Annotated in this window: 57 protein-coding genes (2 of these 57 cut by a window edge); 21 read left to right on the top strand and 36 right to left on the bottom strand. The window is 70.6% G+C overall.

The window, feature by feature from the left end; genetic code table 11:
* Positions 1-587, top strand: the 3' portion of a protein-coding gene (locus tag ID574_RS21390; protein ID WP_188190696.1) for a DUF6286 domain-containing protein. The gene continues 7 nt to the left of window position 1, outside the view; only the last 587 of its 594 coding nucleotides appear in the window; its start codon lies beyond the left edge, outside the window; its stop codon occupies positions 585-587.
* A gap of 51 nt (positions 588-638) precedes the next feature.
* Entirely contained in the window at positions 639-1,133 is a 495-nt protein-coding gene (locus ID574_RS21385; RefSeq protein ID WP_188190695.1) for a hypothetical protein, read from the top strand.
* Between the two features lie 14 nt (positions 1,134-1,147).
* On the opposite strand, the gene ID574_RS21380 is transcribed toward ID574_RS21385, so the two are convergent.
* The 3 genes from ID574_RS21380 to rph are packed head-to-tail and all read right to left on the bottom strand — an operon-like array spanning position 1,148 to position 4,102.
* Positions 1,148-2,749 carry a molybdopterin-dependent oxidoreductase gene (locus ID574_RS21380; RefSeq protein WP_336245529.1) on the bottom strand — a complete coding sequence of 534 codons (1,602 nt, stop codon included), beginning with the start codon at positions 2,747-2,749 and terminating at the stop codon, positions 1,148-1,150.
* A 46-nt stretch (positions 2,750-2,795) separates the two neighbouring features.
* A complete protein-coding gene (rdgB, locus tag ID574_RS21375) occupies positions 2,796-3,386 on the bottom strand; it encodes an RdgB/HAM1 family non-canonical purine NTP pyrophosphatase (RefSeq protein WP_188190694.1) in 591 nt (196 codons plus the stop codon).
* Positions 3,383-4,102 (bottom strand): ribonuclease PH, encoded by a 720-nt coding sequence (gene rph / locus ID574_RS21370; RefSeq protein ID WP_188190693.1) that lies wholly within the window; start codon positions 4,100-4,102, stop codon positions 3,383-3,385. Before rph ends, rdgB begins: the two co-directional genes overlap by 4 nt.
* Before the next feature lie 26 nt (positions 4,103-4,128).
* Between rph and ID574_RS21365 the strand changes: the two genes are divergently transcribed.
* Positions 4,129-5,409 carry an MFS transporter gene (locus ID574_RS21365; RefSeq protein ID WP_336245528.1) on the top strand — a complete coding sequence of 427 codons (1,281 nt, stop codon included), beginning with the start codon at positions 4,129-4,131 and terminating at the stop codon, positions 5,407-5,409.
* Here ID574_RS21365 and ID574_RS21360 read toward each other — a convergent pair.
* From ID574_RS21360 to ID574_RS21350, 3 genes are all read right to left on the bottom strand, one after another.
* Positions 5,394-6,146, bottom strand: coding sequence for an MBL fold metallo-hydrolase (locus ID574_RS21360; protein ID WP_188190691.1), 753 nt, complete (start codon positions 6,144-6,146; stop codon positions 5,394-5,396). The genes ID574_RS21365 and ID574_RS21360 overlap by 16 nt on opposite strands.
* Entirely contained in the window at positions 6,143-6,967 is an 825-nt protein-coding gene (murI, locus tag ID574_RS21355) for a glutamate racemase (protein ID WP_188190690.1), read from the bottom strand. The genes ID574_RS21360 and murI overlap by 4 nt, the downstream gene beginning before the upstream one ends.
* A gap of 103 nt (positions 6,968-7,070) precedes the next feature.
* Complete coding sequence (locus ID574_RS21350; RefSeq protein ID WP_188190689.1) at positions 7,071-7,862, bottom strand: thioesterase family protein; 792 nt, start codon at positions 7,860-7,862, stop codon at positions 7,071-7,073.
* Between the two features lie 111 nt (positions 7,863-7,973).
* On the opposite strand from ID574_RS21350, the gene ID574_RS21345 reads away from it, so the two are divergent.
* Together ID574_RS21345 and ID574_RS21340 are read left to right on the top strand one after the other, a co-directional pair.
* A complete protein-coding gene (locus ID574_RS21345) occupies positions 7,974-8,300 on the top strand; it encodes a PRC-barrel domain containing protein (protein ID WP_188190688.1) in 327 nt (108 codons plus the stop codon).
* 85 nt (positions 8,301-8,385) lie between these two features.
* Positions 8,386-10,245 (top strand): DUF3352 domain-containing protein, encoded by a 1,860-nt coding sequence (locus ID574_RS21340; protein WP_188190687.1) that lies wholly within the window; start codon positions 8,386-8,388, stop codon positions 10,243-10,245.
* Positions 10,246-10,362: 117 nt separating this feature from the next.
* Here the strand turns inward: ID574_RS21340 and ID574_RS21335 are convergent, their stop codons facing one another.
* The 5 genes from ID574_RS21335 to clpS all read right to left on the bottom strand — a co-directional run bounded on the left by ID574_RS21335 (position 10,363) and on the right by clpS (position 13,069).
* Complete coding sequence (locus ID574_RS21335) at positions 10,363-11,310, bottom strand: PLP-dependent cysteine synthase family protein (RefSeq protein WP_188190686.1); 948 nt, start codon at positions 11,308-11,310, stop codon at positions 10,363-10,365.
* Between the two features lies 1 nt (position 11,311).
* Complete coding sequence (locus ID574_RS21330) at positions 11,312-11,587, bottom strand: MoaD/ThiS family protein (protein WP_188190685.1); 276 nt, start codon at positions 11,585-11,587, stop codon at positions 11,312-11,314.
* A gap of 233 nt (positions 11,588-11,820) precedes the next feature.
* On the bottom strand, positions 11,821-12,222 hold the full coding sequence (locus ID574_RS21325; protein WP_188190684.1) for a M67 family metallopeptidase: 402 nt from the start codon (positions 12,220-12,222) through the stop codon (positions 11,821-11,823).
* A gap of 9 nt (positions 12,223-12,231) precedes the next feature.
* Positions 12,232-12,756 carry a DUF2017 domain-containing protein gene (locus ID574_RS21320; protein ID WP_188190683.1) on the bottom strand — a complete coding sequence of 175 codons (525 nt, stop codon included), beginning with the start codon at positions 12,754-12,756 and terminating at the stop codon, positions 12,232-12,234.
* A gap of 19 nt (positions 12,757-12,775) precedes the next feature.
* On the bottom strand, positions 12,776-13,069 hold the full coding sequence (clpS, locus tag ID574_RS21315; RefSeq protein WP_026215058.1) for an ATP-dependent Clp protease adapter ClpS: 294 nt from the start codon (positions 13,067-13,069) through the stop codon (positions 12,776-12,778).
* A gap of 46 nt (positions 13,070-13,115) precedes the next feature.
* Between clpS and ID574_RS21310 the strand changes: the two genes are divergently transcribed.
* The 3 genes from ID574_RS21310 (at position 13,116) to ID574_RS21300 (ending at position 15,868) form a co-directional block, all read left to right on the top strand.
* Positions 13,116-14,399 carry a nicotinate phosphoribosyltransferase gene (locus ID574_RS21310; RefSeq protein ID WP_442939315.1) on the top strand — a complete coding sequence of 428 codons (1,284 nt, stop codon included), beginning with the start codon at positions 13,116-13,118 and terminating at the stop codon, positions 14,397-14,399.
* A gap of 286 nt (positions 14,400-14,685) precedes the next feature.
* Positions 14,686-15,291: a nicotinamidase gene (locus tag ID574_RS21305; RefSeq protein ID WP_188190681.1), complete on the top strand. Its 606-nt coding sequence runs from the start codon at positions 14,686-14,688 to the stop codon at positions 15,289-15,291.
* Positions 15,292-15,376: 85 nt separating this feature from the next.
* Positions 15,377-15,868: a hypothetical protein gene (locus ID574_RS21300; protein WP_188190680.1), complete on the top strand. Its 492-nt coding sequence runs from the start codon at positions 15,377-15,379 to the stop codon at positions 15,866-15,868.
* A 16-nt stretch (positions 15,869-15,884) separates the two neighbouring features.
* On the opposite strand, the gene ID574_RS21295 is transcribed toward ID574_RS21300, so the two are convergent.
* Complete coding sequence (locus ID574_RS21295) at positions 15,885-16,262, bottom strand: STAS domain-containing protein (protein ID WP_188190679.1); 378 nt, start codon at positions 16,260-16,262, stop codon at positions 15,885-15,887.
* 1,066 nt (positions 16,263-17,328) lie between these two features.
* On the opposite strand from ID574_RS21295, the gene ID574_RS21290 reads away from it, so the two are divergent.
* Positions 17,329-17,640, top strand: a complete 312-nt coding sequence (locus tag ID574_RS21290) for a GNAT family N-acetyltransferase (RefSeq protein WP_188190678.1) — start codon at positions 17,329-17,331, stop codon at positions 17,638-17,640.
* Positions 17,641-17,798: 158 nt separating this feature from the next.
* On the opposite strand, the gene ID574_RS21285 is transcribed toward ID574_RS21290, so the two are convergent.
* The 6 genes from ID574_RS21285 to ID574_RS21260 form a co-directional block, all read right to left on the bottom strand.
* A complete protein-coding gene (locus ID574_RS21285; protein ID WP_188190677.1) occupies positions 17,799-19,553 on the bottom strand; it encodes a DEAD/DEAH box helicase in 1,755 nt (584 codons plus the stop codon).
* A gap of 211 nt (positions 19,554-19,764) precedes the next feature.
* Entirely contained in the window at positions 19,765-20,283 is a 519-nt protein-coding gene (locus ID574_RS21280) for a hypothetical protein (protein ID WP_188190676.1), read from the bottom strand.
* An 862-nt stretch (positions 20,284-21,145) separates the two neighbouring features.
* Positions 21,146-22,531 (bottom strand): MFS transporter, encoded by a 1,386-nt coding sequence (locus ID574_RS21275; protein WP_223166922.1) that lies wholly within the window; start codon positions 22,529-22,531, stop codon positions 21,146-21,148.
* Between the two features lie 26 nt (positions 22,532-22,557).
* Positions 22,558-23,436 (bottom strand): zinc metalloprotease, encoded by an 879-nt coding sequence (locus ID574_RS21270; protein ID WP_188190674.1) that lies wholly within the window; start codon positions 23,434-23,436, stop codon positions 22,558-22,560.
* Between the two features lie 78 nt (positions 23,437-23,514).
* Complete coding sequence (locus tag ID574_RS21265) at positions 23,515-23,775, bottom strand: DUF3039 domain-containing protein (RefSeq protein ID WP_188190673.1); 261 nt, start codon at positions 23,773-23,775, stop codon at positions 23,515-23,517.
* Between the two features lie 75 nt (positions 23,776-23,850).
* Positions 23,851-25,446 carry an MFS transporter gene (locus tag ID574_RS21260; RefSeq protein ID WP_188190672.1) on the bottom strand — a complete coding sequence of 532 codons (1,596 nt, stop codon included), beginning with the start codon at positions 25,444-25,446 and terminating at the stop codon, positions 23,851-23,853.
* A gap of 151 nt (positions 25,447-25,597) precedes the next feature.
* On the opposite strand from ID574_RS21260, the gene ID574_RS21255 reads away from it, so the two are divergent.
* Positions 25,598-26,230 carry a TetR/AcrR family transcriptional regulator gene (locus ID574_RS21255; protein ID WP_188190671.1) on the top strand — a complete coding sequence of 211 codons (633 nt, stop codon included), beginning with the start codon at positions 25,598-25,600 and terminating at the stop codon, positions 26,228-26,230.
* Positions 26,231-26,277: 47 nt separating this feature from the next.
* On the opposite strand, the gene ID574_RS21250 is transcribed toward ID574_RS21255, so the two are convergent.
* Entirely contained in the window at positions 26,278-26,856 is a 579-nt protein-coding gene (locus ID574_RS21250; protein ID WP_188190670.1) for a YqgE/AlgH family protein, read from the bottom strand.
* Positions 26,857-26,969: 113 nt separating this feature from the next.
* On the bottom strand, positions 26,970-27,581 hold the full coding sequence (locus tag ID574_RS21245; RefSeq protein WP_188190669.1) for a TetR/AcrR family transcriptional regulator: 612 nt from the start codon (positions 27,579-27,581) through the stop codon (positions 26,970-26,972).
* Between the two features lie 237 nt (positions 27,582-27,818).
* Here ID574_RS21245 and ID574_RS21240 point away from each other — a divergent pair, with 237 nt between their 5' ends.
* Genes ID574_RS21240 through ID574_RS21230 form a run of 3 tightly spaced genes read left to right on the top strand, consistent with a single transcriptional unit; the run spans position 27,819 to position 31,677 of the window.
* Positions 27,819-28,577, top strand: a complete 759-nt coding sequence (locus ID574_RS21240) for an IclR family transcriptional regulator (protein ID WP_188190668.1) — start codon at positions 27,819-27,821, stop codon at positions 28,575-28,577.
* 43 nt (positions 28,578-28,620) lie between these two features.
* The gene (glpK, locus tag ID574_RS21235) at positions 28,621-30,126 is read left to right on the top strand and encodes a glycerol kinase GlpK (protein WP_188190667.1); all 1,506 of its coding nucleotides are present in this window, start codon (positions 28,621-28,623) and stop codon (positions 30,124-30,126) included.
* Positions 30,127-31,677, top strand: coding sequence for a glycerol-3-phosphate dehydrogenase/oxidase (locus ID574_RS21230; RefSeq protein WP_188190666.1), 1,551 nt, complete (start codon positions 30,127-30,129; stop codon positions 31,675-31,677).
* Position 31,678: 1 nt separating this feature from the next.
* Here the strand turns inward: ID574_RS21230 and rodA are convergent, their stop codons facing one another.
* Genes rodA through ID574_RS21195 form a run of 8 tightly spaced genes read right to left on the bottom strand, consistent with a single transcriptional unit; the run spans position 31,679 to position 40,646 of the window.
* Positions 31,679-33,394: a rod shape-determining protein RodA gene (rodA, locus tag ID574_RS59930; protein ID WP_223166920.1), complete on the bottom strand. Its 1,716-nt coding sequence runs from the start codon at positions 33,392-33,394 to the stop codon at positions 31,679-31,681.
* Entirely contained in the window at positions 33,391-35,262 is a 1,872-nt protein-coding gene (mrdA, locus tag ID574_RS21220) for a penicillin-binding protein 2 (RefSeq protein WP_223166965.1), read from the bottom strand. The genes rodA and mrdA overlap by 4 nt, the downstream gene beginning before the upstream one ends.
* A complete protein-coding gene (locus ID574_RS59925; protein ID WP_223166919.1) occupies positions 35,156-35,815 on the bottom strand; it encodes a hypothetical protein in 660 nt (219 codons plus the stop codon). Before ID574_RS59925 ends, mrdA begins: the two co-directional genes overlap by 107 nt.
* Positions 35,805-36,584: a rod shape-determining protein MreC gene (mreC, locus tag ID574_RS21215; protein WP_188190664.1), complete on the bottom strand. Its 780-nt coding sequence runs from the start codon at positions 36,582-36,584 to the stop codon at positions 35,805-35,807. The genes ID574_RS59925 and mreC overlap by 11 nt, the downstream gene beginning before the upstream one ends.
* A gap of 15 nt (positions 36,585-36,599) precedes the next feature.
* Entirely contained in the window at positions 36,600-37,628 is a 1,029-nt protein-coding gene (locus ID574_RS21210; protein WP_188190663.1) for a rod shape-determining protein, read from the bottom strand.
* Between the two features lie 13 nt (positions 37,629-37,641).
* Positions 37,642-38,586, bottom strand: coding sequence for an ABC transporter permease (locus ID574_RS21205; RefSeq protein ID WP_188190662.1), 945 nt, complete (start codon positions 38,584-38,586; stop codon positions 37,642-37,644).
* Positions 38,573-39,502, bottom strand: coding sequence for an ABC transporter ATP-binding protein (locus tag ID574_RS21200; protein ID WP_188190661.1), 930 nt, complete (start codon positions 39,500-39,502; stop codon positions 38,573-38,575). The genes ID574_RS21205 and ID574_RS21200 overlap by 14 nt, the downstream gene beginning before the upstream one ends.
* A 1-nt stretch (position 39,503) precedes the next feature.
* Positions 39,504-40,646 carry a COG1470 family protein gene (locus tag ID574_RS21195; protein WP_223166964.1) on the bottom strand — a complete coding sequence of 381 codons (1,143 nt, stop codon included), beginning with the start codon at positions 40,644-40,646 and terminating at the stop codon, positions 39,504-39,506.
* Between the two features lie 175 nt (positions 40,647-40,821).
* Here ID574_RS21195 and ID574_RS21190 point away from each other — a divergent pair, with 175 nt between their 5' ends.
* Genes ID574_RS21190 through ID574_RS21180 form a run of 3 tightly spaced genes read left to right on the top strand, consistent with a single transcriptional unit; the run spans position 40,822 to position 42,786 of the window.
* On the top strand, positions 40,822-41,145 hold the full coding sequence (locus ID574_RS21190) for a MerR family transcriptional regulator (RefSeq protein WP_188190659.1): 324 nt from the start codon (positions 40,822-40,824) through the stop codon (positions 41,143-41,145).
* Positions 41,146-41,177: 32 nt separating this feature from the next.
* Entirely contained in the window at positions 41,178-42,239 is a 1,062-nt protein-coding gene (locus ID574_RS21185) for a glycosyltransferase family 4 protein (protein WP_188190658.1), read from the top strand.
* A gap of 46 nt (positions 42,240-42,285) precedes the next feature.
* A complete protein-coding gene (locus ID574_RS21180; protein ID WP_223166918.1) occupies positions 42,286-42,786 on the top strand; it encodes a hypothetical protein in 501 nt (166 codons plus the stop codon).
* 359 nt (positions 42,787-43,145) lie between these two features.
* Here ID574_RS21180 and ID574_RS21175 read toward each other — a convergent pair whose 3' ends face one another.
* Genes ID574_RS21175 through ID574_RS21160 form a run of 4 tightly spaced genes read right to left on the bottom strand, consistent with a single transcriptional unit; the run spans position 43,146 to position 46,715 of the window.
* Complete coding sequence (locus tag ID574_RS21175) at positions 43,146-44,555, bottom strand: NAD-dependent malic enzyme (RefSeq protein WP_188190657.1); 1,410 nt, start codon at positions 44,553-44,555, stop codon at positions 43,146-43,148.
* Positions 44,556-44,611: 56 nt separating this feature from the next.
* Positions 44,612-45,241: a cytidylate kinase-like family protein gene (locus ID574_RS21170; protein WP_188190656.1), complete on the bottom strand. Its 630-nt coding sequence runs from the start codon at positions 45,239-45,241 to the stop codon at positions 44,612-44,614.
* Between the two features lie 9 nt (positions 45,242-45,250).
* Entirely contained in the window at positions 45,251-46,183 is a 933-nt protein-coding gene (locus ID574_RS21165; protein WP_188190655.1) for a tetratricopeptide repeat protein, read from the bottom strand.
* Positions 46,167-46,715, bottom strand: coding sequence for a MarR family winged helix-turn-helix transcriptional regulator (locus ID574_RS21160; RefSeq protein WP_188190890.1), 549 nt, complete (start codon positions 46,713-46,715; stop codon positions 46,167-46,169). The genes ID574_RS21165 and ID574_RS21160 overlap by 17 nt, the downstream gene beginning before the upstream one ends.
* Positions 46,716-46,946: 231 nt before the next feature.
* Between ID574_RS21160 and ID574_RS21155 the strand changes: the two genes are divergently transcribed.
* The 4 genes from ID574_RS21155 (at position 46,947) to ID574_RS21135 (ending at position 52,586) form a co-directional block, all read left to right on the top strand.
* Positions 46,947-48,947 carry a YML083C domain-containing protein gene (locus ID574_RS21155; RefSeq protein ID WP_188190654.1) on the top strand — a complete coding sequence of 667 codons (2,001 nt, stop codon included), beginning with the start codon at positions 46,947-46,949 and terminating at the stop codon, positions 48,945-48,947.
* A gap of 28 nt (positions 48,948-48,975) precedes the next feature.
* The gene (locus ID574_RS21150) at positions 48,976-49,647 is read left to right on the top strand and encodes a DUF4230 domain-containing protein (RefSeq protein WP_188190653.1); all 672 of its coding nucleotides are present in this window, start codon (positions 48,976-48,978) and stop codon (positions 49,645-49,647) included.
* Between the two features lie 584 nt (positions 49,648-50,231).
* Positions 50,232-51,575, top strand: a complete 1,344-nt coding sequence (locus ID574_RS21145; protein WP_188190652.1) for an MFS transporter — start codon at positions 50,232-50,234, stop codon at positions 51,573-51,575.
* 858 nt (positions 51,576-52,433) lie between these two features.
* Positions 52,434-52,586 carry a hypothetical protein gene (locus ID574_RS21135; protein ID WP_188190651.1) on the top strand — a complete coding sequence of 51 codons (153 nt, stop codon included), beginning with the start codon at positions 52,434-52,436 and terminating at the stop codon, positions 52,584-52,586.
* A gap of 122 nt (positions 52,587-52,708) precedes the next feature.
* Here ID574_RS21135 and ID574_RS21130 read toward each other — a convergent pair whose 3' ends face one another.
* The 3 genes from ID574_RS21130 to ID574_RS21120 are packed head-to-tail and all read right to left on the bottom strand — an operon-like array spanning position 52,709 to position 54,326.
* Positions 52,709-53,677 carry an NAD(P)-dependent alcohol dehydrogenase gene (locus ID574_RS21130; RefSeq protein ID WP_188190650.1) on the bottom strand — a complete coding sequence of 323 codons (969 nt, stop codon included), beginning with the start codon at positions 53,675-53,677 and terminating at the stop codon, positions 52,709-52,711.
* Positions 53,674-53,904: a helix-turn-helix transcriptional regulator gene (locus ID574_RS21125; RefSeq protein WP_188190649.1), complete on the bottom strand. Its 231-nt coding sequence runs from the start codon at positions 53,902-53,904 to the stop codon at positions 53,674-53,676. Before ID574_RS21125 ends, ID574_RS21130 begins: the two co-directional genes overlap by 4 nt.
* A complete protein-coding gene (locus ID574_RS21120; RefSeq protein WP_188190648.1) occupies positions 53,898-54,326 on the bottom strand; it encodes a hypothetical protein in 429 nt (142 codons plus the stop codon). The genes ID574_RS21125 and ID574_RS21120 overlap by 7 nt, the downstream gene beginning before the upstream one ends.
* Before the next feature lie 117 nt (positions 54,327-54,443).
* Between ID574_RS21120 and ID574_RS21115 the strand changes: the two genes are divergently transcribed.
* The gene (locus ID574_RS21115; protein ID WP_188190647.1) at positions 54,444-54,791 is read left to right on the top strand and encodes a GRAM domain-containing protein; all 348 of its coding nucleotides are present in this window, start codon (positions 54,444-54,446) and stop codon (positions 54,789-54,791) included.
* Between the two features lie 42 nt (positions 54,792-54,833).
* On the opposite strand, the gene ID574_RS21110 is transcribed toward ID574_RS21115, so the two are convergent.
* On the bottom strand, positions 54,834-54,875 hold the final stretch of the coding sequence (locus ID574_RS21110; RefSeq protein WP_188190646.1) for an acetyl-CoA C-acetyltransferase. Its footprint extends 1,146 nt past the window's final position; only the last 42 of its 1,188 coding nucleotides appear in the window; the start codon falls outside the window, past its right edge; the stop codon is at positions 54,834-54,836.

Here is a 54,875-nt window from a genome sequence, read left to right as displayed (position 1 = left end):
AGCAGCTGATGCCCGGGGCCCCCGCCACCGCGCAGCACACCGGGCTGCGCCGGGCGAGCAAGGTGCTCAGGCCGGCGCGTACCCTCCCGGGCGCCGTCGTGTCGCTCGCGCTCACGGCCGGGCTCGGGGCGACCGCGGCCGAGGTGGTGTCGGCGCTGCTCGGACACCCGCTCGGCTGGGTCCCCGTGAACGAGCTCGTCGAGCTCGCGAGCGAGACCACGTGGCCGGAGGCCTCCACGGCCGCCCTGGTGACGGCGGGCGCGGGCGCGCTGATGCTGCTGCTCGCCGTCGTGCCCGGCCGCTGCCGCCTGGTGCCGGTGCAGACCTCCGACCCGCTGATCGTCATCGGCATCACCCGCACCGGGCTCCGCCGCACCCTCCGCGCCGCCGCCCAGCAGGTGCCGGACGTCGACAAGGCCCAGGTAGGCCTGCGCAGGCGCACGATCGAGGTCACCGTCGTGACCGCGGCGGAGAGCTCCGGCTCGATGCTCAGGCAGGTCGGCAACGCGGTCGGCGACCGTTTGGCCGGCGTGGGCACGCTCGGCACGGGCGAGGTCGTGGTACGCCTGCGCAGGAGGGGCCTGTGATGCCGGCCCGACGGAGCGTGTGATGCGCCAGTACATCCGACGGAGCGTGTGATGCGTCAGTACATCGGCAACCGCATCGGCCTGGCCATCGTCGGCGGCACGCTGGCGGCCCTGGGCGCGTACGTCTGGCTCCGCGGCCACGACCGCCTCTTCGACCTGCCCCCGAACACCAAGATCCTCCCACCCCACGTGTCCCGCGCCCTGGCCGCCGAGCCCTGGCCGCTGTGGGCCGTGGCCCTGGCCCTGCTCCTGCTGTCCCTGACCGCCCTCCGCTGGCTGCTGATCTGCCTCGGCTGGGGCCGCCGGGCCGTGCGGGACGGCACGGGCACCGCCATGCTGTTCGTCGGCCTCAAGGGCGTCGAAGGGCTGGGCCGGGCAGGGGTGCGGGTCGGCGAGGACGGCCTGCGCATCAACGTCACCTGCCCGTCGACGGCGGACGTGGGGGCGGTGGTGAGCAAGCTGGACCAGGACATCGTCGGCAGGATCCGCCGCGAGGTCCGCGACGACGAGGCCCCTGCCGTCGTACGCCTGCACGTGCGCCGGTAGCCCTTCGCCAGGTGCTAGGCCACCTCCACCGTGAGGGTGTGCCAGCCGGTCGCGCCGTCGGGTGCGGGCGGCGCCTGCCGCTCCGTCTGGGTGTACCCGGTGGCGTCGGTCGCCCGTACCTCGAGCGTGTGCCGGCCGGGGGTGGCGTCCCAGTCGATCGACCACTGCCGCCAGGTGTCCGGCCCCGGGACCTCGGCGAGCGTGGCCTGACGCCACTCGCCGCGGTCGACCCGCACCTCCACGGCGTCGATCCCCTTGTGCTGGGCCCAGGCCACGCCGGCGATCGTGGTGCCACCGGCCTTCAGCGAGCCGCCGGCTTTGGGGACGTCGATGCGGGACTGGGTCTTGATCGGGCCCTTGGCCGACCAGCCGCGCGGCGTCCAGTACGCCTCGTCCCTGTCGAACCTGGTCACCTTGATGTCCACGACCCATTTGGTGGCCGACACGTACCCGTACAGGCCGGGCACCACCTGGCGCACCGGGAAGCCGTGGTCCACAGGGAGGACCTCGCCGTTCATCGCCACCGCGAACAGCGCGTCGCGGCCGTCCATGACCACGTCGACCGGGGTGCCGCAGGTGAAGCCGTCGGCCGAGGTGGACAGGAGCATGTCGGCGTCCGCCTGGAGGCCGGCCCGGCGCAGCAGGTCGGGCATACGGACGCCGAGCCAGCGGGCGTTGCCCACGAGCTCGCCGCCGACCTCGTTGGAGACGCAGGCCAGCGTGACGTCGGCCTCGGTGAGCGGCATTCGCAGGAGTTCCGCGTACGTCACCTCGACGGGCCTGTCGACCATGCCGTGAATGCGGAGCATCCACTCGTTCGGATCGACTTGGGGGGCGATGAGGGCGGTGTCGATCTTATAGAAGTCGGCATTTCTCGTGATAAAGGAGGACAAGCCGCTGATGCGGAGGTCCGCGCCTGCCGGGATGGGCCTGGCCGGGGTCGTGGGCCTGGGCAACGCCGTGCCCGCCCGCGCGGCGTGCACCGCCTGCCGCTCGCCGAACTGCCGCCCGAGCACCGCGGCCGCGCCCGCCACCACCACGCCGCCGGCCACCCCGGTCAGCAACCGCCTGCGATCGAACCCCGCCGGCTCCGCGCCGGAAGGGGGCTCGCCGGACGGGGTGCCCGCGGTCGGCCGCGCACCGCGTTCGCCGGCGCTCGGCCAGGCGCCGCGGCGACCGGCGGCTCGCCGTACCAGCCAGGCGAGCGTCCACGAGCCGGCCACCAGCCCCGCCAGGGCGGGGAGCGCGTCCAGGGGCCCGGCGTCCGGCCGGGTCAGCACCGCGAGCAGGCCGATCGCGGCGAAACCGCCCAGCACCAGAAGACCGTACGCGAGCCGCCGCCTGGCCAGCACCCCCATGGCGGCCGCGACCCCCGCGAGCACCACCAGCACCCCGGCGATGAGGACCGGCTTGTCGTACACGCCGAACGTCTCTTTCGCGAAGTCCACGACCGGGGGCGGCGACAGGTCGACCACGGAATCGCCCACGGCGAGGACGGGAGAAGCCTCCGGTCGCACGAGCCCGGCCACGAGCTGCGCGATCCCGAGGGCCACGCCCCCGGCGGTCAATCCCGCCAAGGCACCCGCCCAGGCGGGCGCCATCTCATTCCTCTGCACAATGCGACGGTACGTCGCCCGAGACCACGGGGTTCTTACGCGATGGTTACGAGGTCAGCAGCTCGCGCACGATCGGCGCCAGCGCGCGGAAGGCCCGCCCCCGATGGCTGATGGCGTCCTTCTCCGCAGGCGACATCTCGGCCGTGGTGCGGTCGTGGCCGTCGGGCACGAAGATCGGGTCGTACCCGAAGCCGTTGGTGCCGCGCGGCGTGGTGACGAGGCGGCCCTGCAGCGTGCCCTCGACCACGCGGGACTCGCCGGAGGGCAGCGCCAGCGCGGCGGCGCAGGCGAAGTGGGCGGTCAGCTTGTCGGCGGGCACGTCGGAGAGCTGCGCGAGCAGCAGGTCGAGGTTGGCCTGGTCGTCGCCGTGCCGCCCCGACCAGCGGGCGGAGAAGACGCCGGGCATGCCGCCCAGCACGTCGACGCAGAGCCCGGAGTCGTCGGCGACCGCGGGCAGCCCGGAGCCCTGCGCGACGGCGTGCGCCTTGAGCAGGGCGTTGTCCTCGAACGTGACCCCGGTCTCGGCGACCTCGCCGATCGAGGGGAACTCCTCGAGCCCGACGATGTCGAACCCGGAGAGGATCCGGCGCAGCTCCGCGATCTTGCCCGGGTTGCGGGTGGCCAGCACGATCTTCATGACTCCAGAGCCTCCTGCTGGATCAGCGTGAGCTCCTCGCAGCCGGCGACGGCCAGATCGAGGAGCTGGTCGAGCACGGCGCGGTCGAACGGGGCGCCCTCGGCGGTGCCCTGGACCTCCACGAAGCTGCCCTCCCCCGTCATGACGACGTTCATGTCGGTCTCGGCGGCGACGTCCTCGGAATAGCAGAGGTCGAGCATCGGAACGGAGCCGACCACGCCGACGGAGACGGCGGAGACGGAGCCGATCAGCGGGTCGCCGGGGCACATGCGACGCTCGCGCATCCACGCGACCGCGTCGGCGAGTGCCACGTAGGCGCCGGTGATCGCGGCGGTCCTGGTGCCGCCGTCGGCCTGCAGCACGTCGCAGTCGAGCAGAATGGAGTTTTCGCCCAATGCCTTGTAATCGACGCACGCCCGCAGTGAACGCCCGATCAACCGGGATATCTCGTGGGTCCTGCCGCCGATTTTGCCCCTGACCGATTCGCGATCGTTGCGGGTATTGGTCGCCCGCGGAAGCATGGCATATTCGGCCGTAACCCACCCCTGACCGCTGCCCCTCCGCCAGCGCGGCACGCTGTCCTGCACCGAGGCCGCGCACAACACCCGAGTGCCGCCGAATTCGACCAGCACAGAGCCCTCGGCGTGAGCGAGCCAATGCCTGGTGATGGTAATGGGGCGGAGCTGGTCGGGGTTGCGGCCATCCTGTCGGGACATGCAGATCACCCTATCTCCGCGCCACAATGCTCTTGACCAAATGTGTCCGACACATGGATCCTTACGCAATGACAACGGGGGTGTTGCGAAACCCTGACTTCCTCCGCTTCCTCAGCTCGCACCTCGCCAACGAACTCGGAGCGAATATCTCCCGTGTGGCGCTCCCGCTGGTCGCCGTGATGGTGCTGAACGCCAGTCCGGCGGAGGTCGGCCTGCTGGCGGCGCTGCAGACGGCCGCATACCTGGTGATCGGCCTGCCCGCGGGGGTGTGGGTCGACAGGTTGCGCAGGCGCCACGTGATGATGGCGTCCGACCTGGTCAGGTTCGTGCTGCTCGGCAGCATCCCGGTGGCGGCCGAGCTGGGGGTGTTGTCGATCGAGATGATGTTCGCGGTGGCGCTGCTGGCCGGGACGGCGCAGGTCTTCAACGACGTGGCCGACCAGACCTACCTGCCCAGGCTGGTGAGCAGCCGGCAGCTCAGCGACGGCAACGCGAAGATAGAGGTCGTGCGCTCCGGATCATTCCTGGCCGGGCCCGGCCTGGGGGGCGTCCTGGTGCAGTTGCTCGGCGCCTCGCGGACGCTGTTCGCCACCTCGCTGAGCGCCCTCGCCTCGGTGTTGTTCGTGAAGTCCATCAAGACGCCGGACAAGCCGCCCAAGGACGCCGACCGCCCGCCGCTCGTGCGCGGGATGACCGAGGGGCTCGCCTATCTGTGGCACGACCGGCTGCTGCGCATGTTCGTGACCTCGTCGGCGATCGGCAACCTCTGCGTCAGCGCGGTGGTCGGCCTGTCGGTGCTGTTTCTGGCCGAGGAGGTCAAGCTGGAGCCCGGCCTCATCGGCCTGCTCCTCATGTCGGGGGGAATCGGCGGACTGATCGGCGGCTTAACCGGAGGCTGGCTGTCCAGGAGATATGGCATGGCCAGAATGACCTGGATAGCCGTGACGGCGGGTGCGCCGTTCTGCCTCCTCCTGCCGATGACGCAGGCCGACTGGCGGATCGCCTGCTTCGCGATCACCTCGATCATGATCTCGTGGAGCGCCTCGATGTCGAACGTCGGCCAGAGCACCTACCGGCAGACGGTGACCCCCGACCACATGCTCGGCCGGATCAACGCCTCGGTGAGGTTCGTGACCTGGGCCACGTTGCCCCTGGGCGGGCTGCTCGGCGGCATCGTCGCCCAGCAGATCGGCGTCCGCCAGACGTTGTGGGTGTTCCTGGCGGGCCGGGCGCTCGCGTTCGTGCCGCTGTTGTTCTCGCCGCTGCCCCGTATGCGGGACTTCACCGAGGCTCAGGCCAGGTCGTAGACCGCGCCGCTGCGGGCCAGCTCGATGGGACCGTGGTAGCCGCCCCCGGAGGCCTGGTCGAGCACGGTGGCCGTGTCGTTCCAGGGGACGAGGTGGGTGAGGACGAGCCGGCCGACGTCGGCCTTGGCGGCGTGCTCGGCGGCCTGGCGCCCGGTCATGTGCAGGCCGGCGGGCAGGCCGGGCTGCTCGACGAAGGAGGCCTCGCACAGCAGCAGGTCGGCGCCCTTGGCCAGCCTCACCAGCTCGTCGCACTCGCCGGTGTCGCCGGAGTACGCCACGGCCTTGCCGCCGCCCGCGACGCGGAAGCCGTACGCCTCGACCGGGTGGTTGACCAAGCCCGCGGTGAGGGTGAACGGCCCGATCTCGAACGAGCCGGGCTGCAGGGGCACGAAGTCGAACGCCGTCTCCATCCCGGGCTCGTCGGGCATCCCGTACGCGGCCGCCAGCCGGGCGGGGGCGTCGGCGGGGGCGTAGACGGGCACGGTCGGGTACGGCGCCGCGGGCCCGTACGTCCGCGCCACGTGGTATCCGCACATGTCCAGACAGTGGTCGGCGTGCAGATGGGACAGGCAGATCGCGTCCACGTCGTACAGGCCGATGTGGCGTTGGAGCGCACCGAGCGAACCGCTGCCGAGATCGAGCAGCATCCTGAACCCGTCCGCCTCGAGGAGGTAGCAGGACGCTGGACTGTCGGGGCCCGGGTAGCTGCCTGAGCATCCGACGATGGTCACCTTCATGTGGGCCTCCCGTTAAAGGTAGTACCCCCCACTGGTGCGACTTCGACCGCATCGATCTCCGGGCCCAGGAAACGCCGCCCGAGCCGGGCGAAGAGCAGGGAGTCGCCGGTGGCGAGGAAGCGGTGCCGGGGGGTGGCCTCGCTTTCCGCCGCCAGTTCGCGGTCGTGCAGGATCCGGTAGACGTCCTTGGCCGTCTCGTCCGCGCTGGAGACCAGCGTGACCTCGTCACCGGCGACGTAGGAGATCGCGCCGGTGAGCAGCGGATAGTGGGTGCAGCCGAGGATGAGAGTGTCGCACCCGGCGGCCCTGATGGGCTCCAGGTAGTCGCGTACGACCTCGATGAGCTCGTCGCTCATCGTCTCGCCTCGTTCGACGTACTCCACCAGGCGTGGGGCGGCCACGCCGGTGAGCTGGACGTCGGGAGCCGCGGTGAAGGCGTCGTGATACGCCATGGACTCGATGGTGGCCCTGGTGGCGATCACGCCGACTCTGCCGTTGCGGGTGGCCCGCACCGCGCGCCTCGTGGCGGGCTGGATCACCTCGACGACCGGGACGTCGTAGCGCTCGCGCGCGTCGCGCAGCACGGCGGCACTGGCGCTGTTGCACGCGATCACGAGCATCTTGACGTCGTGGTCGACGAGGTGGTCCATCACCTCGAGGGCGTGAGCGCGGACCTCCGCGATGCGTTTCGGCCCGTACGGCTGACGGGCCGTGTCGGCCACGTAAGTGATGGACTCGTGGGGCAGCTGATCGATGATCGCCCTGGCGACCGTCAGGCCGCCGACCCCACTGTCGAAGATCCCAATACTCGTGTCCGGCACGCTTCAGAGGGTAGGCGACCTGCCCGATCGACACTGCGTAAGAATCCTCACACCTGGGACTCGTGAGCTTGATGCGGTGTTGCCTTGGTCACATCCGTACTGGTCAGCCCCTGCCGACCCGGGCGAGTTGCCGTGACTGGGCGACCAGACGGCCGGTGGAGTCGCGTACCTCCACGTCCTCGTCGAACCACCCGTCGGAGACGAGCCGGCCGCTGCCGAGCAGCGTGAGCCAGCCGGGCGCGGGCAGCGCGCGCAGGTGCCAGGTGAGGTCCACGGTCGGTGCCCAGCCGCGCGCCCCGGCCGAGAAGACCACGGGCGGCAGCGCGTCCACGGCCAGCGCCAGCACGTACGGGTCAGGGTCCTGAGGCTCCGCCATCCGGAAATATGCCCGCGACTCGGGCCGGCCGGTGGGGTCGCCGGTCAGCCAGCCGATCGTCGGCGGGTCGAAGAGCAGCTCCATCTGGGCGTTCAGGTTCATGCCGGATTCGGGCTTGGGGTCGGGGAGCTTGGCGCAGTCCTCGAGGGGCGGCATGTCGTACGCCGATTTCTCGGCATAAATCGGCTCGACGTCGTTCAGCGTGGCCGTGGTGATCAAGCCCTCGATCTGCGCCACGCCGTCCTGGATCAGCGTGGCCCTGGCGAACGCCGCCGTCCTGCCCGACTTCAGCGGCTCCACCCTGACCTGCGCGGGCCCCGCCACCGGCGCCTTGAGGAACTGCGCGGTGGTGCTCACGGGATGCTCGAACGGCGAGGCGTCCACGGCCGCACGCAGGATCACCGCCATGAGGTAACCGCCGTTGAGCGGCCCGCCGATCGCGTAGCCGGGGTCGAGGCACACGTCATAGGTGTTGTCGTCGACCCTGATGGCCTGCGTGGCCTCGTCGAACTTGGTCATCCGCCCACCCTCAAGTCTGGAATGATGTTCTAGTCGGCCCCCTTACTTTAGAGCATCCCCTCATCAGCGCGCCTACCTGCGAAAACGTACTCGGACTGAGACAGTTTGATCATGACAACTGTTACCGAACTCATAGGTCAGTCCGTCTGGGACGCCAACGGGGTGTGGGTCGGTCACGTCGTCGACATCCGCGTGGTCAAGCACAAGGGAGAGCTCCAGCAGAGCCACACCGTCTACGGCCTGGTCGTCTCGAGCCGGCGCGCCCCGCTGCTCCTCGGGCTCACCCGCGACTGCCAGGGCCGCTCCCCCTGGCTATCCCGGGCGCTGGCGCGCGTCGTCTACGCGGGCTGCAGATTCGTGCCGTGGTCCAGCGTCGCCGACTACGGCGACGGCGAGGTGCACATCAATGTGCTCAGACAGGAGCTCAACAGAGTCTGAGTGCGACTTCAGCACATTGCAAGCGCCTGACAAGCAACATCCACTAACTTCTGAGTGGTCAAAAGTCCACATTGTGAGTTGAGTGATGTCTGCGAACAATCCCCCTTACGGCCAGGATCCTGACCGGACAACGGCGTACAACTGGAACCAGGGGCAGCCGTACCCGCCGCAGCAGCCCTACGGCCAGCAGCCCTCACACGGGCAGCAGGGGTCTTATGGCCAGCAGGCGTCCTACGGCGAGCAGCAGCAGCCGTACGGGCAGCAGCCGGCGTACGGACAGCAGCAGCCCACCTACGGGGCCCCGTACGGACAGCAGAGCCAGCCGAACTACCAGCAGCAGCAACCACAGCAGGGCGGTTGGCAGCAGGAGCAGTTGCAGCAGGGCGGCTGGGAACAGCAGCAGCAGGGCGGCTGGGAACAGCAGCAGCAGGGTGGCTGGAATCAGCAGCAGGGCCACTACGCGCAGGCCGGTTGGCAGCAGCAGGGTCCCGACGGCTTCGGCCCTGCCCAGCCCGCCAAGAAGGGCCGCAAAACGTGGATCATCGCGGCCGCGGCGGCGCTCGCCGTGATCCTGCTGGGCGGCGGCGCGGTGATGGCCATGAACGCCATCGGCGGCGGCGGCACGCAGCCGAACGAGGTCCTGCCCGCCAACTCCATCGCCTACGCCCGCCTCGACCTCGACCCCGCCGCGAACCAGAAGCTGGCGCTGTTCCAGCTGGCCAGGAAGTTCACCGTCACCAAGGACTCCTTCTCCGGCGAGGACCCGCGCAAGGCGCTGTTCGACACGATCAACAAGGACTCCGACACCAAGGTCGACTTCGCCAAGGACGTCGACCCGTGGCTGGGCAGCAGGGTCGGCTTCGCCGCCGTCCCCTCCGGCAAGGAGGAGCCCGACTTCGCCGTCGCCGTCCAGGTCAAGGACCAGGAGCAGGCCAAGGCCGGCATCGCGAAGCTGATGGACGGCGAGAAGTACGGCATCGCCTTCCGCGAGGACTACGCCATCCTCACCCCCACGCAGGCGCTGGCCGACAAGTACGCGCAGGCCGAGGGCAGCCTGGCCGACAACGCCGAGTTCAACGAGGACATGGGCGCGGTCGGCGAGCAGGGCGTGCTGTCGTTCTGGGCTGACATGGGCGGCCTCATGCAGCTGGCCAAGGCCGAGATCCCGGCCGACCAGCAGGCGGCTCTCGACCAGGTCAAGGACGCCAGGTTCGCCGGCGCCCTGCGCTTCGACAGCGCCTACGTCGAGCTCGCCGGCACGGTGAGGGGCTTCAAGGGCGGGCCGCAGGGCGACCTCCCCACGACCAACCTGGGCACCCTGCCCGCCACCACCGCGGGCGCCCTGTCGATCTCCGGCCTGGACCAGACCGTCACCAAGCAGTGGGCCCAGATCGAGAAGCAGGCCTCGGCGGCCGGGGCCGCGGAGGTCAAGCAGCTGTTCGAGCAGGCCAAGACCCAGTTCGGTCTGGAGCTCCCCGCTGACCTGAGCACGATCCTCGGCAAGAACTTCACGATCGCGCTGGACAGCCAGGGCCTGGACAGCAACCAGATCAAGGGCGGCGTGCGTATCGCCACCGACCCGGCCAAGGCCCAGGCCATCCTCGACAAGGTGCAGCAGGCGCTGACCCAGAGCGGCCAGCCGGCTCCGCAGATCGCCAAGGTCGCCGGTGACGGCGTCTTCACGGTGGCGACCACGGACGAGTACGCCAAGGCGCTGGCCGGGGAGGGCACGCTGGGCGAGTCGGAGACGTTCCAGACGGCGATCCCGAACGCCGACGAGGCCTCGTTCGCGCTCTTCGTGGACCTGGACAAGGTGGAGAAGCTCTACCTCAAGTCCATGGAGGGTGACGAGAAGGCGAACATGCAGGTGCTGCGGGCCGTCGGGATGAGCGGCACGCAGACCGAGACCGAGGGCACGTTCTCGCTGCGGCTCCTGTTCAACTGACACCGAACGCGACAGAAAAGGGCGGCCGGTTCATTCGATGAACCGGCCGCCCTTTCGCGTGAAGACGACGGCCCTTTCACGTGAGGACGACGGCCCGCCCCGGACGATGGGGTGGGGTCAGGCCCAGAGCTGGCCTTCGAGGCGCTCTTCCGCCTCCTCCAAGGTACCCTCGTAGGCGCCCGTGGACAGGTATTTCCAGCCGCCGTCGGCCACCACGAACACGATGTCGGCCCGCTCCCCCGCCTTGACCGCCTTCCTGGCCACACCCAGCGCCGCGTGCAGCGCGGCCCCGGTCGAGACGCCGGCGAAGATGCCCTCCGCAGCCAGCAGCTCGCGGGTGCGCCGCAGCGCGTCCGCCGAGCCGACCGAGAAGCGGGTGGTCAGCACGGACTCGTCGTAGAGCTCGGGGATGAAGCCCTCGTCGACGTTGCGCAGGCCGTAGACGAGCTCGCCGTAACGCGGCTCGGCGGCCACGATCTGCACGCCCGGCACCCGCTCGCGCAGGAACCGCCCCACCCCCATCAGCGTCCCCGTCGTGCCGAGCCCGGCCACGAAGTGGGTGACGGTGGGCAGGTCCTCCAGGATCTCGGGGCCGGTGGTCTCGTAGTGGGAGCGCCAGTTGGCCGGGTTGCCGTACTGGTAGAGCATCACCCACGAGGGGTTCTGCGCCGCCAGCTCCTTGGCCACGCGCACGGCCTCGTTGGAGCCGCCGGCCGCGGGAGAGGAGATGATCTCCGCGCCCCACATGCGCAGCAGCTGCCGCCGCTCCTCGGAGGTGTTCTCCGGCATGACGCAGATGAGTTTGTAGCCCTTGAGCTTGGCCGACATCGCCAGCGAGATGCCGGTGTTGCCGCTGGTGGGCTCCAGGATCGTGCAGCCGGGCGTGAGCAGGCCGTCCTTCTCGGCCTGCTCGACCATCCAGAGCGCGGGCCTGTCCTTGATGGAGCCGGTCGGGTTGCGGTCTTCGAGCTTGGCCCACACCCGTACGTCGGCGGACGGCGACAGCCTCGGCAGGCCGACGAGAGGCGTGCGGCCCACCGAGTCGATCAGCGATTCGAAGCGCATGTCACCCGCCGGCGACGGCAGGGAGCACGGTCACCGTGTCGCCGTCGGACACCGGGGTGCCGAGTCCGCCGAGGAAGCGCACGTCCTCGTCGTTGAGATAGACGTTGACGAAACGGCGCAGGCCACCCGCGTCGTCGACCAGGCGGTCCTTGATGCCCGGGTGGCGGGACTCCAGATTGGTGATCAGCTCGTCGAGGGTGGCGCCCTCGGCGTTCACGGCCTTGGCGCCGTCGGTGTAGTTGCGCAGAATGGTCGGAATGCGAACCTCGATGGCCATCGCGGTCAGTCTCCTCAGGTCAGGTCGTCGTCCCATCGGCATGCAACGCCGACGGCTGGAGGGGGATTCCAGGCGTGGGGCCTTCCAATAAGAAACCTGCTCTTCGAACTGCCGCCCTGCTGTCGTACCCGATCAGGGCCGTAGCGGCAGGGGACGCAGGTTTCTCATCGGACAGTCGTAGACGACGACAGCCGGAGTGTGGGCGAAGAGGAAGCTCTGCACCGGCCGGACCATCATGGGAGAAACCTTACCTCTTCCTCCGTGACGACTCCGTCGAGGATCCGGTAGGAGCGGAACTCGACCTTGTCCTCCTCCCTGGTGGAGACCAGGACGTAGTGCGCGTTGGGCTCGGAGGCGTAGGAGATGTCGGTGCGCGACGGGTACGCCTCGGTGGCGGTGTGGGAGTGGTAGATCACGACGGGCTCCTCGTCGCGGTCGTCCATCTCGCGCCAGACGCGCAGCTGCTCCATGGAGTCGAAGCGGTAGAAGGTGGGCGAGCGCTCGGCGTTGTCCATCGGGATGAACCGCTCGGGCACGCCGTTCTTGCCCGCGATCACGCCGCACGCCTCATCGGGGTGGTCGGCGCGGGCATGGGCGACGATCTTGTCAGCCAGTTCCTGCGAGATCGAGAGCATGCCCGGAAATTACCAGAGCGCCCGGACCAGGCTGTCCTGGAGGTAGGTCAGCCAGTCGTAGGTGACGTATGCCGGATATCGGGGGTCGTCCTCGGACATCATGGCGATCTCGTCGTGGACCTCCTCGGTCACCTCGAGCTTGGTGCCGAGCGTGAGTCGCACGTCGTTGAGCGCGCGCAGCCAGGCCTGGGCCTGCTCGGGCGTGAGCTCGGTGTGTCCTGACTTGGCGGTGTCGAAGACGGTCTGCGCGTCGGCCCGTTTGCCGTCGCGCAGCGTGGCCTCGGTGTAGCGGCGGAACTCCGCCGCCTCTTTGTCGTCTTCGTACGCCGACGGGAACAGGCGCGCCAGCACCGGGTCGGACGGCGTCCGGCTCGCCCCGATGCCCAGCGCGCGCTCGAGCGGATCGTCGCTGGTCTCCCCCGGCGACACCAGGCTGAGCATCATCGACACGAGCGAGCGCAGCAGCGAGACCTCCGCGGCCTCGAACCGCGCTATGACTCCGCCGCCCTTGCCCGGCGAGAACCCCGAACTCACACGCACCTCTTCACGTGGCCTACTTGACCGAATCCGGCTGGAGCGTCGCCCACAGGCCGTAGGAGTGGAGAATCTGCACATCGCGTTCCATCTCTTCGCGTGTGCCGCTGGACACGACGGCCTTGCCTTTGTGGTGTACGTCCAGCATGAGCTTCTCGGCCTTCTCCCTGGTGTAGCCGAAGACCGTTTGGAAAACGTAGGTGACGTAGGACATGAGGTTGACCGGGTCGTTCCAGACGATGGTTACCCATGGCAGATCGGGCCGGACGTCCGATGACGGACGCTCGACGGCGATTGGAGCGGTGGTACCCACATCCATGAGTCTGCCCTATGTGGGCCGTAGTCTTCGAGTCGTGACAATGACCATGAGCACTGCGTTGCTCACAGATCACTATGAGCTGACGATGCTGCAGGCGGCGCTGCGAAGCGGCGCGGCGCACAGGCGCACGGTCTTCGAGGTGTTCGCCAGGCACTTGCCGGGCGGCCGCCGGTATGGGGTCGTCGCGGGGGTCGGACGTGTCCTCGACGAGCTCGAACGCTTTCGCTTCGGTGACGAGGAACTCACCTATCTGCGCGAGCACCAGGTCGTTGACGAGGCCACTCTGGCGTTTCTGGCCGACTACCGGTTTTCCGGGAGCATCTACGGCTACCGCGAGGGCGAGGTCTATTTCCCCGGCTCCCCCATCCTCGTCGTCGAGGGTACGTTCGCCGAGAGCGTGATCCTGGAGACCCTGACGCTGTCGATCCTCAACCACGACTGCGCGATCGCCTCCGCCGCCTCCCGCATGACCAACGCGGCGGGCAAGCGCCCGATCATCGAGATGGGCTCGCGCCGGACGCACGAGGGGGCGGCGGTGGCCGCGGCGCGGGCCGCGTACATCGCCGGGTTCGCCTCGACCTCCAACCTCATGGCCGGGCGCGCGTACGGCATCCCCACGGCCGGCACGGCGGCCCACGCCTTCACGTTGCTGCACGACTCGGAGCGGGCGGCGTTCGAGGCGCAGATCGCCTCGCTGGGGCCCGACACCACGCTGCTGGTGGACACGTACGACGTGCCGGCGGCGGTCCGCACGGCGGTGGAGCTGGCCGGGCCCAAGCTAGGCGCGGTCCGCATCGACTCCGGCGACCTTGCCGCGGCCGCCCAGGAGGTGCGTGAGCAGCTCGACGCGCTCGGCGCGTTCAACACCCGCATCCTGGTCACCTCCGACCTGGACGAGTACGCCATCGCCGCGCTGGCCGCCGCCCCCGTGGACGGCTACGGCGTGGGCACCTCGCTGGTGACCGGGTCGGGGGTGCCGACGGCGGCGCTGGTGTACAAGCTGGTGGCGCGGGAGACGGGCACCGGGAAGCTCGAGGCCGTGGCCAAGCGCTCGGTGGGCAAGCCGTCGCGCGGCGGCCGCAAGAACGCCTACCGGTTGCTCGACGACTCCGGCCACGTCGAGACCGAGCTGATCACCACCGGCGGCCTGGTCCCGGAGGGCGGCATCCCCCTGCTGCACGAGCTGGTGCGCGAGGGCGAGATCGTCGGCCGTGAGCCTCTGTCCGCCGCCCGCGAACGCCACGCCCGCACCGTCGCCTCCCTCCCGCTGGAGGCCCTCCACCTGGGCAGGGGATACGCCGCCGTCCCCACGGAATTCGCCTGAACGACCACCCCTCCACCTCCACAGGCGGCTGCGCGACGATCCCTCCGGAACCCGCCCGGCCCACCACTCCTCCCCGAAGAACCTCCACCCGAGCAGCCGGCCGCGCGGCGATCCCCGCGGGAACCCGCCCAGCCGCCCCCACCCATCCGGAACCTCACCCGGGCAGACGGGCAGACGGGCGCGCGCCGATCCCCGCGGGGACTCGTCCGGCCGCCCCACCACCCCCCAAGGACCCCCGCCCAGGGTCACGGGGACTCGTCCGATGCCCTGACGTACAGTGCTGAGTATGGGCACCGCGCTGATCATCGTCGATGTGCAGAACGACTTCTGCGAGGGTGGCAGCCTCCCCGTGGCCGGCGGCTCCACGGTGGCGGCGGCGATCACCCGCCACGTGGCGGATCACGGCTACGACCACGTGGTGGCCACCCGCGACTACCACATCTCCCCCGGCAGCCACTTCTCGGAGACCCCTGACTACGTCTCCACCTGGCCGTCCCACTGCGTCGCCGGCACGCCGGGGGCCGACTTCCACCCGTCGTTGGACGTGTCCGCGGTGGAGGAGGTCTTCAGCAAGGGCTCCTACACGGCGGCGTACAGCGGCTTCGAGGGCACGTCGGGCGACGAGGTCTCGCTGGCCGAGTGGCTGAACGAGCGCGGGGTGCGCGAGGTGGACGTGGTGGGCATCGCCACGGACTACTGCGTGCGCGCCACGGCGCTGGACGCGGTCAAGCACGGGTTCGCGGTGCGGGTGCTGCTCGACCTGACGGCGGGGGTGGCCTCGACCACGATGGAGGCGGCGCTGGCCGAGCTGAAGGACGCCGGCGTCACCTTGCGCGGGGCGCCCGTCGTGGGCCGACCACGACCACGGGGCGTACGCGGTGCGCAACGCTGAGGTGATGTGATATTCAAGAGGGCGACCCCTCTCCGGAGTCGTAGTAATACGGAGAGTGACCAGTCCTCGTCGCGGGAGGTTCTCCATGCCGGCCATCTCCTTGGGTGTGGCCTGGCTGCTCCTCGCCCCACTCAGCCTGTGGCTCCTCATCAAGGGCAACACCGCCGAGCGGATCGCCGCGATCGCGACCCTGCTCCTGCTGGAGGGCGGCACGATCGCGATGGATCACATCCGTCGGCCTCCCGTCCAGGGCACGTCCGTCGTGTCCCACGACGCGTCACCGCCGCGGGCCTGCGACGAGCGCTATCCGGTTCTCCGGTCGGCGAGAGCCGGCACAGCGCTGGTGCTGACGTGGGCCGCCGCTCGCCGCGAGTGCGAGACGGCCGAGGTCAGCCTCCGCACCAAGGGGAAGCGGCTGTTGGTCTGGCTGCGTACGGGCCAGGGCTCCGGGGATCTCACACTGCCCATAAGCGTCAAGGGAGACACCGCCGCGGTCACCGTCCCCTTGCCGGGGAAAGCGGGCCGCATCCCGGTGGACGGCAGCAGCGGCCGCCGCATCCCGCGCCCAGGTCACTGAGCAGGCCGCCCGAGGGCTAAGGCGGGGCGACCGCCAGCCGCAACGCGTCGTCGACCCTGGCGAAGACCTCGAACGCATGACGCAGCCCGGTGATCGACAACACCCTGGCCATGACGCCCTGCACCCCTCCGAGCAACAGCCTGGTCCCCCGGGCCTCGCACCGCTGCATGACGCTGATGAGCTCGTTCATCCCCATCGAGTCGCAGAACGTCACCTCACCGAGGTCCACGATCAGGAACGGCTTCGGGGGGAGCTCCCAGATGTGCTGCATGTGCTCGCGCAGCACGGGCACCGCGTTGACGTCGAGCTCGCCCCCGAGCCTGATGATGATGGCGTTGCGAGAGAGGCCCGGAGTGACACTGAGCGTCGACTTCCTGTTGGCCTCAGCTGACATGGGCGGAGTCCTTCTGCACACCTCAAAACGAGCCAAGGAGGTTGTTGCCGCTCCCCCTGAGCTTCTAACAGAAGGCCACTGCTCTGTGTCCAAATGCATAGGTCCCGGACGAGCCGGCGCGCGCAGCGCTGAGGAGGCCACGCTCGCACCAGCCCACGGATCGCCGCCATCGTCGCCGTGATCCCGAGCGCGAGAACGAAGAGCGTCAGGCCCCCAGTGCCGGTGGAACCGGTTGATGCCATCGAGAGCCCGAAGGTGAGTGCCGTCATCCAATTTGCCTTTCTCCCGATACCCACCGATTAATGAAATTATCCGATCAGGCGGCGAGGACGGACAAGCAAAGGCTCCGGATTCACATTAAGACCACTTCTTCGGGCGCCCGTCAGCGGCATTCACCAGAAACTCCTCGAAGTTAAGTTCCGAACAAATTCCAGGGCGGCGGTTCCGAACACCCGGGCGTCGGCTTCACCTGAGGTTCAGGCCTTCGGCTGAACCTTGTCCGGCTGTCCCTCCCGGCCTCTTCCTGCTCCGCTTCGAACAGCTCCTGCGAGCAATGAACGCCTCGCTCCTCGACTTCAGTACTTCGGCGATGTTTACTGAAGCCTTGAAGTAGGGGTGGGGCACGGTTACCGAAAGTCCGCGGAAAGCCATCGGCCTTCAGGCCGTGGATGAATGCGGTCCCCGATAGGGGATGGCCCGGCGAAGCCGCAACAGCCCGGAGCGCGAAGCGCGCACCTGGGATCTCAGCGAATCAATGGCGGCACGGCCGGAGAGGCGCTAAAGCGGGAATCGATCGAACGGGCGTGCGATAATCAAGCCGTCGAGTGAGATCGACATGGCACTACAGGCGGCCGGGCCGGTCGTCTCAGGGCGTGGAGACTTCGGGATTGCCCGGTCTGTGAAGCGCCAAGCACCGGGGCCGCGCAAGCGGCTCCGGAATCCTCACCTCTTTTAGGGCGAGGAGCAGGTCAACTGCTCGTCGCTTGGCAGCGAGACGTGCCGGTCGGAGACGTCTACGTCTGGCTGGCGCCGGCCGAGGAGCCCGAGCTACGCGCGCACCTGCCCGGTGTCCGTCCCGTTGCTCACCCATCTGGAGGTCGTCCCCCGGCGCCGCAACATGGGGATCGGCAGCGAGCTCCTGGACGTGGTCCGGCAACGGCTCAGCGCGGCCGGGCACCGGCAGGTGGCGCTCGGCGTGGGCCTGGACAATGACGACGCCCAGCGGCTGTACAAGCGACATGGCTACGTCGAGTGGCCTCATGGCATGGTGAAGACGACCGCGGTCATCTATCTCTCGGACGGCCGACGCCAGTTTCTCCCGGAATTGTGCCGGATCATGGTCAAGCCGCTCGACGGGGACGACTCCGCGCATGGTTAGAGGTTCTGTCTTGGCCGATCCGGGCGGAGACCTGAAGGACAGGTGACGCCGTGCGCTCCGCCCCAATGCGTTCGACCGCTCACCCCGGAGAACGCATGCCTGCTCGCCGAGGCTCAGGGGGCTGCCGGAAACCGGCGTCCCCCGTACGAGCAGGCGTTTCAGCGGCGCTGGGTGGCCCAGCGGCGGATCATGTCGATGCGCTCCTGGATCTGCTCGGCCGTGGCCTGGGCGATCGGCGGGCCGCCGCAGACGCGGCGCAGCTCCGAATGGATGACCCCGTGAGGTTGCCCCGTGCGGTGGTTCCAGGCGCCTACCAGGCCGTTGAGCTCGCGTCGCAGCTCCGCGATCTGCTCGTGCGGCGCCAGCGTCTCACGTGGCTGCTCGGTCGCCGCCTGCTTGCGCCGGGCGGCCTGCTGGTCGGACTGCCGCTTGCGCAGCAGCGTCGCCACCTGGTCGGGCTCCAGCAGCCCGGGCAGGCCGATGAAGTCTTCCTCCTCGGCGGAGCCGACCTCGGCGCCGGTGCCGAACTCGCCGCCGTCGAACAGCACCCGGTCGAACGTGGCCGAGGTCTCCATCGTCTCGAACGGCAGCTCGTCACCGAGGACGTCGGGGTTGTCCTTCTTGCGGTTGGCCTGCTCCAGGAGGCTGTCGTCGAGGCCGTCCTCCGGTGGCCGCTTGTTGAGCACGTGGTCGCGCTCCACCTCCATCTCGTTGGCCAGGCCCATGAGCGTGGGCACCGAGGGGAGGAAGACGGAGGCGGTCTCGCCGCGCTTGCGGGCGCGGACGAAGCGGCCCACCGCCTGGGCGAAGAAGAGCGGCGTCGAGGTCGAGGTGGCGTAGACGCCCACGCACAGGCGGGGGATGTCGACGCCCTCGGAGACCATGCGGACGGCGACCAGCCAGCGGTCCTCCGAGGCGGCGAACTGCTTGATCTTCTTCGACGCGCCGGGGTCGTCGGAGAGCACCACGGTGGCGCCCTCGCCGGTGATGTTGCGCAGGTGACGGACGTAGGCGCGGGCGGTCTCGTGGTCGGTCGCGATGACCAGGCCGCCCGCGTCGGGAACGCCCCGGCGCACCTCGGTGAGGCGGCGGTCGGCGGCCTGCATGACCTGGCGGATCCAGTCGCCCTTGGGGTCGAGCGCGGCCCGCCAGGCCTGCGAGAGCTGATCTTTGGTGAGCGGAGTGCCGAGCGTCGCGGCGAGCTCGTCACCGGCGCGCGTGCGCCACTTCATCTCCCCGGAGTAGGCGAGGAAGATCACCGGTCGGACGACCCCGTCGTCGAGGGCCGGGCCGTAGCCGTAGGAGTAGTCGGCAACGCTGCGCTTGAAGCCCTCGGCGTCCTCCTCGTAGGCGACGAACGGGATCGGGTTGTCGTCGGACCTGAAAGGTGTGCCGGTGAGCTGGAGGCGGCGCGTGGCCGGCTCGAACGCCTCGCGCACGCCGTCGCCCCACGACTTGGCGTCGCCCGCGTGGTGGATCTCGTCGAAGATGATCAGCGTCTTGCGCGCCTCGGTGCGCGCCCTGTGCAGCGCGGGGTGCATGGCGACCTGCGCGTACGTCACCGCGACCCCGGTGTAGTCGCGGGACGTCGTGCCCTGGCTGTTCTTGAACTCGGGGTCGATGCCGATGCCGACCCGCCCCGCGGCGTCGGCCCACTGGCGCTTGAGGTGCTCGGTCGGGGTCACGATGGTGATCGCTCTGATCACCCCGCGGGCGAGCAACTCGCTGGCGATGCGCAGGGCGTAGGTCGTCTTGCCCGCGCCCGGCGTCGCCACCGTGAGGAAGTCACGTGGCTCGCGCCTGAAGTAGAGGTCGAAGGCCTCCTGCTGCCAGGCGCGCAGCTTGGGGGCGGTGCCCCACGCGGCCCGGTCTGGATAGGAAGGCGAAAGATGGGACGCGGCGAAGGTGCTCACCGCATCACCCCTGGGGTTCGTGTGCTTCGCTCTCTCACAGTGACCCAAGAGTAGACGGGCCCACCGACAAGACGTGCCGTGAGCCGTGGATTCTGGCCAAGGTTCTCCTCACGTGTTAGGGGGCCGGCGGACAAGAAACCTGCTCGTCAGACTGCCGCCCTATTGTCCGTTCCTGGTCAAGACCGTAGCGGCAGTCCACTTAGCAGGTTTCTCATCCGTATCTGATCCCCGCCATGAGGGCGTCGAGGGCCTGCCGGCGTGCAGCTTCCTCCGGTTGGAGCAGCCCGACGAGGAGTACGGCCCGCTGCCCGCGAGTGATCAGCGTCACTCTCAGGAAGGCGGGCCGGTTGACCACGTCCTGATATTCGGCCCGCAGCGCCCGCGTGTGGCCCTGGGGGATCTCCTTGTCCTCGACGACGCTCACCCGGTCCCCCTTGAGCAGGAGCCTGGAGTACAGCTCGGCCGCGTCGGCCGTGGCCTTCTCGGCGTCCTTCACGGGTCCGGGGACCGGCCTGGCCATGATCAGGCCTCCGGCCCCGTCCCTGACCACCGACGTGAAGCCCGTCACCGGTGGCACCGACCCCACGCGCCATCCCTGCGGCAACGCCGCCGACACCCCGGCGAGGCCGTCGGCCAGCCGGCCCGTCTCGGCCTGTGGCGCGGTGATCTGTAAGACGACGGCGGTCGCGCCCGCCACCAGCCCCATGCCGGCCAGGAGGGCCACCAGCACGCCCGCCCACCGCCGCCATACACGCCGTCCGGGGCGTCGGCGCGCTCCGGGGTCCATCGGGGTGCCGTAGAGCCGGGCGGACGGCGGGAGGGTGTCCCAGGGCGGCGAGGACAACGGCCCGGACGACGACGGCCTGGAGGACGGCTCAGAGGAACGCCCATCGGGGTCCAGCGTGCGGCCCGTGCTCGGTGCCGGGCCGCGGACCTGAGGCCACATCGGACCGCCGCTCTCGGACGGCCACTCCGGGTCCTGTTCGGGTGGCCACTCCGGGTCCCGTTCCGGTGGCCACCCTGGGTCCCGCCGGGGCGGCCACCCCAAGTCCCGTTGCCGCGCCCACTCCCGATCTCGCCGGGGCGGCCATCCCGCGTCTTGCTGCGGCGGCCACTCCGCATCCCGTTGCGCTGGCCACTCCGCGTCCTCCTGTGGCGGCCGTTCCGGGGCGCCCCTGGGCGGCCATTCCGGGTCGCGCTCGGCCTCGGGAGCCTGCTCGCGCCGGGGATCGGGGCCGGTTTCCAGGTCCCGGGCCGGATCGCGGCTCAGGTCGCGTTCGGCGGTCCTGCGGATCCGGGGGTTCCACGGCTCGTCCAGGTCTTCGGTCTCCCCCGGATCCAGGTCCAGTGGGTGAGGCCGCCGACGGCTCGCGCGGTCCCGCCGCCCCCGTGGCGGCTCCTCCTCAGGGCCCTCCGGGGCTCGGCCCCACGCGGGCTCCGTGTCCTCTGGAGGAGTACGGCGATGCCCGGCCCCCGGCAGAGGCGGCCAGACACGGTGATCACCCTCCATGACACCTCCTCGCCCGCTGTCCTATCACTCCTCGCCACGCGGTTCCGGCGATCCGTGATCGCTGTGACAGGAGGGACGGAATTCAGCGGATTCGGCCGGCGAGCGCGGTGCCGCCCAGCCCGATGACCGCCATGAGGAGGCAGATGACGACGAAGCCGGTGGCGATCTGGGCGGAGGAGTGCCCGATGAGGTTGATCAGCGCCCCGCCGACTCCGACCGCCAGCGCGGACCCGAGCATGTCCGTCACCGACAGCGCGGCCGAGTTCGCGCCCTGCTCGTTCACCGGCGACTGCTTGAGCGCCGTGACGCTGATGGTGGCCATCCCCAGCCCCATCCCGAACCCGGCCACGATCCACGCGGGCACGGCCACCCACCCCGTCACCCAGGGAAGCACCGGGAGCACCGCGAGCAGCACCCCCGCGGTGACGCCCGCCGCGGCGAGCCTGATCCTCCGGTACGGCGCCGCGTCCCGCCGGCTCTGCAGGTACGACCCCGCCGACCAGCCCAGCGCCCCGGTCGTGAGCGCGATGCCTGCCTGTGCCGCCTCGAACCCCTTCACCTCCTGCAGCGCCAGCGGGATGAAGGAGTTCACCCCGAAGAAGGAGGCCGTGAAGAATCCGCGCATCAGCACGGTCGTGGGCAGCCCGCGGACGAACCGCAGCGCGCCCGGAGGCAGCAGCCGGTGCAGCCCGTAGACAAGGAGGCCCAGCCCGGCCGCCGTCTCGACGGCGCCGATCAGCGGGGCGAGGTGCAGCCGGTCCACGCCGTGCAGCAGCACTCCGGCCCCGCCGGCCGCGGCGGCCGCGGCCAGCGTCATCGCCAGCGGCCTCGACCGCGGGCCGTCCGGGGGCGCCTCGTCGGAGGTGGCGGGCTTGCGCAGCGCGGGGATGAGCATGACCAGCGCGGGAACGACCAGCGGGATGATCCCGTAGAAGACGTACCGCCAGCCCCATTGCCCCGCCACGAACCCCGCGACGGCAGGGCCGACCATGGAGGGCACCACCCAGGCGGCGGAGATCGCCGCGAACGCCTTGGGCCGCATCTCGGCCGGGTAGACCCTGGCGATCATCACGAGCAGCGCCACGAACGAGGCACCGGCGCCCAGCCCCTGCACGGCCCTCGCCATGAGGAACATCTCCGCCGACTGCGCCGCACCCGCCAGCCCCATGCCGGCCACGAACAGCGCCAGTCCCACCAGGAACGGCACCGCGTACCCGCGCCGGTCCGACCAGAGTCCCGCCACCACGTTCGCGAACAGGCTGGAGACGAGGAAGGCGGAGAAGCTCAGCCCGTAGAGGTCGAACGCGTTCAGCTCGCGGGCGAGGTCGGGCATGACCACTCCGACCGACATGCCCTCGAAGGCCACCAGTGTGACAACGAGGAGGATGCCCAGGGTGGCGGTGCGATAGGCGGGATCGAGGATCCGGTGAGGTACGTGGGGAGCGTCGAGTGCCTTTGGTCCTGTCACCCACACATCGTAATTTGTCGCACTGGCTAAAGATCTGGTGTGCTCCGGTAGGCCGCCCACATCTCGTGCATGCGCACCGCCTGCCCCTGCGTGAACTCCGACATGCACCGATCGGGGGCGTAGTCCATGAAGTTGCGTGCAGGGTCCTGCCCCGGCTGCGCGCAGGTGTCCTTCTGCACCGGGCACTGCTCGGTCGGCTTGGCCTCCGCCGGTGTGTCGTGGATGCCGTCGCCGGGCTCCGCGCAGCCGTTCTCGAACGTGTGGAACAGGCCGAGCCAGTGCCCGATCTCGTGCACGCCGGTGAAGCCCCTGTTGTAGTCGGTCATCGCGCCGCCGGGCAGACTGCGCCAGTCGATCACGACGCCGTCGAGCCTGGGGGCGTCGGCGTACCAGTAGGGGTAGCTGGCGAAGCCCAGCATCAGCTCGCTGAGCTGGGCGATGTAGAGGTTGAGCGTGCCGGCCCCGCCCTGGTGCAGCGCCGTCTTCATGGCGTGCTCGTGGCCGACGGGGTCGGCGAACCAGGCGGCGTTCTCCTTGACCGAGATGCCGTCGAGCCGGAAGCGCACGCCGGTGTCCACGCCGCCGAAGGCGCCGCCGTACGCGGAGTTGAGCACGGCGATCTGGCTCCTGATCGCCTCGTCGGAGACCTTGCGACCGCCTCGCGTGATGACGTGCACGCGGGTGGGCACGGTGATCGTGGTGGGCGGCGTGACCCCGGCCAGCCGACGGCCGAGCTCGGCCATGACCTTGGCGACGTCTTCAGGCTTGGGCGAGCGCGGCCCCGGCGTGCTCCGGCGAAGGGCTGCGGCGCAGGTGGCGGCCCGGGCGGCATCGAGCTGGAGCGGCGGTGCGATCCCCACCGTGAGCAGGCATGCCAACGAGACGGCGGTCGCGCGCCGGGCCATACGGTCCCCCCATGACGGTATGAGCTGGTCTGGGTACTGACCGTAGCCCTACCTGGGGGAATTACCGCTCAGCAACACTCACTGCTTGTTGCCGCCCTCGTCGCCGCCGCCGGCCGGCAGACCTTCGTAGATCTCCTTGCACTCCGGGCACACCGGATATTTCTTGGGATCGCGGCTGGGGACCCAGACCTTGCCGCACAGGGCGCGGATGGGAGTGCCCGTCACCATGCTTTCGGTGATCTTGTGCTTGTCCGCGTAGTGGGCGAACCGCTCGTGATCGCCGTCGCCGTGAGACGTGCGCGGCGTGGTTTGCTGCTCTGGGAGGATCTTCGTGCTCACCCCATCGAGTTTATGCCCGCCCGCACAGCAGTACGGCCCCCGCCGCGCGGCGGGGGCCGTACAGAGGAAGAGGGCTCAGCCCACGTGGACCGGCGCACCCTCGGACTTGCGGCCCGCCTTCACGAAGAGCGTGAGGACCGCGGTCAGCACCGCGATGCCCGTGCTCACCAGGAAGGCGAGGTGCATGCCGTCCATGAAGGAGTTGTGCACGGCGTCGACGACCACCTGGGGCAGCCCGGGCGGCGCGGCGCCGAACGCGGCCGCCTTCTCCAGCCCCTCGACCTGATCGAGCGGGAGCGTCTGGACCGCCGGGCCGAGGTAGCCGGGCAGCGTGCTGGAGATCTCGGCGGCCATCACGGCCCCCAGGATCGCGGTGCCGAGCGCGCCGCCGACCTGCATGGCCGACTGCTGAAGGCCGCCCGCGACGCCGCTCAACTCCACCGGGGCGTTGCCCACGATGATCTCAGTGGCGCCCACGAACACCGGCGAGAGGCCGAAGGCCAGGAGCAGGAACGGGATGCCGCTCTCGATGAACGAGGCGTCGATGCTGAGCCGGGACATGAGGAACATCGAGAAGGCGGTGATCAGCAGACCGGCCGCCATCGTGATCTTCGGCCCCAGCTTGCCGATCGCCATGCCCGCCAGCGGCGAGGCGAAGATCATGCCGGCGCTCATCGGGAGCATGCGCAGACCCGCCTCCAGCGGGGACAGGCCGTGCACGCCCTGGAAGAAGAAGCCCAGGAAGAACATCGCGCCGAACATCGCGAACGCGACCATCATCATCAGCACGGTGCCGATGGAGATCGAGGCGTTCCTGAACAGCGAGAGCGGCACCAGGGGCTGACTCGCCTTGCTCTGCCAGAAGATGAAGGCGCCGATGAGCACGGCGAACGCGCCCACGAACGTCAGCGTCGTGCTGTCGCCCCAGCCCCACTCGGGGGCCTTGATGATCGTCCAGACCAGCGAGAACATCGCGCCCGACAGCAGCGCCACGCCGAGCCAGTCGATCCTCGCCAGCAGCGGCGAGCCGCTGTCCTTGATGAGGAAGATCCCCATGACGAGCGCGACGATGCCGACGGGCGCGTTGATGAAGAAGACCGACTCCCAGCTGACGTTCTCCACCAGCACGCCGCCCACGATCGGGCCGGCCGCGCTGGACAGGCCGATGATCGCGCCCCAGGCCCCCATCGCCTGGTTCAGCTTCTCACCGGGGAACGCGCTGCGCAGCAGCGCCAGCGCGGCGGGCTGGAGCAGCGCGCCGAACAGGCCCTGCAGCACCCGCAGACCGATCAACGCGCCGACCGGCGTGACGCCGGGAATGATGTCGGCCAGTTCGGCGCTGAGGCCGATGCCCACCGAGGAGAGCGCGAAGCCCGCCACGCCGAACAGGAAGACCCGCTTGTGCCCGAACAGGTCGCCCAGCTTGCCCGCGGTGATCAGGAACACCGCCAGGGCCAGCAGGTAGCCGCTGGTGACCCACTGCAGGTCCGACAGCGAGGCTTTCAGGTCGGCCTGGATGACCGGGTTGGCGATGCCGACGACGGTGCCGTCGAGCATCACCATGATGACGCCCAGGCTGACCGCGAGCAGCACCAGCCATGGATTGCCCCCGGTCCGCGTTGTCGCCGGGCCGGGCGAGGGCGGCGCGTCGACCGCCTTCGCGTTAGCCATGTAGTCCCCCTCAATCACGCCATACGCCCTGCTCCAGGGCATAGATCTCTTAAGCCTCAGGTAATCTATGTCAGTCGATGACAGATGACAAATGACTTTTAATCATCGCCTTATGACTTATGGCACACTGTGACAGAAAGGTTTCGAAGGGGTGACCACGGTGGGTCTACGGGAACGCAAGAAGGAGAAGACGCGCCTGGCGCTCCTGGACGCGGCGCTCGATCTTTTCCTCGAACAAGGATACGAGTCGACCACTGTCGAGCAGATCGCGGGGGTCGTCGACGTCTCCCCCCGCACCTTCTTCCGCTACTTCACCAGTAAAGATCACCTGGTGCTGTGGTTCCACGACCACGGTGAGGAGATCATGCTGGAGACCCTCGAGTCCCGCCCGCAGGACGAGTCCCCGTTCACGGCGCTCATGCACGCGCTGCGCGCGGTGCTGAGCGACATGGAGGGTTCAACGCCCGAGGAGTCCGCGCGGTTCCTCAAGCTGCGCCGCATCCTGGACGAGAACCCGCGGCTGATCGGCCAGTCGGTCGCCAGGGGTGCGCAGACCGAGCGCCGCCTGGCGGAGGTGATCGCCGCACGCCGGGGCGCCGACGCCGACACCGACCAGTTGTCGCATCTGATCGTGGCGTTCGCCATGTCCACGCTGCGGGTCGGCTTCGAGTGCCCGCGTCGCGACGGCACCCTGCCGGAGATCACGAACCGCATGGCGGAGACCATCGAGCTGGCCGAGCGCTCGCTCCAGCCCGGCTGGGACCTCGAGCCGCCGGCGCGCTAGCCCGCCACTTGCCCGTCCGATCGCGTCGGGGGATCGCCGGCGGCGGGTCAGTTCATCGTCGGGTCGTCCGGGCATGTCGCCACGAAGGCCAGCTCACCGCGCTGCCTGCGCAGCACGTGCCGCCAGAGCGAGCCGGGGTCCTGATGGAAGGTGTCGCCGGCCTCGGAGTCGACGACATACCAGGCACCCTCGGCGATCTCGCTCTCCAACTGCCCCGACGACCACCCCGCGTACCCCGCGAAGATGCGCATCTGCGCGATCTCGCCCTGCAGGATCTCCGGTGGGGCGTCCAGGTCCACTGTGCCGAGCCTGGACACGGCCGGGGTGCCCGCGTGCAGCCGGCGCCAGCCGAGCGGCTCTTCCCCGCTCGGCACGGCCGCCAGCGCCAGCGCGCTGTCGGTCTGCACGGGCCCGCCCTCGAAGAGCACCGACGGCCCGGTCACCAGCGGGTCCCATACGGGCAGCACCTGGGTCACCGAGATGTCGCTGGGCCTGTTGAGCACCACACCGAGAGTCCCGCCGTCGTGGTCGTGTTCAAGGATCAGCACGACGCTACGCCGGAAGTTGGGGTCGTCGAGAAGCGGCGTCGCCACCAACAAACCGCCGACGTAGATCGCTTCCGCCATACATCCATGATGGCCGGTCGAAGGGGGTTCGCGCTGCCCCAGTGGGCTCATGTTACCTTTTGCATTCGCCTGAACACTTTGGGCAGCGAAATCCCGTCTTGCGGAGCCGTGCCCTACGCGATGAACGCGCCCGCCCGGGCGGCAGCCAGCGTACGCTGGACCGAACGCTCGGCGACCTCCGGCGTCACCGGCTCCCGCGTGACGACCAGGCGGTAGTAGAGCGGGGCCGAGACCGCCCGGATCACTTCCATGGCGTCGGTCCCCTTGGGCAGCTCCCCCCGTTCGACGGCCAGCTCGACGGCGCCGGCCCACTCCTCGACGCGGCGCCGATAGAAGGCCCGCAGGGCGTTGGCCGCCTGCTCGTCGCAGGTGGCCGCGGCGATCATCGCCTGGAACGTGGCCCCCAGCCGCCCGTCGTTGACCGCCTCGCACACGGCGAGGGCGTTGGCCCGCAGGTCGCCCTCGATCGAGCCGGTGTCGGCGTGCGGCGAGGACTGGTCGGCCAGCTCGGTCATCAGGTCGGTGACCAGACCCGCCGGGCTCCCCCAGCGCCGGTAGACCGTGGTCTTGCCGACGCCCGCCGCGGCGGCCACCTGGTCCATGGTGAGGCCGTGGAAGCCGTGCTCGACCAGTTCGTCCTGGGTGGCCTGGAGCACGGCCGCGCGCACCCGCGCAGTGCGGCCCCCGGGCCGCACGGTTCCCGCCACGCGGGAAAGTTGTTCCATTAAGTCTCCCCATACGCACTACGGCATGCCCAACTAACGGGACACCAATCCCGTTAAGTTGCATAGCGAGGGCGGCGCGGGCTGTTCCTGGGCTCTCTTCGGTGACCGCTTCGTACGCGAGGGTCCGGATGTCGTGGCTTGGAGGAAGCGTTGCCGCCGGCGTAATTCTAGGGCCGGAAGGCCGGAAACATCGGCGATGCAGGCGTGTTCGGCAATACCGAACCTCACTGCGTTAGGGTGCCGGGTGTGGGAGAGACGATTCAGTCGGTCGAGCGGGCGGCGGCGATCCTGCGGCTGCTCGCCTCCGGTCCCCGCCAGCTTGGGGTCGCCGAGCTCGCCAGGGCGCTGGGCCTGCCGAAGGGGACGCTGCACGGCATTCTCCGCACGCTGGTCCGCGTCGGGTTCGTGGAGCAGGACCAGGCCACGGGGAAATACCGCCTCGGCGCCACGCTGCTCCACCTCGGCAGCAGCTACCTCGACGTCAACGAGCTGCGCACCCGGGCGATCAACTGGGCCGACGCGCTGGCCGGGCGCAGCAGGGAGAGCGCCTGGATCGGCACCCTGCACGAGGGCCACGTGCTGGTGATCCACCACGTCTTCCGGCCCGACGACAGCATGCAGACGCTGCAGGTGGGAACGTATCTACCGACCCACGCGAGCGCGCTGGGCAAGGTCCTGCTGGCCTGGGATCCCTACGGCGAGGCCGTCGCGACGCCGCTGCAGCCGCACACCAAGAAGACGATCGTCGATCCCGGGCAGCTGGAGACGGAGCTCGAGCTGGTCAGGACACGCGGCTGGGCGGCCGAGATGGAGGAGCTGACCGAGGGCGAGGTGGCCATCGCCGCGCCCATCAAGGACTCGCGCGGCATCGTGGTGGGCGCCATCGGCATCCGCGGCGCGGTCGAGCGGCTGGCCCCGGAAGGTCACCTGCACATGGAGTTCGTCTCGTACGTGCGGGACGCCGCCCGCGCGATCACACGCGACCTCGCCCGCTGACGAAAAGAGTTGAACACCTCCGGGCGACCGAATAATATTTCTCATGTTGTTCGACATTGTCGAACCTGAACTTTGCGAGGAACCGCCAGTGCCTCGACCGCACTACGTCGCAGCCATCGACCAGGGCACCACGTCCAGCCGGTGCATCGTCTTCGACCAGGCCGGCAACATCATCTCCGTCGTCCAGCGCGAGCACCGCCAGATCTTCCCCAAGCCGGGCTGGGTGGAGCACGACGCGGACGAGATCTGGCAGGCCGTGCAGGGCGTGCTCGCGGAGGCCACGAACGGGCTCGACGTCGCCGCGCTCGGCATCACCAACCAGCGCGAGACGACCGTGCTGTGGGACCGGGCGACCGGCAGGCCCGTGTGCCCGGCGGTCGTCTGGCAGGACACCCGCACCGCGCCGCTGACTCACGCTCTGGCCGAGCACGAGGGGCTGTTCAAGGAGAAGGCCGGGCTGCCGCTGGCGACCTACTTCTCCGGGCCGAAGATCCGCTGGCTGCTGGACGAGCACCCGGGGCTGCGGGAGCGGGCCGAGCGCGGCGAGGTGCTGTTCGGCACGATGGACAGCTGGCTGCTGTGGAACCTCACGGGCCGCCACGTCACCGACGTGACGAACGCCAGCCGCACGATGCTGATGAACATCCACACGCTGGCCTGGGACGACGAGCTGTTGGCCGCGCTGGGCGTGCCGCGGGCGATGCTGCCGGAGATCCGCCCGTCCGCGGAGGTCTACGGGCACACCGCTCAAGGCGTGGCGGTGGCCTCGGCGCTCGGCGACCAGCAGGCGGCGCTGTTCGGGCAGACCTGCTTCGCGCCCGGCGAGACCAAGAGCACCTACGGCTCCGGCAGCTTCCTGCTGATGAACACCGGTCACGAGCCGGTGGTCTCCAAGCACGGTCTGCTGACCACGGTCGGCTACCAGATCGGCGACACCCCGGCCACGTACGCGCTGGAGGGCGCGATCGCGGTCACCGGCTCCCTGGTGCAGTGGCTACGCGACAACCTCGGCCTGATCTCCAGCGCGGCCGAGATCGAGACGCTGGCCAAGACCGTCGACGACAACGGCGGCTGCTACTTCGTGCCGGCGTTCTCCGGGCTGTTCGCGCCGCACTGGCGCTCCGACGCGCGCGGCGTGATCGCGGGGCTGACCGGGTTCGTCAACAAGGGGCACATCGCGCGGGCCGTGCTGGAGGCCACGGCGTGGCAGACCCGCGAGGTCGTGGACGCGATGAACGCCGATTCGGGGCTCGACCTGACGACGCTGCGCGCCGACGGCGGCATGACGGCCAATAACCTGCTCATGCAGACGCTCGCCGACGTGCTCGCGGTGCCGGTGATCCGGCCCATGGTGTCCGAGACCACGGCGCTGGGCGCCGCCTACGCCGCGGGCCTGGCGACCGGCTACTGGCCGGACATCGAGAGCTTGCGCGCCAACTGGCACAAGGCCGCCGAGTGGCGGCCGCGGATCGACGAGACCGTACGCGAGCGCGAACACCGTAGCTGGAAGAAGGCCGTGGCCCGCACACTCGACTGGGTGGAGCAGTAGATGAAAACCGCGATCGGGACATACCGGGCAGAAATTCGCGAGGAGCTGGCCGACGCCACCTACGACCTGCTCGTCATCGGGGGCGGCATCCTGGGCACGTCGGTGACCTGGATGGCGGCGCAGGCCGGGCTGCGGGTGGCGATGGTCGACGGGGGCGACTTCGCCGGCGCCACCTCCAGCGCCTCGTCCAAGCTCGTCCACGGCGGCCTGCGCTACCTGCAGACCGGCAACGTCCGGCTGGTCGCCGAGAACCACCGCGAGCGGCGGGCCCTGGCCGCCGACATCGCGCCCCACCTCGTCAAGCCGCTGACGTTCCTGGTGCCGATCTACAAGGGCGGGCCGCACGGGGCGGCCAAGCTGGGCGCCGGGGTGTTCCTGTACTCGGCGCTGTCGGTGTTCGGCGACGGCGTGGGCAAGGTGATCACGCCGCACCAGGCGCTGTCCAAGGTGCCCGCGCTGCGTACCGAGGGGCTGCGGGCCGCCGCCGTCTACGGCGACCACCAGATGAACGACAGCCGCGTCGCGGTCATGACCGTCCGGGCCGCGGTGGACGCCGGGGCGATCGTGCTCAACCACGCCGAGGTCGTCGGCCTGCGCACGACCGGCGGCACCGTGACCGGGGCCGAGCTGCGCGACCGGCTCGACGGCGCCGAGTTCGGCGTCTCCGCCCGCCTGGTGCTCAACGCCACCGGGCCGTGGGTTGACCACCTGCGGCGGATGGAGGACCCCGGCGCGGCGCCGAGCATCCGCCTGTCCAAGGGCGCGCACCTGGTCCTGCGCCGGCACGAGCCGTGGAAGGCGGCGCTGACCACGCCGATCGACAAATACCGCGTGTCGTTCGCGATCCCGTGGGAGGACCACCTGCTGCTGGGCACGACGGACGAGGCGTACGAGGGCGACCCCGCCGAGGTTCGTCCCACCGAGGCCGACATCGCCCAGATCCTCGACGAGGCGGGGCATTCCGTACGCGACTCGCAGCTCAGGCGCGAGGACATCACCTACGCCTTCGCCGGCCTGCGCGTGCTGCCCGGCGGTCCTGGAGACGTGGCGGCGGCCAAGCGGGAAACCGTGCTGACCAGGGGCAAGGGCGGCATGCTGTCGGTGGCGGGCGGCAAGTGGACGACCTACCGGCACATCGGCAGGCACGTCTTCGACACGCTCGCCCGCCTGCCGGGGCGGCCGCTGGGCGACGACCTGGCCGACATCCTGCCCGCCGTGCCACTGCCCGGATTGGCCAGCCCGGACGCGGTGGCCATGCGGCTGTGGACCGACCGCGAGCGCGCCACCCGCATGGACCCGCTGGTGGCCCGGCATCTGGCCACGCACTACGGGTCGATCGCGTTCGACCTGGCCAGGCTCATCCGGGAGGACCCGGCGCTGGGCGAGCGCATCCACCCGGACGGGCCGGACATCTGGGCGCAGGCGGTCTACGCCCGCGACCACGAGTGGGCGGCCACGGTGGACGACGTCGTACGCCGCCGCACCACGCTGACCGTCCGCGGCCTCGACACCCCCGACGTCCGCGCCGCGATCGCCAAGCTGCTCGGCTGAGTCACAGGCGCGCCTGCCGGCGGACGGAGATCAGCACTCCGACGGCCGCCAGGCAGGCCACGACGGACGAACCGCCGTACGACACCAGGGGCAGCGGCACCCCGACGATCGGGGTGAGGCCCACGACCATGCCGACGTTGATGAACGTCTGCACCGACAACCAGCAGACGACCCCGGCGGCGGCCAGCATCCCGTACGGGGTGACGGCCTGGCCGGCGATGCGCAGCGCCCGCCGGAGCACCGCCCAGAGCAGGACCAGGACGAGCGCCGCCCCGGCGAAGCCCAGTTCCTCGCCCGCGACGGTGAAGACGAAGTCGGTGTGCTGCTCGGGGACGAACCGCCCGCCGGTCTGGCCCCCTTGGAACAACCCGTGGCCGAACAACCCGCCTGACCCGACCGTGACCAGCGCCTGGGCGGCGTTGTAGCCGGCGCCCTGGGGGTCGGCCATCGGATCGGCGAACGTGAGGAGCCTCTGCACCTGGTGCGGGCGCAGCAGGCCAAGGAACCAGGCGGCGACCGCCGCGGCCGCCCCCGCGCCCGCCAGCAGGGCGATCCACCGCCATCGGACCCCGGCGACCACCAGCATCCCGCCCACCGTCCCCACCATGATCATGGCGGTGCCCAGGTCGGGCTGGAGCATGATCAGCCCGAGTGGGAGGGCGGCCGCGGCCAGGGCGAGCACCACCTGTGCGCCGCGCGGTCGGCTCCCGCCGCCGGGGCGGGCGCCGAGCAGGGCCGCCAGCATGAGCACCAGGGTGACCTTGGCCGGCTCCGACGGCTGCACCTCCAGCCCTCCCACGGCCAGCCACGACTGCGCGCCGTTGACGGTCGTGCCCAGGGGGGTCAGCACCGCGGCCAGGCTCAGCACGGAGAGCACGAAGGCGGGCGGCGTCCAGGCGCGTAACGTGCTGTGGTCGGCCAGCGCGATCGCCGTCATGGCGGCCAGGCCGACGAGCACGTTGGCGATCTGCTTCTTGAGGTACGTCTGGGGATCCTCCCCCTGCGCCGCCATGCGGGGCCGCGTCGCCGACCAGACCAGCACCACGCCGATCAGGCACAGGGCGACGGCGGGGACGAGCAACCGCCAGTCCATTCCGGCGAGCCGCGCCACGACGGTCGTCCGCCGGTCGTGACGGCCTGCCCGCGCCCCCAGCCCTTGACCGCCCGAGGTCCGGATGGTGAGGCCGGGGCCGGGCGGGGTCCGAAGTGGGAGGCCACGATCGGCCGGCGGCGGCCCGAAGCCGGAACCTGCCATCGCGCCCAGGACGAACCCGCGACCGGCCGGCCGCCGGACACCCGGGCGGCGGCCGGTGACCAGGCGGCGGTGAGGGCTGGTGGGAGGGCGCGGCGTGGCGACGGAGGGCATGTCGGCGGACGACGCGGCACCGGCACCCCCGAACCGGGTGTGCGCGAGCCGCCTGCCGCCGAGCAACGCGCCGGCGAAGCGCATGCGCACGGACGGCCTGCGGGCGAGCCGCCTGCCGTCGAGCGGGGCGTCGGCGGGGGGCGTCCGGGCGTGCCGCGTGCCACCGGGCGACGCGTCAGCGGCGGGCGGGCCGGTGCGCTGCGTGTCAGCACGCTGCAGCTCGGCACGCGGCGTCTCGGCACGCGGCGTCTCGGCACGCGGCGTCTCGGCGGGAGATGTGCCGGCGGGTGGGGTGCCGGTGAGTGGGGTGTGGTCAGGCTCGTGGGGCTTTGGAGGTGGGGAAGCGGTCATCGGCGTCTCCTTTCGGGAAGGGCGGGCTTGTTTCCCTCCAGGCCGTACATGCCTGACCAGATCTCCCGTACGGCCGGCGCCGCCGCCTCCCCTCCCGAGCCGCCCCGCGAGATCACGGCCACCACCACGTACCGAGGGTCACCGGCCGGGGCGAAGGAGGCGAACCAGGAGGTGTCCTCGGCCCCGTACGCCTCCGCCGTGCCTGTCTTGCCCGCCACCGTCAGCTTGCCGAACGGGAACCCGTCGAAGGCCGCCGCGGCCGTGCCAGACTTCGGCACCTCGGCCAGGGCCCGGCGCAGGTAGTCGAGCGTCCGGGCGGGAACCGGCACCCGGCCGGCGACCGGGGGCTTGATGGCGCGCAGGAGCCGGCCGTCCGCGTCGCGCACCTCCTTGCCGACCCGCGGGCTGAACAGCGTGCCCCCGTTGGCCAGGGCCGCGTACGCGCGCGCCAGCTGCAGCGGCGTGACAAGCACGTCGCCCTGGCCGATGGAGAAGTTGGCGGCGTCGCCCGCGGTCCAGACGTAACCGCGGACGCAGTTCTCGGCCGCGACGGCCTTGAGGTAGGCGGCCCTGGCCGGGTCCGTCCTGGCCGTCTCCGGATAGCCCTTCTCGGCGGCCTCGCAGGTCTGATCCTTGGTCTGGTTCCAGTACTCCCTCTTCCAGGCGCGGTCGGGCACCCGGCCCTCGGCCTCTTCCGGCAGGTCCACGCCGGTCTTCTCGCCGAAGCCGAAGGCCCTGGCCATGTGCTGCATCGGGTCGCGCGTGCCCTTCAGCCACATTTCGTGCGCGAACCGGTAGAAGATCGTGTCGCAGGAGACGACGAGGGCGCGCCGCAGGTCCATGACGCCGAGGTCGGCGCCTCCGAAGTTCCGGAAGGACCGGTCCCCGATCCGGTACGAGCCCGGGCAGTCGTAGCGGCCCTTGAGCGAATAGCCGGAGCCCGCGGCGGCGGCCGTGGAGACGACCTTCCAGGTGGAGGCTGGCGGCCACAGGCCCTGCACGGCTCTGGACAGCAGCGGATCACCCCGCTCGCCGCCGGTCAGCCGGCGGTAGTCGGCCGGTTCGATGCCGCCGGTCCACACCTCGGGGTCGTAGCCGGGATAGGAGGCCAGCGCGACGACGCGGCCGGTGCGGGCGTCCATGACGACGGCGGCTCCCGAATCCGCCGGTGCGCCCTTCCCGCGCGCCCCGCGCACCGCCCGTTCCAGCGCCTTCTCCACGACCTTCTGCACGTCGGCGTCGATGCTGGTGACCAGCGTGGCGCCGGGGACCGGCGGTTGCTCGCGGAGCGTGCGCAGGACCTGTCCGGCGCTGTCGACGACGACCTCCCTGCTGCCGGGGCGGCCACGCAGATCGTTCTCGTAGACGGCCTCCAGCCCGTCCTTGCCCACCGGGTCGCCGGCGGGGGCCAGGTAGCCGAGCACGTGAGCGGCCAGGTCGCCGCGGGGATGGTCGCGTACGGGCCGGGGCTCGGCGGTCACGCCTGGGAAGTCCTCCGGCCGCTCGAGGATCTGCGTCGCCGTCTTCTCCGGCACGTCCTCGGCCACCGGGATCGGCTGGTACGGCGAGCCCGCCCAGCACGGCTGACCGGTCTTCGGCCCGCACAGCCGGATCTTCCCGGCGAGCTCGGTGTAGTGCCGGCCGAGCAGGTCGGCGAGCTTGCGGAGCGTGGCGCGCCCGCGGTCGGGCTGCCGGTCCAGCGCGATCCGCTCCACCGAGACCGTCATGGCGGCGCGGTTGCGGGCCAGCGGGCGGCCGCGGTCATCGAGGATGCGCCCGCGCACGGCCGGGATGGCGATGTGGCGCACGTGGTCGGCGACGGCCGCTTCGGCGTAGCGCTCGCCGTCCAGGATCTGCACCTGCCACAGCCGGCCGAGCAGCGTGAGGAAGAGCGCGGCCACCAGCAGGTGCACCAGCAGCAGTCGAGAGGGTGACGAGCGTCGCATCGGTGTGCCTTCCGGCTGAGTCCCGGCGCCAGGTGAGCAGACGCCAGAGAAGCGAGGCGGCGATCAGGTTGCACGGCAGGGCGGCGAGCGGCGCGGGGCCGGACCACAACAGGTCCTGCAGCCGTACGGCGGTTAGGCCGGGGAGCAGGGTGGCGCACGTGGCGGCCAGCCCGCCGATCGCGCTCCCGACGAGCATCCCGGCCCACGCGGGGAGCTTGCGCGGCAGCAGGCCGCAGGCGTAGCCGAGCAGGCAGAACAGCAGCGCCGTGCGGCCGGCCGGCGGCAGCGCGGGCGGGACCAGGTCCGCGGCGAGCCCCGCCGCGAACCCGGTCACCGCGCCCGCCGGCGGCCCCATGGCCACCCCGGCCGCCACGGCTGCGAGCATGACCAGGTCGGGCGCGACGGGCAACCGCTCCAGCACGGCAACCTGGAGCAGCGGCGCCAGCGCGGCCGCCGCGGCGACCCTAGCCCGCATCGGCGATCACGCCCACGACGTCGAGGGTGCTGAAGGTGACGGCCGGACGTACCAGCGCAGTGCGGGTGAACTGCTCGCGGGCGGGATCGACGCGTTCGACGGTCCCGACGGGCACGCCTGCCGGGTACGGCCGCGCGCCGCTCGACCCGAGCGTCTCGACCTGCTGCCCGGGGCGCAGCTCCGCGTCGGCGTCGAGCAGCCGCAGGGTGAGCAGCCCGTCGCGGCGGCCCTCGACGGTGCCGATCTCCCGGGATTCCGCCACTCTGACCCCGGCGGCGGCCGAGGGCGCGGTGGCCAGCAGGACGGTCGCGACGGCGGGTCCTGCCGCGACCACCCGGCCGACCAGTCCCTCGGCGGTGACGACGGCCATGTCGGGACCGACGCCGGCCCGGGTCCCCGCGTCGATCGTCACGCTGTCCCCGCGTACCGCGACGACCTGGGCCGGGACCAGGGTGAGGCGCGGGTGCGCGGCCCGGATCCGGTGGCGTTGCGCGTCACTGGCGCGGGCCGCGCGCTCGGCCCACAGCTCGGCGGCCAGCCGGGCGCTGCGCCGTTCGGCCTCCTCGGCGCGGCGCCGGGCGTCGCCGGCCCCCGCGAGCGTGGCCACGGGCCGCCAGGCCGCCGCGAGCAGCTGCTCGGCCGGGCCCGTCGCGGCGGCGACGGCGGAGCGCAGGGCGGACGCGTCGCCGCGCAGGTCGAGGGTGATCAAGAGGGCGGCGGCGCCGACCAGGAGAGCGAGCACGCGGCGGTGCCGGTGGAGCGCGCGCATGTCGTTTCCTCCCGTTCATCGTCTCGGCTCGGGCAGCAGGACGCCGTGCAGGCGGTCGAACTCCTCGACGCAGCGGCCGGAGCCGAGCACGACCGAGTGCAGCGGGTTCTCCACCGTCCTGATCGGCATGCCGGTCGCCTGGCCCAGCCGCCGGTCCAGGCCGCGCAGCAGCGCGCCGCCGCCGGTCAGCGTGATGCCGGTCTTCACCAGGTCGCCGGCGAGCTCGGGCGGGCACTGGTCCAGCGCGGTCTGGACGGCGTCGATGATCGCGTGTACGGGCTCCTCGATGGCCTCGCGCACCTCGCCCGCGGAGATCGTGACCGTGCGTGGCAGGCCGCTGACGAGGTCGCGACCCCTGATCTCGGCCTTGGGCTCGTCATCCTGAGGCCAGGCGAAGCCCAGCTCGATCTTGATCTCCTCGGCCGTGCGCTCGCCCAGGAGGAGCGAGTGCTCCTTCTTGACGTACGTGATGATGGCCTCGTCCAGCTCGTCGCCGCCGACGCGCAGCGAGCGGGCGGTGACGATGCCGCCCAGGGAGATCACCGCCACCTCGGTGGTGCCGCCGCCGATGTCGACGACCATGCTCCCGACCGCCTCGTGCACGGGTAACCCGGCCCCGATCGCGGCGGCCATGGGCTCCTCGAGGATGTAGACCTTGCGGGCCCCGGCCTGGTAGCCCGCCTCCTTCACGGCGCGCTGCTCCACCCCCGTCGTGCCGCTGGGCACGGCCACGACGAGGCGCGGCTGGGCGAAGTAGCGGCGGCGATGGACCTTCTGGATGAAGTAGCGCAGCATCTGCTCGGCCACTTCGAGCTCGGTGATGACGCCGTCCGCGAGCGGGCGGATGGCCACGATGTGGCCGGGCGTGCGGCCTATCATCTGCTTGGCCTCGGCCCCGACCGCGACGATCTTCTCGGTCCTGGTGTTGAGCGCCACGACCGAGGGCTCGTCGAGGACGATGCCCTTGTTGCGGACGTACACGAGCGTGTTGGCCGTGCCGAGGTCGACCGCCATGTCACGGCCGAGGAAATCGAGCACGGACATCGCTCCCCCCCTTTCAGACCCGGACCTCCTGGCGCAGGAACGCGATGTAGGCCACCGCGAACACCACGGCCGCCAGCGCGACCAGCCCGGCAAGCTGCGGCCAGACCAGCAGCAGGCTCTGGCCGAGCGGCAGCTGCCCCGGCACCGCGCGGAACGCCTGCTCCGGCATGATCACGCCGAGCGTGCGCAGCTCGGGCGTGAGCAGCGCGGCGGTGACCTCCTCGTACACGATGGCCGGCGAGGCGCGGCCGAGCGCCTGCTGCAGCCCGGCGTTCTCGACGCCCCCTGGTTCGGCGAACATCCCTGCCACCATCTGGACGATCAGCGCCGCCAGCAGCGACAGCACCAGCCACGTGCCGATGGCGGTCAGCGCGGCCGTGGCGGCGCGCTGGAGCAGGATCGACAGCATCAGCGCGAACGCCAGCCAGACGCCGATGTAGACAATCGAGACCACGAGGTAGACCAGCATCCGCCCGACGTCCTCGGCCCTGGGCACGATGCCCAGCCTCACCACGCCGACCGCGGCCACCAGCAGCATGAGCGCGGTGAGCAGCATCCCGATGACGGCGAGGCCGGCGGCGAACTTGCCGTTGACCACGTCGTCGCGGTGGATCGGCTGGGCCAGCAGCCGCGGCAGCGTGCGCTGGGCACGCTCGGAGCTCACGGCGTCGAAGCCGAACGCGATGCCGAGCAGCGGGCCGATCAGGGCGACGAAGTTGACGAAGGCGAAGGGCGTGTTCTCGATCGCCACGGTGAACAGCTTGAGGAACAGCGACGGGTCGTCGGTGGCCTGGGAGGCGACGTCCCTGATCCGGCCGCCGGCCGCGTAGACCGCGGCGACCCCGGTGACGGTCAGCAGCGCGGCCACGACGAAGAACCGCGCCGAGTGCAGGTGGTCGGCGATCTCCTTGCGCGCCACCACCCGCCAGCCAGTCCTGAGTGGGTCAGTTCTGCTCATGGAAGTACCGGTGGTAGATCTCGTCCAGGTGGCTGCTGCGCTGCCGCAGGTGCAGCAGCGTGTGACCGGCGCCGGTGAGCGCGCCGGCGATGCGGCCGCGAGCCTCGTCCTCGCAGACGGCCAGCAGGAGGTCGCCCTCCCGGTCCACGTCCTTCACGCCGTCCAGCTCGGCCAGGCGGCGGGCCGCGGCGTCCGCGTCCCCGGCGACCCCGACCTCGAGCACCGTACGCCCGTCCGCCAGGCGCCTGGCCAGCTCCTCGACCGAGCCCACGGCGACCAGGCGGCCCCGTACGAAGATGCCGACCCGGTCGCAGACCTCCTGCACCTGGTAGAGCAGGTGCGAGGAGAGCAGCACGGTCATCTGGTGCTGGTCGCGCAGCTCGCGGATCAACGCCAGCACCTGCCGCACGCCGTCCGGGTCGATGGCGATCGTGGGCTCGTCGAGGATCATCACCGACGGGCTCTTGACCAGGGCGTCGGCGATGCCGAGGCGCTGGAGCATGCCCCGCGAGTACGCGCCGGCGCGCCGGTCGGCGGCGTGGGCGAGCCCGACCTGCTCCAGCAGTTCGGCGATGCGGTCCTCGGCGTCGGCGATGCCGTTGAGCCTGGCGGTGTAGCGCAGGTTCTGCCGCGCGGTGAGGTTGGGGTAGAAGCCGACAGCGTCGGGGACGTACCCGACCTGCCGCTTGACCTTGGCCGCCTCGCGGGCGGGATCGAGGCCGAGCACGCGCACGGTGCCGGAGGTGGGCTCGGACAGGCCGAGCAGGGTGAGTATCGTCGTGGTCTTGCCCGCGCCGTTGGGGCCGAGCAGGCCGAACACCTCGCCTCGCCGTACCTCCAGGTCGAGCTCGCGGACCGCCTCGACCTGGCCGTACCGCTTGGTCAGCCCTTCGATGGAGATGACGGGGGCGTCCATGTCAGCGCCGCCCGAAGGTGCGGAAGACCCACCACAGGCCGCCCGCGACGGCCACGATGACCAGCACGCCGGCCAGCCCCCACCAGCGGGAGGTCTCGACGGTGTAGCGGATGTCGGTCTCCGAGCTCTGGCCGTCCTTCTCCGCGGTGACCGTGACCATGTAGTCGCCGGTGACGGCGTCGTCGGACGGCGTGATCACCGCGGTGACCCTGGCCTGCTGCTGGGGGGCGACGTCCACGGTCTTCGGCTCGAACGTCACCTCCCAGCCGCTCGGGGGCGAGCCGGACAGCGTCACGCCGGCCAGCGGGGTCGTGCCCTTGTTGGTGAGGACCAGCGGCACCCTGGTGCGCTGCCCGGTGGAGCCGGAGGCGTTGAGCCGCTCCTCAGGCGTGGTCAGCTCCAGCTCGACGGTGCCGGTGACCTCGGCGGTGAGCTCGGTGGCCGCCTGCCGCCCGCCGCCGGTCACGCCGAGGCGGATGGGGTAGGCGCCGGCGGCGACGTCGTCCGGCGGGTCGGCGCTGACGTTGATCGTCGCCGTGCTCCCGCCGTCGACCTTGACCGTGGTGGCGCGCTGCTGCGTGCTGGGGTTCGCGGAGACGTTCCAGCCGGAGGGGCCCTGGACCGCCAGCGCGAACGTCGTGGTCTTGGGCGCGTCGTTGCGCAGGGTGACGGTGTAGCTGAAGGTGTCGCTCGCCTTGCCGGTCAGCTTGGCGAACTCCGCCTCCAGGCCGACGGCGGCCTCCTCGGCGGCGCCGCGCACGGTCAGGGTCAGCGGCAGCCGGGCGCGCTCGCCCCCTGCGCCCTCCGCGGTGACCGTCACCCGATGCCTGCCTTTCGCCTCGGCGGGCACGGTCACGTCCAGGGTGACCTCGGCCTTGCCGGCGTGCACGCTGGACACGACGTACCCGCCGCCTCGCAGGGTGGTCTTCCAGCCTTTGGGTGCGTCGACGTCGAGGTCCACGCGGCCCGCGGGCGAGCCGCTGACGTCGAGGTCGAGGGAGACGTTCTCGCCCGGCTCCACGACGAGGGAGGGGTAGGGCGTGGAAAGCGTGAGTGTCTGCGCGTACGCGGGGGACGCGTTGAGCGTGCTCAGGCCGAGCAGGGCCACCAGGGCGTACGGCAGGAAGCGGAAGAGCGGCCTCATCACCAGTCGTCCGTTCGAGTCTACGATCTCTCTGCCTGGGTCGAGGAAACTTATAACTCTGTCTACAAGTTTTCGCAAGACCCAGCTTGACATTTTCCTCGAGCAGAGTTGCATCAATCTGCACTCACAAGTAACGTGCAACCTGAATTGCAGGTTTGATCCACCGAGAGAGATCATGATGTCCGAGCTCCCGTTGGACGACGAGCACGCCCCGATCTACTCCATGGGTCAGGTGGCGGACATGCTCAACGTGCAGCAGGCCTACCTGCGCCGCCTCGACGAGCACGACGTCGTCACGCCGAGCCGCTCGGAGGGAGGACGGCGGCGCTACTCCCGCCGCGACATCATGACCGTCCAGCGCGTCACGCGCATGGCCGGCGAGGGCATGACGCTCATCGCGATCCGTCGCATCCTCGAGCTCGAACGCGAGGTCGACCGGCTCCGCGAGGAGCTCGCCGCCGCCCACGCCCGGCTGGAACAGCGCGAGAGCGGCTCCTGACCCCTTTGCGCAACCACGGAGGTGATCTTTTTATGTCCGTACGGTCCCGGCTGCACATCGCGATGGTGGCACCGCCCTGGTTCGAGGTGCCCCCACGCGCGTACGGCGGTATCGAGGCCGTGCTCTACGATCTGGTCCAGGCCCTGACGAGGCTCGGGCACCAGGTCACCTTGATCGGCGCGGGCAGGCCGGGCACGTCCGCCCGTTTCCTGGCCACCTACGACGAGCCGCCCTCCAGCCGGCTCGGCGAGTCCATGCCCGAGGTGGTCCACGCCGCCTCCGTGGCCCGGATGCTGGACGACCTGGATGTGGACGTCATCCACGACCACTCGCTCGCGGGCCCGCTCACCGCCCTCGGGCGCACGGCGCCGACCGTGGTGACCGTGCACGGCCCGGCGCACGGCGAGACCGCCGACTACTACCGGCTCCTCGGCGACTCCGTCAGCCTGGTCTCGATCTCCACCTCGCAACGCATGCTGGCGCCCGACCTCAACTGGGTGGGCACCGTGCACAACGCGGTCGACGTGACCACCTTCCCCTTCCAGGAGCGCAAGGGGGACTACACGTTGTTCCTCGGCCGGTTCAGCCCGGACAAGGGCGCTCATCTGGCCATCGAGGCCGCGCGGGCCGCGGGCCGCCGCATCCTGCTGGCAGGCAAGCTCATCGAGCCCTCCGAGCATGAGTACTTCGACACCCACGTCAAGCCGCGCCTGGGCGAGGACGCCGTCTACGTCGGCGAGGCCGACGGCGCCACGAAGCGGCGGCTGCTGGCCGACGCGCGGTGCCTGCTCTTCCCCATCCAGTGGGAGGAGCCCTTCGGCATGGTGATGATCGAGGCCATGGCCTGCGGCACGCCGGTGGTGGCCCTGCGCGGCGGCGCGGTGCCCGAGGTCGTCGCGCCGGGGATCACCGGCTTCGTCTGCGACGATCCCGGCGAGCTGCCTGTCGCGATCGAGGCCGCCGGGGCGCTCTCCCCGGCCGACTGCCGCGCCCACGTGACCCGCCAATTCGACGCGCTGGGCATGGCTCGGGGGTACGAGAAGATCTACCGGCAGGTCGCCGGCGACCGGCGCCCCACCCCCGTGGCCGCCTGACGTCCCTCCGAGGTGGCCAGGCCGCCTGGCGGGGAAGGGGGGAGGCATGCGAACTCCCATGAACGAAGCCCTGATCCGTCACTTCCGCGACCTGCGCGACGGCACTCACGGCCCGGCCACCTCCAGGGAGGACAAGGAACGCCTGTTCTTCACGGCGGTCGAGCTGCTGGATCCCGTCGCGCGGAAGGTACTGGACGAGTTCAACGCCGACCTGCTGCTGGGCACGGGCGAAGTGGTGGCCAGCGGCCTCAGCCGGTCGAAGGAAGGCGGGCTCAACGCCATGTGGTCGCTGACCTGGCCGGAGCAGCGCGCGCACCATGTCCAGCCGATCGCGATCGTCGCCCACTACGGCGCCGACTTCCACCACCCGCACCTGCGCGGCAACACGGTCGGGGACTGGCCGATGAACATCTTCGACGCGGGGGACGCCCAGGCGCAGGTGGACACGCTCCGCGTGATCGCCGCAGGCGACGCCCACAACCTGGTCTTCCAGGAGAGCTACCGCCTCATGCCCGCCATCACCCAGTCGGCCGACACACCGTCCTGAGGACGATCCCGGCACGACGGGCGGGGCCCGCCCGCAGTCCCCCGAGCACCGACGGCCGGGCCCGCCCGCGGTCTCCCGAGCACGCGGGAGGCGCACACCCATCCCCACGTGCGCCTCCCCGACGCGCAACGCTGCCCGACGCAGGCTGCCCCAGACGCCACCGCACGGGACGGTCTCCGCGCACCACCGCACGGGACGGTGTCCATGCACCTCCAGGCGCCACCGCACCGGAGCGGGCGCGCCTTCCGGGCCGGTGCGGCAGGGTGGTGTGGCGCGGGGCTCGGCGCAATATGTGCGGCCGGGGCTCGGCGCGATGCGTGCGACGAGCCGGTGGGAGCCCCGCCGTAAAGTTATGGATCTTATGCTTCGGTGAAGCCTCGCGCACGCCCGCCGGCGGATTCGCGGACCGCCGCCGCGACGGCGCTCGCCACGTCCGGATGGAACACGCTGGGGATGATGTAGTTGGGCCCCAGCTCCTCCGGCGAGACGACGGCGGCCAGCGCGCCGGCCGCGGCCAGCAGCATCTCCTGCGTCACCCCGACGGCCTGCGCATCCAGCAACCCCCGGAACACCCCGGGGAAGGCCAGCACGTTGTTGATCTGGTTGGGGTAGTCGGAGCGCCCGGTCGCGACCACGGCCGCGTGCTCGCGCGCGTCGTCAGGCGACACCTCGGGCTCCGGATTGGCCAGCGCGAACACCACCGCGTCCTTGGCCATCGTCGCGATGTCGTCGCCCGTCAGGATGCCCGGCGCGGACACCCCCACGAACACGTCGGCCCCCTTGATCGCTCCCCGCAGGTCCCCGGCATAGCCCTCGGCGTTGGTGTGGTCGGCGATCCAGCGCAGCGACTCGTCCAGGTCGTCGCGCCCCTTGTGCACGGCCCCGAGATAGTCGCAGACGATCACGTTGCGCGCCCCCGCGGCGATCAGCAGCCGCAGCACGGCGTTACCGGCGGCCCCAGCGCCCGCCATCGTGATCTTGACGTTCTCGATGCTCTTGTTCACGACCCGCAGCGCGTTCGTCAGCGCCGCCAGCACGCAGATCGCGGTGCCGTGCTGGTCGTCGTGGAAGACGGGGATGTCGAGCAGCTCACGCAGCCGCCGCTCCACCTCGAAGCAGCGCGGCGCGCCGATGTCCTCCAGGTTGATCCCGCCGAACCCGGGAGCGATCACCTGCACGGTGCGCACGATCTCGTCGACGTCCTGCGTGTCGAGGCAGATGGGCCAGGCGTCGATGCCCGCGAACCGTTTGAACAGCGCCGCCTTGCCCTCCATGACCGGCAGCGCCGCCTCCGGGCCGATGTTGCCGAGCCCGAGCACGGCCGAGCCGTCCGTGACGACGGCCACGGTGTTGCGCTTGATGGTCAGGCGGCGCGCGTCCTCCTTGTTGCGCGCGATCGCCATGGACACGCGCGCCACACCCGGGGTGTACGCCATCGAGAGCTCGTCGCGGTTGCGCAGCGGCACCTTCGACTTCATCTCGATCTTGCCGCCGAGGTGCATGAGGAACGTGCGGTCCGACACCTTGTGAATGACGACGCCCTCGACGGCCTCGAGCTGGTCGACGATGGCCTGCGCGTGGTCGGTGTCCCGGGAGGCGCAGGTGACGTCGATGCGGATCTTCTCATGACCGGCGTTGGTGACGTCGAGAGCGGTCACCACGCCGCCGGCCGACTCTACGGCATGGGTGAGCTGGCTGACGGCCTTGCCGCCGGCGGGCACCTCGAGCCGCACGGTGATGGAGTATGACACACTCGGGACGGTCGCCACGTCAATCGCTCCTTCGGGACTGACCAAGAAGTCCTCCCATGTTAGGGGGCCTCAGGTCAATCCAGTGCCTCGGCAGCGGTGACGATGATATCGACACAGGTCGGGACAGGAATCGTGGTGCTGTCGACGACCAGGTGATATTGGCAGGGATCGGCCGGATCGGTGCGGTAGAAGGTGCGCCAGTAGGCCATCCTGGCGCGGTCGTTGTCGTCGATGATGCGGCGGGCCTCGCGCTCGCTCATCTCGCCCAGCGTGGCCGTCTGCCGGATCCGGCGCTTGACCGGGGCGTCGAGCCTGACGTGCAGAGCGCCGGGGTGGTCGGCGAGGACCACGGCGCCGGCCCGGCCCAGGAAGACGCCGCCCTGGTTGCGGGCGGTCTCCGTCATCATGCGCTCGGTGCGGCGGACGAACTCCTCAGGCGCGAGGGGCATCGCGCCGGGGACGTACATGTCCACGCCCCCGAACGTGACGGTCGGCAACCGCATCGCCCCCGACAGCAGCCTGCCGAGGCCGTGCTCGGCACGGTCGTCGTGCGCGAGCGCCTCCTCGAGCGTGCAGCCGAGCTCCTGGGCGACGGCGCTGGGGATGGCGCGGTCGACGAACGGCACGCCGAGCTGCTCGGCCACGGCCGGGCCGATCTGGCTGCCGGCCGTGCCGTATGTCGCCGATATGGTGACGACCCGCATAGCCCCAGGTTAGAACAGAGCGCTCGCCAAAGCTCTACGGGCTTTCGCCAAAGATGGGTCTTCTGCGGGCAATGCGTCGAAAAGACCGAGCAGGTGGCGTCTGGCCTTGTCGCGCTCGTCGCCGGAGGTGCGCTTGACCACGGCGATGATGCGGTTGAACGCCTCGTCGATCGAGCCCGACAGCATCTCCAGGTCGGCGGCGAGCAGCTGCGCGTCGAGGTCGGCAGGGTCTTGCAGGCGGCGCTGGACGTCGGCCGGGTCGACGCCCTCGGTGCGCTTGATCAGGTGGACGCCGGCGAGGCCCATCTTGGCGTCCTCGTTGCCGGGCGCGCGGGCCAGCAGCCGCTGGTAGGCCTCCGCCGCCGCGTCGAGGTCGCCGCGCTCGACGGCCTGCTCGGCGGCCACCAGGTCGGGGTCGGCGGGCGGACCCGCGGGCTCCTGGTCGCCGGCCGCGGGGGGCCGGGCGTCCGGGTTGGCCTGGTAGAACTGCTCGACCGCGTTCATCAGCTCGTCGAGCCAGCGGCGCACCTCCTGCTCGGGCAGCACCTGCTGGAAGCCGGTGACGGCCTGCCCCTGGAAGATCGCCAGCACGGTCGGGACGGCCTGGACGCGCAGCGCCTGGGCGATCTGCGGGCTGGCGTCGACGTTGACCTTGGCCAGGACGGCCCGGCCGCCCAGGTCGCCGACGACCTTCTCCAGCACCGGGCTCAGCTGGGCGCTGCCCGGCGCCCGGGGTGACCAGAGGTCGAGCACGACCGGCACCCGCATCGAGCGGTCGATGACGTCGGTCGTGAACGTCTCCTCGGTCACGTCGACGATCGAGGCCGACGAGGCCGCCTGGGGACCTGCCGCCTCCCGCCGGGCCTGCGCCTCCAGAGCCTGCTTGCGCGCGCCCAGGTCTATCGCTCCGTAGAGCGACCCGGGCCTAGAGAAGTCCGCCATGCTCTTCATCTTGCCGCATCGGCGGGACCCCGAAGTCACCGGCCGCGACCCGGAGCGTGCGCAACTGGTCGAACATCCGGTGGAGTTCGTCCTCGGCGTACATGCCCAGGCCGAATTCGGCGGCCATCAGGTCGCGGGTGGCGCGCCGCACGACGGCCCTTCCGGCGTCGGTGATCTCGGCCAGCACGCCGCGGCCGTCCCGTGGATTGGGGAGCCGCCGGACATATCCGGATTTCTCCAGTCGATCCACTGTGTTCGTGACGCTGGTGGGGTGGACCATCAGGCGTTCACCGATCTTCGACAGCGGGAGCGCACCCGTCTTGCTGAAGGTCAGCAGCACCAGCGCCTCGTATCGCGCGAAGGTCAAGTCATAGGGCTTCAGGAGCGAATCGAGTTGCGACAGCAGGATCTGGTGCGCTCTCATGATCGAGGTCACGGCCGCCATGGCGGCGGACGGCCCGAAGTGGGCGCGCCAGCTCTCCGCGGCGCGGTCGATCGGGTCGAACGGCAGGTTGAGCGGCTTCTGCTGCATCACAGCGCTACCGTAGCGCGCCACTGATCCCGGTTCGTCAGGCGACCTGGAGCGACAGGCTTTCCCGCTTGACCAAGAATCCGGACGTCAATCATCACGCTCAGTTATGGTTCTCGTACGTATGGTGACGCGGAAGCCAAGTCCATCAGCCTGTGGGGACCGGCCGGACTGATCGCTTCCGTCTTGCCTAGGGGCACGGGGGGTGCTTGATGAACTTCAACGGGACAAAGGGTGCGTGAGCACGCGGGCGTTTCACGAGAGGAGCTGAAGCAGAGCGCGGCCGTGACGGTTGCCGTGCTCCTGGCTGTCGGCCTGGTCGCGGCGTGGAACGTCCTCATTCCAGGCGTGGACGCATGGGAGAACATCGTGGCCGCGGTCATCGGCTCGCTCCGGTTGACCGGGCCCGTGGCGGCGGTCTTCGCGGCGTGGGTGGCGCTGCGCAAGCGCCGGGCCCTGCGCGGCCGCTCGCTCACGACCTGGCGGGCGCTCAAGGCGCCGCTGGCGATCGTGGTCGTGGTGCTGGGCTCGTTCGGGGCGACGGTGCTGGTGCTGGCGATCAAGACGGTGCTCACCGACCAGGCGGGCCGGTTGAGCCTGTCGGGGCTCGGCATGGGCATGGCGGGGTTGGCGCTCTACTCGGTGATCGGGTGGGTGGCCGGCTGGGTGCTGCCCAGGGCGTACACGCCGCCGCTGGCCGGGCTGGCCTGCTACGGGGCGTTCTCGTGGCTGGCCGACGACCGGGGCTGGGCCGACAAGCTGGCGCCCGGCACCGGGGAGCCGTACGACCTGTTCCAGGGGCTGAGCGGGGCGCCGTTCTTCGACCAGACGATCTGGCTGCTCGGGATCACGGCGGCCTTGCTGCTCGGCTGGGCGGCGCTGGTGACCAGGCAGGCGCTGGTGCTGGCGTGCGCGCTGCTGGCGGTGCTGGCGGCGGGGATGGGCGTGTCGCGGGTGCTGGCCCAGACGAAGCCGGCCGCGGCCGAGGACATCGCCTACAGCTGCCAGGAGTGGCCGATCACGGTGTGTGTGCATCCGGGGATGCGTGCGGGGCTGACGGAGCTCGGGGCGGCGTTCACGCAGATCGCCTCGCGGCTGGCCGGGACGCCCGCGGCATTCACGCGGGTGGAGCAGCGGCCGCTCGACGACGAGCTGAAGCCGTCCCACGGGCTGGCGCCGATCCACGTGCCGGACCTGTCCGCGGGGTTCGCGGAGGAGGCGGCGTACGAGTACATCGACTCGCTGGCCGCCCGGTGTCCCGGCACGGTGGCCGACGGCTACCGGGAGATCGTGATGGCCTGGCTGCGCGGTGAGCCGCTGCCCGGCGGCCCGCTGCCGGAGCACCAGTACGCGGCGTCGTGGTTCTCCTGGCTGAGCGAGCACCAGCGGCGGGAGTGGCTGCGGATGTTCTTCAGCGACTTCCAGAACTGCGGGCTGTCGAGCACGCACTTCGGCGGCGGACCGGCGCGGGCACAGGTCGCGCCGTCGTCGGTGCAGCCCACTCCGGAGTCGAGCCACGTCTATCCGGTGTACCCGGACCCCACGGGCACTCCCGGGCCCGGCACGACGTCCGCCGCGCCGCCCCCGGGCTCGGGTTCGATGGGCTGGGGCCCGCAGGGCGGTCCCGTGTGGGCGCGGGAGCGGACCACCGGCGAGTCGTGGATCCCGGTCTCCAGCGGCCCCCCAGGCCACGGGTCGCCGCGCGGCGGCGGGTACGACTGGGCTCCCCCGGGCACGGCGGGGACGGCGGGCACGGCCGGCGCCGATGGAGCGACGGTCACGGGGCCGTACGAGGGAGCGCCGGCCGGCCGGGCGCAGGGCCACCGAGCGCAAAGCCGACCTCAGGGCGACCCGGCGCAGGGCCACCGAGCACAAGGCCGACCGCAGGGCGGCCCCGCATACGGCGGGCCCCACGGCGGCGGCGTACTGATGGCGCCGGGCGGCGGGGCAGCCCACGGGCACCACGGCACGGGCGCACCGGACGTGGCGCAAGACGGCGGAGCACGCCGGGAGCACCACGGCGGACCCCACGACCGCGAGGCGCAGAGCGGCGCGCAGACCGGCCATGGCCGGCCGCAGGCCGCTCACGTTCTGCCCCAGGCAGCGCACGGCCGGCCGCAGGCAGCGCACGGCGGACCGCAGGCCGGGGCCGGGTGGGCGCCGGGCCGGTCGGGGGCCGGATGGGGACCGGCGGCGGGGGCGGAATCGGAGATGTCACCAAAGGGCTGGCACTGATGATCGCCCAGCGGGTAGTCATGCCACCATGACGACTTCCCGTACGACGCCGCCCGAGGTCACCCCCGGGCGGCGCCGCAGGTGGCGATATGTGGCGGGTCTCCTGGTCCTGGCGGTCCTGCTCGTGGTGGGCGGCCGCCTGGCCTGGACCTGGCTCAACCCGATGGGCGAGCAGGTGATCGACCGCAGCCAGCCGGTGCTGCTCCAGTCCATCAAGGACCTCAGCCGGTTCGAGGCGGCGACGGGCACCTTCCAGGTGGTCGTGGACCTGGAGAAGGACGCGAACTTCCTGCCCGACGCGGTCAAGGGCACCAGGACGCTGTTCGTGGGAGCGGGCGGCGTGGACGCGTACGTCGACTTCTCCGCCATGGCGACGAACGCGGTGACGGTCTCGGAGGATCGCACCCAGGCGACCATACGCCTCCCGCGCGCCCAGCTCGAGAAGCCCAACCTGGACAACAGCCGCTCGTACGTGTTCGCGCAGCAGCGCGGCCTGTTCGACCGGGTGCAGGACTTCCTGTCGGGCTCCCCCGGCGACCAGCGGGAGCTCTACCTGCTCGCGGAGAAGAAGATCACTGAGGCGGCCCTGGCGAGCGACCTGCGCGCCAGGGCCGACGAGAACACCAAGGCGATGCTGTCGGGCATGCTCAAGTCGCTCGGCTTCACGAAGGTCACCGTCAAGTTCACCGACGAACCCTAGACCCCGAAGAGCGCCTGCTCGACGTGGTCGAGCGCCAGGCGCACGGCGCCGAGGGCGACCGACTTCCCGCCCAGCCGCGAGGACCCCAGGCGCACGGGGAAGAGGCAGAGCTCGGCGAGCTCCTCGCGCAGCGGCGCCGCGAGCAGCTCGCCCGCTCCTGACAGCCCGCCCCCAGCACGACCAGCTCAGGGTCCATGGAGAGCACGGCGGCGCCGACACCCTTGGTCAGTCGGAGACGTTCACGATCGAGGCCCGTACGGGCTGGGACGCCTTAGAGGTCGCGCGGATAGGTGCTCCTGACGCGCCGCGGGGTGACAGGTGCCGGTGCTAGTCTGATCAGCATGTCAGGCGCATCGTGCTCGGCCGCTTGTGCGGCAGTGACCAGGACGTCCCGCTAGCGGCGGGACGTTCGACTCTCAGCACCACCCATCCTGGAACGTCCAGCCGCTTCGTGATCAGTCCGGAGCGCCGTTCGTGCTGCTCGGAAACTCTTCAGAGCGACGGAGCACTCGATGCTTTCAGGCATTACTTCTTCCTGCGGGCAAAGCCCGTCTCCCACACGCGCATGGCTCGTACTGTGCGCGATGTCCATGCTGCAGTTCTTCATCGCGGTCGACGTGACCGTGGTCAACATCGCGCTGCCCTCGATCGGCGCGGATCTCGGCGTCGATGGCCAGTCGCTGACCTGGGTAGTGGTCGGCTACACCATCACCGGCGGCGGGCTGCTGATGCTCGGCGGTCGCCTCGGCGACCTGCTGGGCCGCCGCCGCACGCTGCTGGTCGGCACGACCCTGTTCGGTGCGGCATCGCTGCTGGCGGGACTTGCGCCCTCGTTCGCGGTCCTGGTGGCCGCGCGCCTCTTCCAGGGGGCCGGCGAGGCTGTCGCACTGCCGGCGGCGATGGCCACCATCGTGCTGATGTTCCCCGAGGGCCCACGCCGGTCGCGGGCCCTGAGCGTGTGGGCCGCGGTCGCCAGCTGCGGCCTGGTGCTGGGATTCGCCCTCTCCGGAATCATCACCGCCCATCTGGGTTGGCGCTGGATCTTCCTGATCTCGGTGCCGTTCATCCTGGTCGTGATCGTGGCCGCGCTCGTGCTCGTCCGGGCCGACCGTCCCGCTTTCCTTGAACGGGCCCGGCTGGACCTGCCGGGCGCGCTCCTGCTGACTGCGTGCCCGCTGTTGTTCACCTACGCCGCGGTCGAAGCAGGCGAACCCGGAACGAGCGCGTGGGTGAGCCTGGCAGCGCTGGCAGGTGCGGTGCTGGCCGCCGCCGGGTTCGTGCGGGTCGAGTTGCGGTCCTCGAACCCGCTGGTGCCGCTGGCCTTCTTCGCCAACCGTGCCCGGGTGAGGGCGAACCTGACAACGATGCTGCTCAGCGGGGCGTTGTCAACCTCATTCCTGCTGTTCACGTTCTACCTGCAGGACCGTCTCGGGATCGGTCCGCTGGGAGCTGGGCTCACGATGCTGCCGCTGGCTGTTGCGCTGATCGCGGCCTCGGTTCTCGTGCCGCGGCAGCTGGGCCGTTGGGGAGCACGCGCGTGCGTGCTGGCAGGTCTCGGAGCCGCTGCGGGCGCGATGACGATGATCGCGCTCGTGGCAGTCGTGGGTGCCGGGGCGGCGTGGCTGCTTCCGGCGATGCTGCTGATCGCCGCCGGGATGGGCTTCGGGCTGGTGGGGCTGCAGTACATCGCGGTCAGCGGAACGACCGACGAGGACGCCGGGATCGCCTCCGGCGTCCAGCGAGCAGCCGACCAGCTCGGCGGGGCCAGCGGCGTAGCAGTCTACATGGGCATCGGGTTCGCCCCCGCCGTGCACGCCGCAGACCCGTTCCTGATCGCAGCGGTCCTCGCCATCGCCGGGCTGGCCGTCGGTGCCGTGGTCGTCAGCCGCTCCTCGGCCATCACGGAGGTGCGACCGCAGACCGAGTAGGAGACCGCGCCGCCACGCTCTGGCATCCCGGCAGCGGCGTGGCGGCGCGTCCATGCCTACTTGCTCCGCCATCGATCAGCAGGAGCTCACGTGCCCGTACTTCCACCTTCATCACCGATCCCTTGTGGGAGCAATTCCAGGGGCTCCTTCCTGAGCGAACCGTCGCCCACCCGTTGGGCTGCCACAGGCCCCGTATTCCCGACCGGGTCGTCTTCGACAAGCTCCTGGCCCGCCTCGTCCTCGGCGGTACACCCGGAGCTCCTCGCCGAGCGGGGTTGCACCCCGAACATCACTCCGAGAGGAACGTTCCTACCGATCAACCACATTCACCGATGGGTCATCGAGCGGACCAACTCGTGGCATAACCGTGGGTTCGCGACCCTGGCCAAGGTGACCGACCGGCGCAAGGTCGGGCAGAACGCGTGGGTCGCGCCGGCCAGCGCGATCATCATCATCCGCCGCCTGGTACGCCAGTCCTGGCTCCGCTACAGGTGGGGACGAACGCCCGGGCTGGTGCCCCTGACCGACTGCCTATCCGCGCAACCTCTTACTGGCCTCCGCCGAGCGCAAGGCCGGGCGTGAGGTCTCGGACCTGGAGGTGATCAGCGAGAAGGGCGGGAAGGCGACGTTCGCCAGTCCCTGGCATACGGGGCGGCCGACACCGGCAAGGTGACCTTCTCCTTCGGCACCAAGCCCGGCCATACCTACACGATGCACCGGATGCCTTAGACGCCCGTGCGCGGACCTAAGCCCATCGTCTGACCGGGATGTAGGGCATACGCCCGATGTGGCGGGGTGGGCCTTAGAACGAGCCTTAAGAGTGCAGACAACAAGGCAACGCGCACAGGAGCACTCACCATGAACGCCGAACTCGAATATTCCGTGATGCAGTATCACGCGTCCGAACTCCGCCGGGCCGCCGCCGAGCAGCGGCGCGTGCGGGAGGCCGTGAAGGGCCCGCGGTCCGAGCGGCGTCACCGCTCGGTCTTCGCCAGGTTCCGCGCCTCATGACCGCCTACAAGCAGCCCGGCCGCATCCTCCCTCGCGGCCGGGCTGAACAGCCCCCATAAGGGGCGACGCGCAAAGAAGCCCCGGTCCATTCCTGGTAGGACCGGGGCTTCGCGCATGGGAGGTCATACGGTGATGACCATCTTGCCGCGAGCGTGGCGCGTCTCGAGCTCCCTGAAGGCCTCGGGCACGTCGCTCAGCGGGTACGTCCTCTCGACGACCGGCGTGATCTTGCCTCCCCCCGCCAGCTCCGCCAGCGTCCTGAGGTTCTCCTGCTTGGGGAGCGCGAAGATGACCCGTGGATTCTGCCGGGTGAACGGGACGAGCAGCACCGTGCGGAGCAGAAGGTCCATTCCGGCCAGCCACCGGCCGCCGCCTTCGCCGCCGATGATGACGAACGTCCCGCGCGGGGTGAGCGCCCGCCGCAGGTGCGACAGGGACCGGTTGCCCCCGGTGACCAGGATGAGGTCGTAGCGGCGCTTGCCGTCGGCGAAGTCCTCTCGCGTGTAGTCCACGACGTCGTCCGCGCCGATCGACCGTACGAGGTCGACCTTGGACGTGCTGCACACCCCGGTGACCTCCGCGCCGAACACCTTCGCCAGCTGCACCGCGAAGGTCCCCACGCCGCCGCCGGCGCCGATCACCAGGACCCGCTGGCCCGGCCGCACTCTCCCGACGTCGCGCAACGCCTGGAGGGCGGTCATCCCCGAGGTGGGCAGCGCCGCCGCCTGCTCGAACGTGAGGTTGTCCGGGATCCGCGCGAGTCTGTCCTGCGGGGTGCGGGCGAACTCGGCGTAGGCGCCGTTGCACGTGCCGAAGACCCGGTCGCCCGGCTTGAACGCGGTGACGGCGGCGCCGACCGCCTCCACCTCCCCCGCGACGTCGCCGCCGACCCAGGGCGCCTTGGGGGCGCGCAGCCCGGTGGCGACGCGCATGACGTACGGCACGCCGGTCACCATGTGCCAGACGCCCATGTCGACGCCGGCCGCGCGGACGCGTAACAGCACGTCGTCCTCGCCGGGCACGGGCGTCTCCACGTCGGTGAGGGTGAGGACGTCGGCCGAGCCGTACGCGTCCCGAATGATCGCTTTCATTTCTCCTGGTCTCCGTCCGGGTACTGGAACACGTCGTCGAGCGGGACGCCGAAGACCCGCGCGATCTGGAAGGCCATCTCCAGGGACGGCGAGTAGCGGCCCTGCTCGATGGCGATGATGGTCTGCCTTGTGACGCCGACGCGGTCGGCAAGCTCCGCCTGCGTCATCTCGCCGTGCGCGAAGCGCAGGGCGCGGATCGAGTTCGTGACCTTCGTGGACTTCACCATGAGGGCAGCCCGCGACGGTAGGCGATGATCTTGAGTGTGGAGCCGAGGACGGCCTGCAGGACGAACCCCAGGTAGAGCGCGTTGGCGATCCAGAAGTGGTCCAGCTCGGCCATCGCCATGACGAGCGCCGCGATCGCGCCGGCGACGAGGAAGAACTGGCCGGCGTATTCGCCGTAGCGGTGGATGTCCCGGTCGCGCTGGTCCTTCTTGCCGACGTCGGCCGGCGACATCATGCTGACCGCGATGAACAGCACGATCGACGCCACGATGGAGCCGCCGACGCTCCACAGAAGCGGCGCCACGTACGCCACCTCGGTGAGCGGGGCGCTGCCCGCCCTGCCGAGGATGACCGCGAGGTACGCCCCGTACGCGCAGACCGAGACCACCACCATGATCCACGCGCGTTTCTCTTCGGATGCCATGCCTCGAATGTAAAGCAACATGGACACCATGTCTAGAATTTTTTACATCACCCCGGCTGACGGCGAAGGCCCTGCCTCCTCCTTGTGGAGCCCCGCGGCTCCCTGTAGACAGGCGTCATGGAAGAGCGGGAATTCGACATGGTGTTCCGGAGCACCGAGATCGTCGCCGCACCGGGCGAGAGGATTCTCCGCCAGGGCTTGGCGAACCTGTGGCGCGGCATGGACGCCGTGGGCGGCCAGTTGTGGCTGACCAGCAAGTGGCTCGTCTTCCGCTCCCACAGCATGAACTTCCAGGTGGGCGTCTGCGTGTGGCCGCTCGATGAGATCATCTCGGTCACGTCGGTCAACACGCTGCGCATCGTGCCGAACGGCATGAAGGTCGTCCTGAAGGGCGGAGCGGAGGTTCGCTTCGTGGTGAACAGGCGCCGGGCCTGGATAGACGCCATCGCCCAGGCGTGTGCCTGACCAGGAGCGGCTCTGGATCAGGCCCACGCCCGGGCGTAGGGCCTAGCGCTTCGGGACGGTGATGAGGAGGGCGTCGCCCTGGCC

The organism is Nonomuraea sp. SYSU D8015 (assembly GCF_008065375.1).
Taxonomy (GTDB): Bacteria; Actinomycetota; Actinomycetes; order Streptosporangiales; family Streptosporangiaceae; genus Nonomuraea.
This window is presented reverse-complemented; position numbering and strand designations above follow the sequence as displayed.

What these genes read in the sequence shown, in the direction of transcription:
- ID574_RS21335 (WP_188190686.1), bottom strand. Translation starts at nt 11,310, where the DNA reads ATGCGCTTCGAATCGCTGATCGACTCGGTGGGCCGCACGCCTCTCGTC.
- ID574_RS21340 (WP_188190687.1), top strand. Translation starts at nt 8,386, where the DNA reads ATGTCTGCGAACAATCCCCCTTACGGCCAGGATCCTGACCGGACAACG.
- ID574_RS21295 (WP_188190679.1), bottom strand. Translation starts at nt 16,262, where the DNA reads ATGTCAGCTGAGGCCAACAGGAAGTCGACGCTCAGTGTCACTCCGGGC.
- ID574_RS21210 (WP_188190663.1), bottom strand. Translation starts at nt 37,628, where the DNA reads ATGTCCGTGCTCGATTTCCTCGGCCGTGACATGGCGGTCGACCTCGGC.
- ID574_RS21350 (WP_188190689.1), bottom strand. Translation starts at nt 7,862, where the DNA reads ATGACCAAGTTCGACGAGGCCACGCAGGCCATCAGGGTCGACGACAAC.
- ID574_RS21385 (WP_188190695.1), top strand. Translation starts at nt 639, where the DNA reads ATGCGTCAGTACATCGGCAACCGCATCGGCCTGGCCATCGTCGGCGGC.
- rdgB (WP_188190694.1), bottom strand. Translation starts at nt 3,386, where the DNA reads ATGAAGATCGTGCTGGCCACCCGCAACCCGGGCAAGATCGCGGAGCTG.
- ID574_RS21135 (WP_188190651.1), top strand. Translation starts at nt 52,434, where the DNA reads ATGAACGCCGAACTCGAATATTCCGTGATGCAGTATCACGCGTCCGAA.
- ID574_RS21185 (WP_188190658.1), top strand. Translation starts at nt 41,178, where the DNA reads ATGTCCGTACGGTCCCGGCTGCACATCGCGATGGTGGCACCGCCCTGG.
- ID574_RS21360 (WP_188190691.1), bottom strand. Translation starts at nt 6,146, where the DNA reads ATGAAGGTGACCATCGTCGGATGCTCAGGCAGCTACCCGGGCCCCGAC.
- ID574_RS21365 (WP_336245528.1), top strand. Translation starts at nt 4,129, where the DNA reads ATGCTCTTGACCAAATGTGTCCGACACATGGATCCTTACGCAATGACA.
- ID574_RS21245 (WP_188190669.1), bottom strand. Translation starts at nt 27,581, where the DNA reads ATGGAACAACTTTCCCGCGTGGCGGGAACCGTGCGGCCCGGGGGCCGC.
- ID574_RS59925 (WP_223166919.1), bottom strand. Translation starts at nt 35,815, where the DNA reads ATGCGGGCTAGGGTCGCCGCGGCGGCCGCGCTGGCGCCGCTGCTCCAG.
- ID574_RS21145 (WP_188190652.1), top strand. Translation starts at nt 50,232, where the DNA reads ATGTCCATGCTGCAGTTCTTCATCGCGGTCGACGTGACCGTGGTCAAC.
- ID574_RS21195 (WP_223166964.1), bottom strand. Translation starts at nt 40,646, where the DNA reads ATGAGGCCGCTCTTCCGCTTCCTGCCGTACGCCCTGGTGGCCCTGCTC.
- rodA (WP_223166920.1), bottom strand. Translation starts at nt 33,394, where the DNA reads ATGACCGCTTCCCCACCTCCAAAGCCCCACGAGCCTGACCACACCCCA.
- rph (WP_188190693.1), bottom strand. Translation starts at nt 4,102, where the DNA reads ATGTCCCGACAGGATGGCCGCAACCCCGACCAGCTCCGCCCCATTACC.
- ID574_RS21160 (WP_188190890.1), bottom strand. Translation starts at nt 46,715, where the DNA reads ATGCAGCAGAAGCCGCTCAACCTGCCGTTCGACCCGATCGACCGCGCC.
- ID574_RS21230 (WP_188190666.1), top strand. Translation starts at nt 30,127, where the DNA reads ATGAAAACCGCGATCGGGACATACCGGGCAGAAATTCGCGAGGAGCTG.
- ID574_RS21120 (WP_188190648.1), bottom strand. Translation starts at nt 54,326, where the DNA reads ATGGCATCCGAAGAGAAACGCGCGTGGATCATGGTGGTGGTCTCGGTC.
- ID574_RS21130 (WP_188190650.1), bottom strand. Translation starts at nt 53,677, where the DNA reads ATGAAAGCGATCATTCGGGACGCGTACGGCTCGGCCGACGTCCTCACC.
- ID574_RS21300 (WP_188190680.1), top strand. Translation starts at nt 15,377, where the DNA reads ATGCCGGCCATCTCCTTGGGTGTGGCCTGGCTGCTCCTCGCCCCACTC.
- ID574_RS21165 (WP_188190655.1), bottom strand. Translation starts at nt 46,183, where the DNA reads ATGGCGGACTTCTCTAGGCCCGGGTCGCTCTACGGAGCGATAGACCTG.
- ID574_RS21200 (WP_188190661.1), bottom strand. Translation starts at nt 39,502, where the DNA reads ATGGACGCCCCCGTCATCTCCATCGAAGGGCTGACCAAGCGGTACGGC.
- ID574_RS21260 (WP_188190672.1), bottom strand. Translation starts at nt 25,446, where the DNA reads ATGGCTAACGCGAAGGCGGTCGACGCGCCGCCCTCGCCCGGCCCGGCG.
- ID574_RS21170 (WP_188190656.1), bottom strand. Translation starts at nt 45,241, where the DNA reads ATGCGGGTCGTCACCATATCGGCGACATACGGCACGGCCGGCAGCCAG.
- ID574_RS21330 (WP_188190685.1), bottom strand. Translation starts at nt 11,587, where the DNA reads ATGGCCATCGAGGTTCGCATTCCGACCATTCTGCGCAACTACACCGAC.
- ID574_RS21270 (WP_188190674.1), bottom strand. Translation starts at nt 23,436, where the DNA reads ATGGCCCGGCGCGCGACCGCCGTCTCGTTGGCATGCCTGCTCACGGTG.
- ID574_RS21125 (WP_188190649.1), bottom strand. Translation starts at nt 53,904, where the DNA reads ATGGTGAAGTCCACGAAGGTCACGAACTCGATCCGCGCCCTGCGCTTC.
- ID574_RS21325 (WP_188190684.1), bottom strand. Translation starts at nt 12,222, where the DNA reads ATGCTCTCGATCTCGCAGGAACTGGCTGACAAGATCGTCGCCCATGCC.
- ID574_RS21190 (WP_188190659.1), top strand. Translation starts at nt 40,822, where the DNA reads ATGATGTCCGAGCTCCCGTTGGACGACGAGCACGCCCCGATCTACTCC.
- ID574_RS21150 (WP_188190653.1), top strand. Translation starts at nt 48,976, where the DNA reads ATGACGACTTCCCGTACGACGCCGCCCGAGGTCACCCCCGGGCGGCGC.
- ID574_RS21205 (WP_188190662.1), bottom strand. Translation starts at nt 38,586, where the DNA reads ATGAGCAGAACTGACCCACTCAGGACTGGCTGGCGGGTGGTGGCGCGC.
- ID574_RS21180 (WP_223166918.1), top strand. Translation starts at nt 42,286, where the DNA reads ATGCGAACTCCCATGAACGAAGCCCTGATCCGTCACTTCCGCGACCTG.
- glpK (WP_188190667.1), top strand. Translation starts at nt 28,621, where the DNA reads ATGTTGTTCGACATTGTCGAACCTGAACTTTGCGAGGAACCGCCAGTG.
- mreC (WP_188190664.1), bottom strand. Translation starts at nt 36,584, where the DNA reads ATGCGCGCGCTCCACCGGCACCGCCGCGTGCTCGCTCTCCTGGTCGGC.
- ID574_RS21345 (WP_188190688.1), top strand. Translation starts at nt 7,974, where the DNA reads ATGACAACTGTTACCGAACTCATAGGTCAGTCCGTCTGGGACGCCAAC.
- ID574_RS21250 (WP_188190670.1), bottom strand. Translation starts at nt 26,856, where the DNA reads ATGGCGGAAGCGATCTACGTCGGCGGTTTGTTGGTGGCGACGCCGCTT.
- ID574_RS21115 (WP_188190647.1), top strand. Translation starts at nt 54,444, where the DNA reads ATGGAAGAGCGGGAATTCGACATGGTGTTCCGGAGCACCGAGATCGTC.
- ID574_RS21305 (WP_188190681.1), top strand. Translation starts at nt 14,686, where the DNA reads ATGGGCACCGCGCTGATCATCGTCGATGTGCAGAACGACTTCTGCGAG.
- ID574_RS21310 (WP_442939315.1), top strand. Translation starts at nt 13,116, where the DNA reads ATGACCATGAGCACTGCGTTGCTCACAGATCACTATGAGCTGACGATG.